We start from the raw sequence: 57,671 nt of genomic DNA on the forward strand, positions 1-57,671 counted from the left end.
CAAATATGGCCCAGTGGCTCAGTTGGTTAGAGTGCCGGCCTGTCACGCCGGAGGTCGAGGGTTCGAGTCCCTTCTGGGTCGCCATAAAATTTGCTGGCATAGCTCAGCAGGTAGAGCAACTGACTTGTAATCAGTAGGTCGCGAGTTCGATTCTTGCTGCCAGCACCAAAACTGCACAATATTAATTGTGCAGTTTTTGCTTTATAAAAATATGTATTTACTATATAGTTAAGCTAAAATAGTAAAAGCACTATCAACATTAGATGAGATAGTGCTTTTACTACTTTAGCTTAAAACAGATTTTACTATATACAGTTCCTAGATTAACTTTTAATATTTCTTGTTTTTTATATTTTGATAAATTCTTATATCTTCTCCTAAAAATTTACACAAAGTAAATTCGCCCAATAGTCTTGATGAAATTCTTTCAGAATATAATTTTAAGATTTCTTCCAAATTACAATTTGTAGAAACAAGCATCTTATTTCCTTTTAGTAATCTTCGATTTAATAGATTAAATAATTCTGTTTTGGAGAAATCAGTAATTTGCTCAGAACCTAAATCATCAATAATCAATAAGTCGCAGTTTATAAGTAGATCTTCTAGCCCTGTATCATTATCAAATCTTACACGTCTTAAGTCTTGAATTAAAGAATCTGCGGTCCTATAAACAACTAAGAATCCCCTATCTAAAATTTCCTTAGCAATGCAGTTTGATAAGAAGGATTTACCTGTTCCTGGGTTTCCGTAGAATAGAAGGTTTTCATTAGAAGAAGAAAAGTTCTCTATAAACCTCCAGGACACATTATAAACTATTTCTTCAATATTTTTTCTAGGACTTATGTGTTCATTCTCATTTCTTCTAGAGGAATAAAGTTCAAAGTTAAAGTTGTCAAAGTTACTTTTCCTTAGTATAGTTTTTAATTCAGAGTTATCATAATACAACTCTACAAGCTTTTGTTTATAACAGGTACATTTTTTAGTTTCAATAAAGCCTGTATCCTTACATTTAGTACATCTATAATTCATTTCTAAATAATCTATTGGATAATGGTTACTTACTAGAAGTTCAGACTTTTTTACTCTAAGGTCTACAATTTTTTCCTTTATGCCTTTCAGGTACTCATCCTTATTTTTTAAGTTACTATTTAGTATGCTGATAGACAGATGGACAGAGAGTTTGCCTATTTCTCTTTCTAATTCTAAAACCTGCGGAAGTTTTTTGTTTATTTCCTCCCGTCTGGATTTTAATGAGTTTTCCTCTGCAGTTCTTATAGATTCATATATCTTCATAATATTAGAGTGGTAGCCTTTAATCATTTTTATCCCATCCTAACAATTTTTTCTCTAAATCGTCGAAGTCATAGTCTCTATGCTTAAAGTTATTAAATGTGCTATTTGCAGCTTTATTGTAATTATTGTTTTTAAATGAGCTGCTATTGTTATTAGTGCGATTAGCCTTTTTTACATCCTTTTTATCAACATCTTCAACTGTTGTGATCTTATCTTTATACCAACTTCCCAAAATTCCGTCAATATACTTAAAGTCCGCTTTATTTATTCTTTGAAAGCATATATCACAGGCTTTAAATATCAATTCTAAAGGGAAACCATAAGAGTTAATCCATTTATCTAACATTTCTTCTTGAGGTTTCATTATTTCAGCGTCTTTTATACCTAGATAATTTAGTATTTTTCTGATTTTAACCCATTTATCCTCATGTTTTTTTATAAAACTTTGAGCATCATCTACTGTTTTGATTTTAGAATCAAACCAGGCAATAGCTATTTTTTCAATGTACCTACAATCAGTTTTTCCTTTTGAAGCACAGTATTGAATTAAAAGAAGTATAATCTCAGGCGAGAAATCAAAGTCTTTTAGCCATCCTATGTACATAGTCATTTCTTTTGAGGAAAGGGGTCTACCAAGAAGTTTTTCTATATCTTGAAGCATATCTTTAGTTGAATTTTTATTTAGTTCTTCTAGTAAATTTATATTTTCACCCTTATCTTCGGGGACATCAGTTAAGTCTAAGAATTCTATATTGTAATTCCCCATATTATCAATGGCGACCATTCTAATGATGTTTTGCTCATTCCAATAATTCCATGCATTTACTACGTCAGTTTCTAGAAGATGAAGCACTCCTGCCATAATCTGAGAACTTACCCCTAACTCACCAGAAACACAATATTTTAGCCCCAGAAGGTACACTTTAACGAACTCTCCTCGGGCTTTTGGCATAAATTTATCTATAAAAATATTACTTACTGGAGTATAATTTGAACTCCTACTTTTAAAAACAAAAGTACTCATATTTTTAAAACCTACCTTCAATTAAGTTTAGCTATTTAAAATAGTTACTATTAAGTAATTATATCAAAATAAAAAAAGTATAACAATGAAAAAACCCCTTTTAATTATGTATATTTTTTACAGTAAGGGAAAAAATAAAAAAGTGACTGTAAAGTGTAACTATATGGAAGGGATTGATTAATTTGTTATGGAAACACAAAGCTAAAATTGTATCAGTAATTTTAGCTATTATTATGACTACTGTTGTAACTCTACAATATATATATTATAACAGGCCATACGCCTATGAGGTCTATATAAATAATAAACATTTGGCTTACATAAAAAATAAACAAGATTTTTATGATGTGAAAAATGGAATTGAAAAGGAAATAGAAAAAAGATACGGAAAGTTTCATTTTAATGATCAGATAAACTTTAAAAATGTGTTATGGATAAGTGATTATAAATTAAAGGATAAAAATGAACTTAGAAAAGATATTGTAAAGGTTAGTAATACTACTATATCAGCATTTTTAATGAAGTCTGACGGGAAACCAGTAGGCATTCTTGCTAGTGAGGAAGAGATGAAAAAGGTTTTAGACACTATTAAAGATACATATTCACAAGGAAGTAGTGGTGAAAAGTTCAGGCTAAAAAGTAAAGTTACCTATATTAAGCAAAATGTTACTATATCTCAGTTACAAACTGTACAGGAAATTGTTAATAATCTAAAAGAAAGTAAAAATTCATCTATAATAGCATTTTCAAAGGAAAGTGATAAGGATAAATCACAAAATGTAAGACCTTCTAGATCCTCATCATTAACTAATATAATGCAGACTCCATCCAGAGGAGTTATAACTTCGAGCTTTGGTGCAAGATGGGGAAAGATGCATAATGGAATAGATATAGGGTCTCCTATGGGCGATCCTATACATGCAGCAATGGATGGTAAAGTATATTATGCTGGATGGGAAAATGGATATGGCAATATTATAAAAATAGAGCATGAATCCGGGATACAAACATTTTACGGTCACTGCAGTAAAATAAGTGTAAAAGAAGGGCAGTATGTAAAAAGTGGTGAAAAGATAGGGGAAGTTGGAAGTACAGGAAGAAGTACAGGACCACATGTACATTTTGAGGTAAGAGTTGAAGGCGTACCGAAGAATCCTCTAGCATACATAAAATAATTGATGTATTTTAATATTAATAAAAGTATCCTAGGTAGTTTAAGTTGACTATCGAAGATACTTTTATTAATGTAATATTTTTGAAATAATTCCTTTTTATGAAATTATGTTGACATAAAAAACATTTTCCTATATACTTTGATTATCAAAATATTTGATTATCAAAAATAATTTTAAAGGGGACGATTAAATGAAACTACCTCCATTAATTATTGGGGAGTTAAAGGCAGAAGTACCTATCATTCAAGGTGGAATGGGCGTAGGAGTATCTGGATGGAAACTCTCATCAGCAGTAGCAAATGAAGGTGGTATTGGTGTTATATCTGGAGTCCAAATAGGATACAGGGAGCCAGATTTTGAAACTAATACTAAAGAAGCGAATATTAGAGCGTTAAAAAAAGAAATTAGAAAGGCAAGAGAGATAAGTCCTAAAGGTATATTAGGAGTAAATCTTATGGTTGCCATTACAAATTATGATGATATGGTAAAAGCTTGTGTAGAAGAGCAAGTTGATATAATAATTTCAGGTGCAGGACTTCCTTTATCATTACCTAAGCTTGTTGAAGGAAGTAACACAAAGATAGCTCCTATAGTCTCCTCAGGTAAGGCAGCTATGGTTATCACTAAGCAATGGACTAAAAAGTACTCTAGAATTCCGGATGTCGTTATAGTAGAGGGACCAGAGGCAGGTGGCCACTTAGGATTTGATTTAGAACAATTAGGCAGTGGCAAAAGTTCCTTAAAAGACATAGTTCCAGAGGTAATAGAGGCTTTAAAGCCTTTTGAGGAGGAGTATGGAAAGAAAATTCCTGTTGTGGCAGCAGGGGGAATTTATACTGGTGAAGACATTGCTGAATTTTTAAAACTTGGAGCAGCAGGTGTACAAATGGCTACACGTTTTGTTGCAACTGAGGAATGTGACGCCGATATAAATTATAAAAAAGCTTATGTTAACTCAGATGAGAGCAATATTAAAATAATAAGAAGCCCTGTAGGTTTACCAGGAAGAGCTGTAAAAAATAATTTCATTGATCATGTAGAAAAAGAGAGAATCAAACCTGACAAGTGCTATAATTGCTTAAAAAAGTGCAACCCGAAGGATACTCCTTATTGTATTTCTAAAGCATTGATTGAAGCTGTAAAAGGTAATGTTGAACAAGGGCTTATATTTGTAGGAAGCAGTGCTTATAAAATAGACAAAATTACTACCGTAAAAGATTTAATCAGTGAGTTAGTTGGAGATGCTGAAAAGTATTTACAGAAAGGACTTTAAAGATTAAAGTGGTGATTCCGTTGAGTAAATGTATAACTATTTTAAATGAACTTTTAGTAGATACCTTCAATGACATACTAGAAATAGAGCAAAAAGCGCTTCAAGCCGGTGCGTTCAATGATTTATCAGTTACAGAAATGCATACTATTGAAGCAATAGGAATGTATAAACCGAGGACAATGACTGAAGTTTCCAGCGCTCTTAATATAACATTGGGAACTCTTACAACAGCAATAGGTAACTTAGTTAAGAAGGGTTATGTGGGAAGAAAAAGAAGTGAAGAAGACCGAAGAATAGTTCACATACAGTTAACTAAGAAAGGAAAACTTGCCTATAGAATTCATAAAAAGTTTCATTCAGATATGATTAAAGCGACTATAGAGGGACTTACAGAATATGAAGAGGATATCTTAGTTAAAGCTTTAGAAAAATTGAATGATTTTTTTAAGGAAAAATATAATTTAAAGCATAGCTTAAAGGAGATAGAGGATGAATAAGGTTCGCATTATAGGTACAGGAAGTTATGTGCCAGAAAAAATAGTAACTAATGAAGAACTATCCTGTATTGTAGATACTAGTGATGAATGGATAAGCAGTAGAACGGGCATAAGGGAAAGAAGAATATCAGAAGGGGAAGATACATCTCATATGGCTTCAAAGGCAGCGCTAAAAGCTATAGAGAATGCAGGAGTAAAGGCTGAAGATATAGATTTGATTATTTTAGCCACAGCAACACCTGATAGTTTTATTCCTTCTACAGCATGTATAGTTCAGGACAATATTAAGGCTATAAACGCTACCTGTTTTGATATATCAGCAGCTTGTTCTGGCTTTGTTTATGGCATAGATATAGCTACTCAATTTATAAGAACAGGGAGTGTAAAAACTGCATTGGTCATAGGTGCAGAAACTCTTTCAAAGGTTCTTAATTGGAAGGATAGGAATACTTGTGTGTTATTTGGTGATGGTGCATCAGCAGCTGTTTTAAAAGAATCTGATGTAGAAGGTATTCTTTCTATTTATAGAGGCTCAGATGGCAGTAAAGGAAAGTTTCTAACTTGTAACGCAGTACCTGTAAAGAATCCATATATAGATAGTAAAGAGACTATGGGTGACATAGATAACGCAATAACTATGGATGGTAAAGAGATATTTAAGTTTGGAGTTAAAATTATAGTACAGGGTGTAGAAGAGCTTTTAAAGGACACAACATACTCTTTAAAAGACATAAAGTATATAGTGCCTCATCAAGCCAACTTTAGAATAATAGAGTCGGCTGCTAAAAGACTAGGTGTAAGTGAGGAGAAATTTTACTTGAACTTAGATAAGTTTGGAAATACATCAGCGGCTAGCGTTGGCATAGCGTTGGATGATATGGTACAAAAAAATTTACTACAATCAGGGGATAAAATTCTACTAATCGGTTTTGGTGGTGGATTGACCTATGGTGGTTTAATAGTTGAATGGTAAATATATTGTATGGAGGAAAGAAAAATGGTATTTGAAAAAATAAAAAAAATTATGGCAGAACAATTAGGATTAGATGAAAATGACATAACTATGGATACTTCTTTCGAGGAACTTGGGGTAGATTCATTAGATCTTTTTCAGATAATAATAGAGATAGAAGAAGAATTTGGGCTTCAGATAGAAGATGCAGAAGCAATTAAAACTGTAAGTGAAGCAGTGAAGTTTGTTGAGGATAATATTGAACAATAGAAAGTAGTGTTGAGTGATAGAAGATTAGTTTATTATTGAGAGGCAGGAGGATGAATTATGATTAATTCCACGTTTTCTGATATGGTTGGAATAAAATATCCTATTATCCAAGGAGGAATGGCTTGGATTGCAGATAGTTCTTTAGCAGCTGGAGTATCAAATGCAGGAGGACTTGGTATTATTACAGGAAATGCTCCTGTAGATTGGGTAAGAGATGAAATAAGAAAGGCTAAAAGTTTGACAGATAAACCTTTTGGAGTAAACATAATGCTTCTAGGTGAAACTGCAGAGGCAATAGCAAAGCTTGTATGTGAAGAAGGAGTAAAAGTTGTAACTACTGGAGCCGGTAATCCAGGTAAGTATATAGAAATGTGGAAACAACATGATATCAAAGTTATACCAGTTGTTCCTTCAGTAGCATTAGCTAAGAGAATGGAGAGAGCAGGCGTAGATGCTGTTATAGCAGAGGGATGTGAATCTGGTGGACACGTGGGAGAGCTTACTACAATGGCTTTAGTTCCTCAGGTTGTTGATGCTGTAAATATTCCTGTAATAGCAGCTGGTGGTATAGGCGATGGAAGAGGAGCAGCAGCAGCATTTATGTTAGGAGCTTCAGGAATACAAGTTGGAACAAGATTTTTAGTTGCTCATGAGTGTACAGTTCATGATAACTATAAGAAAAGAGTAATAAGCGCAAAGGATATAGATACACAGGTTACAGGTAGACCTACAGGCCACCCTGTACGTGTTATAAGAAATAAACTAACTAGACAATTTCAATTACTAGAAAAAGAGGGAGCAGCATTAGAAAGATATGAGGAACTTGGAAGAGGTGCACTTTCAAAGGCTGCTCGTGAAGGTGATATAGATAATGGTTCTGTAATGGCTGGTCAGATTGCAGGATTAATTGGCAAAGAGCAGAGCTGTAGTGATATAATAGAAGAGATATTTAATGAAGCAGAAATAAACTTAAGAAGAGTAGAAAAGATATTCCAAATAGGATAATCTTGGAGGAAGATATGGGTAAGATAGCATTTTTATTCTCAGGTCAAGGGGCACAATATGTAGGCATGGGAAAAGAATTATATGAAAATATAGATGAATGTAGAAAGGTTTTTCAGGAAGCAGATACAGCTTTAGGATTTCCTATAAGTAAAATATGCTTTGAAGGCCCTGAAGAGGACTTAAATAGCACAGAAAATACACAGCCAGCTATATTAACTGTAAGTATAGCTGTACTTAAGGCTTTGGAGAGTAAAGGGATAAAGGCTGATGTTACTGCAGGATTAAGCCTAGGTGAATATTCTGCATTAGTTTATAGTGGTGTACTGGAATTTCAAGAGGCAGTTAAGTTAGTAAAAAAGAGAGGAAGATACATGCAGGAAGCAGTGCCACAGGGAATTGGTGCTATGGCAGCAGTACTTGGTGTAGATGAGGAAAAGATAAGAGAAGTCTGTAATGAATGTTCCAATCTGGGTGTAGTTGAACCTGCTAACCTAAACTGTCCAGGACAAATAGTAATTGCTGGTGAAGTGAAGGCTGTAGAGGCTGCCTGTGAAAAGGCTAAGGAAAAGGGAGCTTTAAAAACTGTAATGCTTTCTGTAAGTGGCCCATTTCACACATCAATGCTAAAGCCTGCAGCGGATAAGCTAGAGAAAGAATTAGACCATATTGTAATTAAAAATTTAGATATTCCTGTAATAACTAATGTTACAGGAGAAATTATAGATAGCAAAGAAGATATAAAACCATATTTAAAGCGACAAGTAATGAGCTCTGTATTATTTGAAAAGAGCATAAGAACCATGATGGACATGGGAGTAGATACTTTTATAGAGATAGGACCTGGTAAAGCTTTAAGTGGATTTGTTAAAAAGATAAATAGAAAAGCGGTTATTTTAAATGTTCAGGATCTAAAGTCTTTAGAGAACACTTTAGAGAAACTGGGAAAATAGAATGGAGAAGGAAGTATGGAAAGTTTGAAGGGAAAAACAGCTGTAGTAACAGGGGCAAGTCGTGGTATTGGTAAAGCTATAGCTTTAAGATTAGCAGAGTTAGGAGCAAATATAGTTATTAATTATAGAAGTAATTCAAGTTCTATTGAAGAATTGGTAAAAGAAATAAGTGAAAAAGGAAGTAAAGCTATAGCAATCCAAGGGGATGTAAGCATTTTTTCAGAGGCGGAAGGTATTATGAAAAAGGCTTTAGAGACTTTTGGTACTATAGACATACTTGTTAATAATGCAGGTATAACAAAAGATGGATTAATAATGAGAATGAAGGAAGAGGATTTTGACAAGGTTATAGAAGTAAACCTAAAGGGTGCATTTAACTGTTTAAGACACGTAACACCTATAATGGTTAAACAAAAGGGTGGAAGGATCATAAACATATCTTCTGTTGTTGGTGTATCAGGTAATGCTGGTCAAGTTAACTATTCAGCAGCAAAAGCAGGATTGATAGGTATGACTAAGACCGCTGCTAGAGAACTTGCTTCAAGAGGAATTAATGTAAATGCTGTAGCACCTGGTTTCATTCAAACGGATATGACAGAAGTTTTATCAGATAAGGTAAAAGAGAGCACTTTAAATAATATACCTTTAAAGAAATTTGGTAGAGCTGAGGATGTAGCAAATGCAGTAGCGTTTTTAGCTTCCTCAAATTCAGACTATATCACAGGTCAAGTAATACACGTAGATGGCGGGATGGTAATATAAATTTAATTAAGGGTTGGTGAATTGTTTATGAAAAGAAGAGTAGTTGTTACAGGATTAGGAGCAGTAACCCCGGTAGGAAACGACGTAGAAACATTCTGGAATAATATAAAAAGTGGAGTTCATGGTATAGATTTTATAAAATCTTTTGATACAGAAAACTTTAAGGCAAAACTTGCTGCTGAAGTTAAAGATTTTGACCCTATAAAATATATTGATAAAAAAGAAGCTAAGAGAATGGATACATTTTGTCAATTTGCATTAGCTTCAGCTGTTCAAGCGGTAGAAAATTCTAAATTAGATTTAGAAAATATAAATCAAGATAGATTTGGAGTTATTGTTGGTTCAGGAATTGGTGGTATAGGAACTATAGAAAAAGAGCAAACAAAACTTCTAGAAAAGGGACCTGGAAGAGTTCAGCCACTATTTATACCTATGATTATAGGTAATATGGCTGCAGGTAATATAGCAATTAGATTTGGAGCTAAAGCAATATGCTCAACAGTAGTTACTGCTTGTGCTACAGGAACAAACTCTATAGGAGAGGCATATCGTACTATTCAAAATGATTTAGCAGATATAATGATAGCTGGTGGAACAGAAGCATCAATTACTCCATTATCTATAGCAGGTTTCACTTCGTTAACAGCTTTATCTAGAAGCACAGATCCTAATAGAGCATCAATTCCTTTTGATAAGGAGAGAAATGGATTTATTATGGGAGAGGGAGCAGGAATATTGGTATTAGAATCTCTTGAACATGCACAAAAAAGAGGAGCAACTATATATGCCGAAGTAGTTGGATATGGCTCAACTTGTGATGCATATCATATAACTGCATCAGATCCACAAGGTGCTGCAAAGGCTATGGAGCTTGCTATAAAGGAAGCTGGAATAAGCAAAGAAGAAGTATCTTATATAAATGCACATGGAACTAGTACTGAAGTTAATGATAAATCAGAAACTGGTGCAATAAAAATGGTGTTTGGAGAATTTGCAAGAAATATACCGATAAGTTCTACAAAATCAATGACAGGTCACTTATTAGGAGCTGCAGGAGCTATAGAAGCTATAGTATGTATCAAGTCTCTAGAGGAAGACTTTGTTCCTCCAACAGTTGGATATGAAGTACCAGACGAAGAGTGTGATCTTGACTATGTACCTAATAAGGGAAGAGCAGCGAAGGTTAACTATGCTATGTCTAATTCCCTTGGGTTCGGAGGCCATAATGCAGTAATTTTATTAAAAAAGTGGAGTGAGTAATATGGATTTTAAAGCGATTCAAGATATGATAAAAACTATGGACGACTCTAAATTAGGTTATCTAGAAGTTAACTGGCATGGAATCTCTATAGTTATGAGAAAAGAAGGAGAAGAAGACTTCTCAAGACAGCCAATAATACAGTCAAAGCTTGAAACAGAGGAACAAAATAGTCCTGAAAAAGAGATTATAGAGGATAAAATAAACTCTAGAAGGGAACTACAAAAAGAAGAAGTAACAGAAATTAAAAAAGAATATGTAGAAGATACTAATGCAAAGAATGTAGATGAAAATTTAGTAGAAGTAGCATCACCTATAGTTGGAACTTTTTATGCTTCTTCTGGTCCTGATAAGCCTCCTTACGCAAAGGTTGGTACAAAGGTTAAAAAAGGAGATACCCTCTGCATTATAGAAGCTATGAAGCTTATGAATGAAATTCAAAGTGAAATAGATGGAGAAGTGGTAGAGGTATTGGTAGAAAATGAGCAAATGGTTGAGTATGGTCAATTAATGTTCAAAATAAAAGCCCAATAGTAAATTATTATAGCATTTAGGAGAAATTAAAATGGAGAATACAGATTTTACTGTTAATTATAGCATAAAAGAAATACAAAAAATCATTCCTCATAGATATCCTTTCTTACTAATAGATAAGGTGACTTATATGGAGCCAGGTAAAAAAGTTACTGCCTATAAAAATGTAACAATGAACGAGTATTTCTTTCAAGGTCATTTTCCTGAAGAACCAGTTATGCCTGGAGTACTTATTATAGAAGCTTTAGCTCAAGCAGGAGCAGTAGCTATTCTAAGTGAGGAAAGATTTAAGGGTAAAATTGCCTTCTTTGGTGGTATAAATAAAGCAAAATTTAGAAAGAAAGTAGTACCTGGTGATACTTTAAGATTAGAAGTAGAGATTATAAAGATTAAAGGACCAGCAGGCATTGGAAATGCAGTAGCTTATGTAGATGACAAGAAGGCTGCTGAGGCAGAAATAATGTTTATGATAGGCGATAAAAACTAAAGTGCTGGGAGTGGAGATTTAAAAGTGTTTAATAAAATATTAATTGCAAATAGAGGGGAAATAGCAGTTAGAATAATAAGAGCCTGCAGAGAAATGGGAATAGAGACTGTAGCAGTTTATTCAGAAGCAGATAAAGATGCCATACATACTCAGATGGCAGATGAAGCTGTCTGTATTGGGCCACCTGCTGCAAAGGATAGCTATTTAAATATACAAAATATAATAAGTGCTACCGTTTTAACAGGGGCACAAGCTATTCATCCTGGATTTGGATTTTTATCTGAGAATAGTAAATTTGCAAAGATGTGTAAGGAATGCAATATAACATTTATAGGACCAGATCCAGAATGTATTGAGAACATGGGAAACAAATCTAATGCAAGAGAAATAATGATTAAAGCAGAAGTGCCTGTTGTTCCTGGATCAAAGGGTGTAATAGAGGATGAAAAGGAACTAATAGCAATTGCTAGACAAATAGGTTACCCTGTAATGATTAAAGCTTCTGCTGGAGGCGGCGGAAGAGGAATAAGAATAGTTAACGAGGAAAGTGAACTTATAAAGTCTTACGAAAATGCTAGAGCTGAAGCAAAGGCTGCCTTTGGTGATGAAACCATATATATGGAGAAATTCATAGAAAATCCAAAGCACGTGGAAATTCAGATATTAGGGGATAGTTTTGGTAATATCGTGTATTTAGGAGAAAGAGACTGTTCAATGCAAAGAAGAAATCAGAAGGTTTTAGAAGAGGCTCCATGTCCTATTATGACAGAAGAACTTAGAAAAACTATGGGAGAAACTGCAGTAAGAGCAGCTAAGGCTGTAAATTATAATAATGCAGGGACTATAGAGTTTTTATTAGACAAAAACAATAAGTTCTATTTTATGGAGATGAATACTCGAATCCAGGTAGAGCACCCTATAACTGAAATGATTACAGGAATAGACTTAATAAAAGAGCAAATTAAGATAGCAGCTGGAGAAAAGTTAGATTTTACACAAGAAGATGTAGTATTAAATGGTCATTCTATAGAGTGCAGGATAAATGCAGAAGATGTAAACAGAGGTTTTATGCCTTCACCTGGAAAGATAGAAGATTTATACTTACCTGGTGGATTTAATGTAAGAATTGACAGTTCAGTGTATTCTGGATATGTGATACCTCCTTATTATGATTCAATGATAGCAAAGCTTATAGTACATGGAAAAAACAGAGAAGAAGCTATATGTAAAATGAGAAGAGCATTAGGAGAATTTTTAATAGAAGGAGTTCATACTAATATAGATTTTCAATTTGAGCTTATAAATAGTGAAGCGTTTATAAAAGGGAATTATGATACTAAATTTATAGAGAAAAGTTTCAAGATTTCATAGCAAGCTTTCTATGGATTCCTGACTGGAGGTGAGCTAAGTTGTTAAATAAGTTTTTTAAAAAGACAAAATATATTACAGTAAGCCAAGAATCACTTCGAAGAAATGAGGAAGTAGATAAAAAGCCTAGTATTCCAGATGGAATGTGGGTAAAATGTGATGGGTGTGGAGAAGTACTATATAAAAGTGACCTTGAGGACAATAACAGAATATGTAGTAAGTGCAACCACCATTTTAGACTAACTGCTAAAGAGAGAATTAACCTTATAATAGATAAAGATACCTTTGTAGAATTTGATAAAGGCATGAAGACAGCTAATCCTATAGCATTTGAAGGATACGAAGAAAAAATTCAAAAAATGAATAGGAATACAAACATTAATGAAGCTGTGATAACAGGGACAGGAGATATTTTTGGAGAACAGATTGTAATCTGTGTTATGGACAGTTTCTTTATGATGGGAAGTATGGGATCTGTAGTAGGTGAAAAAATTACAAGAGCTGTTGAAAAGTCAATAGAACTAAAGCTTCCTTTAATTATATTTACGACTTCAGGTGGAGCTAGAATGCAAGAAGGAATGTTTTCACTTATGCAGATGGCTAAGGTAAGTGCAGCACTTAGTAAATTAGATAAAGAAGGACTATTATATATTACTGTATTAACAGATCCTACTACTGGTGGTGTTACAGCGAGCTTTGCCATGCTTGGAGATATTATTTTATCAGAACCAAAAGCTTTGATTGGTTTTGCTGGAAAGAGAGTTATAGAGCAGACCATAAGACAAAAGCTGCCAGAGGGCTTCCAAAAGGCAGAATTTTTACTAGAGCATGGATTTATAGATAAGATAGTTTCTAGAAATGATTTAAAGAATACATTAAAGAAAATTCTACTAATTCATAATAGAAGTAGGTATTGATTTATATTGTAAAGAAGGGGAGCTGTTGGTATGGAGAAATTAGAAAAAGTACAGCAAATGATAAGTAAGAAGCTTGACAATAAAACTGCATGGGAAAGATTATCCTTAGCAAGAATGATTGAAAGACCTACAGCACTTGATTATATTGAGAAAATATTTGACTCTTTTGTAGAGTTTCATGGAGATAGATATTTTGGAGATGATCCTTCTGTAGTAGGGGGAATTGCTTTATTGAATGGAGATCCTATAACTATAGTAGCACATCAAAAAGGAAGAAATACCACAGAAAACATAAAAAGAAACTTTGGCTCTCCCCATCCAGAAGGTTACAGAAAAGGCTTAAGACTTATGAAACAGGCAGAAAAGTTCAATAGACCTATTTTATGCTTTGTGGATACACCGGGAGCTTTTTGTGGCACAGGTGCAGAAGAAAGAGGACAGGGAGAAGCTATAGCAAAAAACCTTATGGAAATGTCAAGTTTAAAGGTTCCTATTATAACCATAGTAATAGGAGAAGGTGGAAGTGGTGGTGCTTTGGCCTTTGCGGTGGCAGATAAGGTTTGGATGCTTGAGAACTCCATATACTCAATACTATCTCCTGAAGGATTTGCAAGTATACTATGGAAGGATGCCAGCCGTGCCAAGGAAGCTGCAGAAATAATGAAAATAACTGCTGGTGATCTAAAGGAATATGGTATTATAGATAAAGTTCTTAAAGAACCTTCCGGAGGAGCTCATAAGGATTTAGATAAAATGTCTGCAGTTATTAAAGGCGATTTAATAGAGTGCTTTGGAATATTAAAAAAACAGTCACCAGAAGAATTGGTAGAAAAAAGATATAACAAATTTAGAAATATGGGAAAATATATTGAAATATAATAACTGCAAATGAATTTTAACGTTTTTGCTTAAGATATCATTTAAGTTAGATATATCTAGTTTGTTGTAATATATATATTTAAGTGTTAAAATATAACATATAATTAGAGTTTTAAAGTAGCTTTTAATCAAAAGCTGCTTTATATTTTTATCTAAAAATGGGGTGATATATGTGAAAATTAAAGCATTGTTTACGTATGATTACGGAAAAGAAAACATAAAGAAGATTGAACAATTAGGATATGACATAAAAATTATAAATGAAAAAGAAGTTGTATATAGTGATGAACTAAAAGACATAGAAGTTTTAGTATGCTACAATCCCTTTCAAACTCTTGACATAGACAAAATGAAAAGGTTGAAGTGGATTCAGTTATCTAGTGCAGGAATAGATCAGCTTCCCTCAGGTTATGCAAGAAAAAGTGATATCATTGTAACTAATAATAGAGGCGGATATAGTATTCCAATGGGAGAATGGATAGTATTAAAAATACTAGAACTATTAAAACATAGCGGTAAGCTTTATGATAATCAAAAAAATAAAGTTTGGAAAATGGATACTAATATTTTAGAACTTTACGGAAAGACTGTAGGGTTTATTGGTACAGGAAGTATTGCAGAAGAAGCTGCTAAAAGGCTAAGCGGATTTGATGTAAATATTATGGGTCTAAATACTAATGGACGGGACAGTAAGTATTTTCATAGATGCTTTCCAGCAAGTAGCATAGATGAAATGTTAGCTTTAAGTGATATTGTAGTAATTACCATTCCCTATACAAAGGAAACCCACCATATGATTAATGAGGATAGACTTAAGAGTATGAGAGAAGGGGTGTATATTGTAAATGTTGCTAGAGGTTCTATAATAGATGAAAAATCCTTAATAAAAAATATACAGAAGGGTAAAGTAGCTGGGGCAGCTCTAGATGTGGCAGAAGAGGAACCGTTAAGTTCCGATAGTCCTCTTTGGGAATTACCTAATGTAATAATTACTCCTCATAATTCATGGATATCTGAATTAAGAAATGATAGAAGGTTTAATTTAATATATAACAATATGGAGAGATATGCTAAGGGACAGGGTTTAGTTAATCTAGTTAATCTAAATAAGGGATACTAACAAAATAGTGGAGATACAGTTACTGTGAAATCTTATAGTAAAGTATAAGTTTTTCACAGTAACTTTTTTATAACTAAAGGATAACTGCTGTTAAATTAGGCTGTTGTAGGGGGAGTAAATACTCTAGATGCAAGCTCTGCATCTAAAGCATAAAGGGCAGCGGCGTCTTCGGAAACTCTCTCAAGTCTTTTAACTATGTTATTGAAGGTAGTTTCTTCTTCTACCTGCTCATCTATGAACCACTTTAATAAGCTTATAGTAGCGTGCTCTCTTTCATCTGTAGCAATATCCATTAGATTATAAACTCTTTTAGTAACGTTCTTTTCATGTTTTAGTCCTTCCTTAAAAGCGTGAAGAATAGATTCAAAGTTATTTTCCGGTGATGGAAGTGCTTCTATTAAAACTCTACCGCCTACCTGATTTAAATAGTTAAAAAATTTCATAGCATGAAAATTTTCTTCCTGAGCTTGAACGTTAAAAAAATTGGCAAAGCCATCTAAATCTTTCGAAGCACAATATGCTTGCATAGCAAGGTAGGCATTTGCAGAGTAAAGCTCATAGTTTATTTGATCATTAATAGCCTTCATTAGGTTTTCACTTAACATCATATTTCCTCCAATTCATTATATAATGATTATTACGTAATATTTCGCATAATGATTATAATTATGCGCATTATGTAGTCCAAATATATTATTTATAATTCATTAAATTAGTATAACTAATTGGCCTTTAAAATATAATTAATTTTTTATTGGATAAACAGTAAAAGCAGCTAATGAATGGTTTCATCAGCTGCCTTTATAAAATCCCTTTATGGCAAGAGCTTGTTTAAATCTAAGATACCTGCACCTTGAATCCACTTAGACATATCTGCTAGGTTACAAGATACTTTCAATAAGGATAATAAGTCTTTAGGAGTTAAATCAGGGTTATTTTCATATAAAAGGGCGCAAACTCCAGCTACATATGCTGCAGAACAAGAAGTACCGCTTATATTTATATAGGGGGTGTCTAGAGAGCTAGGATATATCTTTAATCCATTTTTTTCAGAAATATAATCTGTGTTACTATTTGTAGATAATATGTTAACTGCCGCTGCTGATAAATCTGGTTTGTCTAATTTAGCAAAAGGGCCTGTTGATGAGTATTTGTAAGGTTTTGGTTGTATGTGACTAGTATCTATTCCAGCAACGGTAATACAATTCTCTAGTGTTGCAATCCCTATTATGCTTCCCTCATCATTCCCGTTATGACCTGCAGGAACTACAATAGTCACATTATAGCTTGCTGCTACATCAAATATTTTAGAAAATAAGGAAACAATAAAATAATCACTAGATAACAACTCAAAAGGAAGACATATTACCTTTATATTAAATTCTTCTCTATCATTTATAAGAGTTTCTATTGAATATAAAATATCAGATACATAACCTCTACCTAAACTATTAAAGGCCTTTATAACATATAGGTAACTATTTTCAGCAACGCCCCTATTTACTCCCTTTGAAAGATAACCACTGCCACCTAGGATACCAGCAATAGCAGTTCCATGACCGTTATCATCATAGGGATATCTACACTCACTTAACACATCAGTAAACTTTTTTATTCTGTTTCTAGGATTTAAAAAGTCTGCATGAGGATATACTCCGCTATCTATTAGACCTATGCAAATATTTTTTCCCGTTAGCTTGTATCGCTCTTGAAACATTATGCCATTAGAAGGTAAGACAGGTTTTCCACCACATAATACTGCATAAGTATCTAAACTTATATAGTTTACTTGCGGAAACTCTAATACTCTTTCTATAGCAGTAGCAGATAAAACAGCACATATACAGTTTATTATAGGAATAAAGTGTACTACTCTACCTTTATAGCTCTTAATCTTTTTTTCAATGCTTTCCGGTAGGTTTTTACAGTGAATTATGACCCTATAATTTTTATAGTATTTTTTATCTATGGCTACTTTTAAATTAGGATCTAATTTGCTTTTAAAGGAAAACATCTGCCGCTCCTTAAAAATTAATTCCAATATATATTATAATATTAACGTAGAATATATGTGCTATTGGAAAATTAAATTTTATATATTTACAATTACTTCAGGTCAAAATGATCTTTACAGAGATTGAAGAATGCTTTAGCTGTTGGAGTAAGAGTTCTTTTAGAACTAGTAATTAAATAAATATATCTTTTAAGAAAAAGATTTTCTATCTTACTCTCTTTTATAAGACCAAGTGATATGTAATCTCTTAAAACATGTTTCGAAACTACAGATATACCTAGTCCACTTTTTACAAACTGAAAGAGGGTATCTAAATTATTTACCTCAAAATGAACATCTATTTCAGAAGGATCAAAGCCTTCTTTTCTAAGTGCATATTCGAAGGTTTTACGAGTGGCTGAGCCCTCTTCTCTTAAAATAAATTTATAATTTAAAATATCTTCAATATAAACTGAATCTGCAATATTAAGAGCAGGGGAGGAAATTATTACAAGGTCATCCTCTATAAGTTTATAACTTTTTATTTTCTCGTCATTTACCAATTCACCTACAAGTCCTATTTCACAATCAAATTTAATAATGTCTTCAATTATTTCGCCAGAACTTTGCTCAATAACATCAAATGAAACTTCAGGATATGACTTATAGAACTTCTTTATAAGTGAAGGTACTATAGTATTACAAGGTGTAGTGCTGGCAGCTAGCTTAAGCTTACCATTTATAGTTTCATTAAAATTCACAATGTTATAAATGGCTTTATCTCTAGTATTTAGTATATCCAAGGCATATTTTAGAAATGATTCGCCAGCTGGTGTTAAAAGAACTTCTTTAGAAGTTCTATCAAAAAGTTGAACATTCAAATCCTTTTCTAAGCTAGCAATATGAGAGCTTATAGCGGGTTGAGATAGAAAGCAGGAAGTTGCAGCTTTTGAAAAACTTTTAAATTTAGCTACATTAATAAAAGCTTCTATTTGTTTAAAATCCATAAGGTTATCCCCCCAAGTAAATCTATTTAAAATGTTATTTATTAAGTTACAATAAAATTGATCAAATAATAAACATTTACATAACTATTATATATATAGTTTGTTAACTTTAAAAGCAAATATTAAAAGTAATTATATAAAATAAATTAAGGCTAATAAGAGAATCAGCCTTAATTTATTAACACTTATATTTAAATATTAATATACCTATAACCATTATAATAACACCAATAATTTTTGTAGTGCCAAATTTAACTTGAGGACTATCAAAAAGACCAAAAGCATCGATTAGTGCTGCAGCTGTTAGCTGAGCTACTAGTATAATAGCGATAGAACAAGTTGGACCTAAGGATTTAATTCCCTGCATTACAGTGTATATTATTACAGCCCCAAGTACTCCACCTAGCAAGTATAGTTTGTTAGCGTTTTTTATATTCTTAAAATTACCATTACCTAATATAAGCATAATTACTACTGTTACTACTAACCCAATTCCCTGAACAAGTACATTAGTTTCCCAGGTACCTATTTTATCTCCTAATCTAGTGTTAAAAACTCCCTGAAAGCTCATGGCAATTCCAGCAATTATTGAGGATATTATACCAAACATTTTTTTATCACCTTCCCTAATCTAGTTTAACCACAGGGATAGGTTATTATTAAAAAATCCAAATAAAAAACCTATGCTAATCAATGCATAGGGATTTTTTCTTAGGTTAATATCCTTCAACTTGTCGTTTGTGGTTCACATCATTTTTTTTATAATATGCTTCTTCTATTTCACTAGGCATAAAGCTTAACATTTTGCCAAGTGTTATAAAGTCTTCAAAAAGTGTTATATATTGATCCCTAGAAGAACAGGTTACAAAGTCATTTATGTCTATATAGAGATTTAAAAATTGAGATGTTACATCATATTGGATAGGTTCTTTATTATCAAGCTGAACATCCGTGAATCCTTTTTCTAAACCTAACGTCAGGATGAAATGAAGACAATCAACATATTCTTCTAAGATAACTTCCTTATTAGATGGTTTTTTGTCGCTCCAAAATTTAAAACATCTTGTTTCATTAGCGAGTTCAGCAAGTTCTACTTGTAGAGCTAAGATTTTTTTTGAAAGTAATGATTGACCATAGAGATTATGTTTTTCTTTTATGTGTTCATCCAAGTTTTCCTGTAGTTCAAATAGTTTTGATAGATTCATATAGTAAGGCCGCCTTTCTATATCCTTATGGTAGATAAAACTTTATTATAGACGTACTTTTAATAATCAATACATCCTATATATATTTTATCTAAACTTAAGAAATATTGAAATATCGTACAATCGATTACATAAAATTTTTTTAAATTATTAAAAAGTTTTAACTTCTAACAAATATATCCATTAAAATTAAATAAAAAGTCGAAATCCTTCACAATAATTTGTAAAGGATTTCGACCTCTTATTTAATGGGAAATATTAAATGCTTCAATAACTCTAGGGAGCATCCCATTTAAATGAGCTATGGCTATCCCGTAATTAGTTATAGGTATGTTTTGTTCAGAAGCTCTTATAAGTCTTGTCATAAATTGCTTTCTATTAAACATACAAGAACCACAGTGAATTATAAGTTTATAGTCAGATAGGTCCTCAGGAAAATCGACACCAGCGTTAACGACTATATCTAAATCTCCTCCAACTTTATTCTTAAGCCAGTTTGGGATCTTCTCCCTACCTATATCATTTTTTAATGCATGGTGAGTGCATGCTTCTGATATTAATACTTTATCTCCTGGCTTTAGATTATCTATAGCCTTTGCACCTTTTGCTAGTATTTCAAGGTCGCCTTTATACCTTGCCATAAGAATGGAGAAAGAAGTTAAAGGAACATCTTTAGGGATTAAATCATTAACTTTTTTAAAAACCTGGGAGTCTGTTACAACTAAATCTGGGTTTCTATTCAATGATTTTAATATATCAACAAGCTCTGTATCCTTAACAGTAAGAGCTAAGGCATCATTATCAAGTACATCTCTAATTACTTGAACCTGTGGTAGTATTAATCTTCCTTTAGGAGCCTGTATATCTTGAGGAGCTACAAGTACTATAAGATCTTTAGGTTTTATTATATCTCCTAGTATAGTTGGCAGCTCAAAATCCATAGGTGCATTAATTTGAATTGATTCTTTTAGTTTTCCTATATTTTTTTTATCTTTAGCACTAACCTTTATAAAAGGAATATCAAAGTATTGATTTAGATAGTCTAAATTTACATCTTCTAAATCTATTTTATTTATAACACCTATGACCGGTATTTCTCTTTCACGAAGTTCTTTAAACCATTCCTGCTCAAGAGATAAGTCATAACAATCAGGGGTGAAAATCAGTAGTGCTAGGTCTGTTTTATCCATAACTTCCTTAGTTTTCTTTACTCTAAGATCTCCAATTTCTCCGGTATCATCTAAGCCAGCGGTATCTATAATAACTACAGGGCCAATAGGTAGAAGCTCCATTGCTTTATACACAGGATCTGTAGTAGTACCAGCAAAGTTTGATACAACAGCTATGTCTTGTCCAGTTAATGCATTTATTAGACTAGACTTGCCAGCATTTCTTCTGCCGAAGATAGAAATATGAAGTCTATTAGCTTTAGGGGTATCTTGCATTTGTTTCCTCTCCTTTAATTACTTTTTTGTTATTGCAGATTTAACATTTACTCCTTCAATCTTTCCAAGTTTACCTGTCATAGCACTTATTTCATCAGAAGTACCATCTACTATCAATGATATAACTGATATACTTTTTTCTTTATAAGGGATGCCCATTCTTCCTACAATGATATGTGCAAAAGAATGCAATATGTCATTAACATTTGGGGCACTTTTAATATCCTCTATTACTATTCCTACTACACCAATTCTTTTATCCATAAATTACCCTCCAAAACAAAAAAACTTTGGCAAAAGGCCAAAGGTGTATTAATATTTCCTTCATCCTTTTTGCTTAGACTACTCCTTGCAATTAGGTTAGGTTACTTATTAAAATTGTATATCCAACATAATAGAAAAATCCATTATATTCGATTTATTATACTAATTATAGTTTATATTATTAATTGCTGTCAAACAAATAATAGGTTATTATAGTAAAATTAGTGAATTTTTTAATTATTTGATTAATTATGAAAAAAGGTGATATAATGACTTTATATACAAGTGGAACAGATTAAATAAGATACAGTTGAAGAATTAAATTTTACTTTATTGGAGGGATATTTACGATGACTGAACTACTTTATCAGAAGGATAGCTACTTAAAGGAATTTGAGGGAGAAATTATTGAAGTAAATCGTGAGGATAAAACTGTGATTCTTGACAAAACAGCCTTTTATCCCACTGGTGGAGGACAGAAAAGTGATACTGGAGTATTGGTTTCTGGAGATAAAAATTTTAAGGTTATTAATGTAAAGAAAAAGGGAGATAAGGTATTACATTACATAGAAGAAGAACTACCAACAGTAGGAATGAAGGTAATTGGCAAAATAAATTGGGATAACCGTTATAAGTTTATGAGAACCCATACAGCCATGCATGCACTTTGTGGAGTAATATGGAATGAATATAAAGGTGTAGTTACTGGTGGAGATATGGAACCACTAAAAGGAAGGATGGATTTTGAATTAGATAATTATAGCTTCGACAAAGCCTTTGTAGAAGATGTAGAAAAAAAGGTTAATGAAGAAATACAAAGAGACAGAGCAGTTAAAGTTAATATACTTCCAAGAGAAGAAGCCTTTAAGATTCCAGATCTAATAAGAACTAAGGTGAATCTGTTACCTGAGGGGATAACTGAAATAAGAACTGTGGAAATAGAAGGACTTGATTTACAGGCAGATGGAGGAACCCATGTAGCATCTACTAAAGACATAGGTAGAATTAAGTTAGTAGACTATAAGAGTAAAGGCAAAAATAATAAAAGAATTTATCTGGAGATAGAGTAGTTTTATTACATTACTCTTATGGTGCAAATATTCAAATTATAATACCCCTAATATAATTTATATTAGGGGTTAACTATTAATAGTTTTAGAATTCAGCAGAACCAGTAGTTCTTGGGAATGGGATTACGTCTCTTATATTAGACATTCCAGTTAAATACATAAGTATTCTTTCAAATCCAAGACCAAAGCCTGAGTGCTTAGTTTCTCCATATTTTCTTAACTCCAAATACCACCAGTAGTCTTTTTTGTTTAAGCCCATTTCTTCTATTCTCTTCTCAAGTACGTCTAATCTTTCTTCTCTTTGGCTTCCACCTACTATTTCACCAACTCCAGGAACTAGTAAGTCAGCAGCTGCAACAGTTTTTCCATCTTCATTTACTCTCATATAGAAAGCTTTTATGTCTTTAGGATAGTCTGTAACGAATATAGGCTTGTTAAATACCTTTTCAGTCAAGTATCTTTCATGCTCTGTCTGAAGGTCGATTCCCCATTCAACAGGATATTGGAATTCATGACCGGACTTTTGTAATATATCAACTGCTTCTGTATAAGTTATTCTTCCAAAGTCTGAATTTGCCACATTATCTAGTCTTGTAAATAATCCCTTATCTACAAAGGAATTAAAGAATTCCATCTCTTCGGGAGCATTTTCTCTTACGTATTTTATAATATATTTAACTAAGGCTTCAGCCACATCCATGTAATCCTTTAATTCTGCAAAAGCCATTTCAGGCTCAATCATCCAGAATTCAGCAGCGTGTCTTGCTGTATTAGAATTTTCAGCTCTAAATGTTGGACCAAAGGTATAAACATTTCTAAAAGCAAGAGCAAGAGTTTCAGCAGAAAGCTGACCACTTACAGTAAGGTTAGTTTCTCTTCCAAAGAAGTCCTGTGAAAAATCTATATTTCCTTCTTCTGTCTTTGGAACATTGTGCATGTCTAGTGTAGTTATTCTAAACATTTCACCAGCACCTTCGCAGTCGCTGCCAGTTATTATTGGAGTGTTAACATACACAAATCCATTTTCATTAAAGAATTTATGAACCGCATATGCTGCTAAAGAACGAACTCTAAATACTGCAGAAAAAGTATTACTTCTTGGTCTTAAGTGAGCTATAGTTCTCAAATATTCAAGTGTATGTCTTTTTTTCTGTAGAGGATAATCTGATGATGAAGTTCCTTCAACTGTTAACTTAGTTGCCTTTATTTCAAAAGGTTGTTTTGATTCAGGAGTAAGTACTACTGTACCTTCTACAGCTAATGTAGTGCTTATAGGAAGTCTAGTCATTTCTTTGAAGTTCTCTAAGCTATCCTCAAAAACTATTTGAACATTTTTAAAGAAACTTCCGTCATTTACTTCTATAAAACCAAAAGTCTTAGAGTCTCTTACTGTTCTTACCCAACCTGAAATCTTTACATTCTTATCTGCAAATTTCTCAGTTTCTCTGTAAAGTTGTTTTATTAATGTTAATTCCATTTGTTTTCTACCTCCGACATAAGATTATTTTATGTATAAAATAAAAAAAGCCTTTAATCCTCAAAGGGACGAAAGACTTAAATTTCGCGGTACCACCCAATTTGCCAAAATATGACCAACTTTAATAAACAAGTTTAATAACCTATTTTCCAATTGTAAGGTATTGGACACCTCTAGGCCTACTCTTAAATAATAATTTCGGTTAGAAACTCGGAGATGTTCTTCAATATAGCCTTAGTTATTGGTCTTGCACTATCACCAACTCGCTTTAAACAAGTTCTATACCTACTCTTCTCGTCATTGTTTTTAGGCATTATACTTTTATTTTAAAATTATAATATTTTTAGAATTATATGTCAATAACCTTGTTGATTTATTTACTTTTTAAAATTCTTCTCATGATTAAGGAGCCACTCTTTTCTCCAAAGGCCGCCACCATAGCCAATTAAGTTGCCATCAGATCCAATAACTCTGTGACAAGGTATAATTATGCTAATTTTATTGTTATGATTAGCGCCACCTATGGCCCTTACTGATTTTGGATTTCCAATAGCTTTTGCAATGTCTAAGTAAGAACGAGTCTCACCATAAGGTATGTCTAGGAGTTTTTGCCACACCTTTTCCCTAAAAGCTGTTCCTTTAATATCTAGCCTTATTGTAAATTCTTCCCTAATACCACTGAAATATTCATCCAGTTGGCTAAAACATTCCCTTAAACAATCATGTACTTCAGTATTTTCAAGTTTTTCTTCTATAAACTCTAATGAGGAAATACCTTGATTAGAACCTTTAAGTTCTATAGTACCAATTGGTGAAAGATAATAGGCTGTATATGTTTCATTCATAATTTATCACCTGACTAACTTTAGATTTTAACAATAGTTTATAATAAAGAAAATAAAGTTGTCTATATGATTTTGCAAAAAAATAATGTTAATCATTAGTAAGAATGTGATTCTTGGCTTTTTGACGGATATATTATAACTTAAATGTAAAAGCTGAGGCAAAGCCCCAGCTCTTATGTTTGATTATTAATTTTCTTCTTTTGCTATAGCAGCTTCTTCAATTACCGCAGCTTTATCAAAAACATTTATATACATTTGTTTAAGTTCACTTATTAATGGGTATCTTGGGTTAGCTCCTGTACATTGATCATCGAAAGCCTGCTCTGACATATCATCTAAACTAGCGTAGAATTTTTCTTCTGTAACTCCAGCAGCTTTGATAGTCATTGGAATATTAATTTTAGCCTTTAATTCATCTATAGCCGCGATTAATAATTCAACTTTTTCATCTTCACTATTTCCACCTAATCCAAGGAAATCAGCAATTCTAGCATATCTACTCTTAGCATTTGGATATTTGTATTGAGGGAATGCAGCTTGCTTTCTTGGGTTGTCTACAGCATTGAATCTGATAACTTCATTTATTAATAATCCGTTAGCAACTCCGTGTGGTATGTGGTGAGCAGCTCCTAATTTGTGTGCCATTGAGTGACATACACCTAAGAATGCATTGGCAAATGCCATACCAGCTATAGTTGAAGCGTGAGCCATTTTCTCCCTTGCTTCTATATTAGTTGTTCCTTCGCTATAAGCTATTGGCAAGTAGTCGAATATTAATTTTATTGCTTCTAGTGCTAAACCATTAGAGAACTCTGAAGCCATTACTGATACATAAGCTTCAAGTGCGTGAGTTAAAGCATCTATACCAGATGCAGCAGTTAAGCCTCTTGGCATACCCATCATTAATTCAGCATCAACGATAGCCATGTCTGGAGTTAACTCGTAGTCAGCTAGTGGATATTTAGCACCTGTTTTTTCGTCAGTTATAACTGCGAAAGGAGTAACCTCTGAACCAGTACCAGCGGATGTTGCTACTGATATCATCATAGCCTTTTCGCCCATCTTAGGGAATGTGTAGACTCTCTTTCTTATATCCATAAATCTCATTGCTAAGTCTTCAAATCTTACTTCTGGATGTTCGTACATTACCCACATGATCTTAGCAGCATCCATAGCAGAACCGCCGCCAACTGCTATAATAGTATCTGGGTTGTAGTTTAATAATTCAGCAGCACCTTTTTTAGCTGTTGCTAAAGTTGGATCTGGTTCTACATCTGTAAATATTTTGTAGTCTACTCCGATTTCATCAAGAATTTTTGTAACTTTGTCAACATATCCTAACTCATAAAGAACTTTGTCTGTTACTATAAATGCTTTCTTCTTATTTAAGTCTTTTAATTCTTTTAATGCAACTCCTAAGCTGCCATATTTGAAGTAAACTTTTTCTGGAACTCTAAACCAAAGCATATTTTCTCTCCTCTCAGCTACACTCTTGATGTTCAATAGGTGTTTTGGACCAACGTTTTCTGATACAGAGTTTCCGCCCCATGATCCACAACCAAGTGTTAATGAAGGAGCTAGTTTAAAGTTGTAAAGATCACCGATAGCACCTTGTGCTGAAGGCATGTTTATTATTGTTCTTCCTGTTTTCATTGCAGCACCAAACTTTTCAACCTTATCTTTAGCTGTCATCGTATTAGCATATAATACTGAAGTGTGTCCAAATCCACCTAATTCAACAAGTCTTTCAGCTTTTTTAAGAGCTTCATCAAAATTCTTTGCTCTATACATAGCTAGTACTGGGGATAACTTCTCGTGTGAGAACTCTTCTTCTAGCTCAACAGATTCTACTTCTCCGATAAGAACTTTGGCATCTTCAGGAACTTCAACAGCAGCTAGTTGAGCTATTTTGTAAGCTGATTGACCAACAATGTTAGCGTTTAGTGAACCATTTATTAATATTACTTTTCTAACCTTTTCTATTTCATCTTTCTTAAGAAGGTAAGCTCCTCTTTCTTCAAATTCTTTTCTTACTTGGTTGTATACTGAATCTAAAGCTATAACTGATTGCTCAGATGCACATATAACACCGTTATCGAAAGTTTTTGAAAGAAGTATTGAGTTTACAGCCATTTGAATATCCGCAGTTTCATCGATTATAGCTGGAGTATTACCTGCACCAACACCGATTGCTGGTTTGCCAGATGAATAAGCAGCTTTAACCATTCCAGGGCCTCCTGTAGCAAGTGTTATGTCTGCTTCTCTCATTACGATTTGTGAAAGTTCAACGGATGGCTCGTCTATCCATGCAACTATGCCTTCTGGAGCACCAGCTTGTACCGCTGCATCAAGAACTAATTTAGCTGCAGCAATAGTTGATTTTTTTGCTCTAGGGTGAGGTGAGAAGATTATTCCATTTCTAGTTTTTAAGGCTATTAGGGCTTTAAAGATTGCAGTGGAAGTTGGATTAGTTGTTGGAACAACAGCGGCGATAACCCCTATAGGTTCTGCGATTTTTTTCATACCGAAAGCTTGATCTTCATCTATAACTCCGCAAGTTTTCTCATCTTTGTATTTATTGTATATATATTCTGAAGCAAAGTGATTTTTTATAACCTTATCTTCAACTATTCCCATTCCAGTTTCTTCTACGGCCATTTTAGCAAGTCTTATTCTAGCACTGTTAGCTGCCATCGCTGCTTGTCTAAAAATTTCATCTACCTGTTCTTGAGTGTAAGTAGCAAATTGCTTCTGAGCAGCTCTTACCTCTTCTAATCTTTTCATTAATTGATCAACATTAGTTACCTTCATGAACAGCACCTCTTTCATATATTTATAATTAATATTTACGTTATTTTCGTTATGGTAATAAGGTAGGTATTCTGATTATAAAAATTGTCTAAAATATTTTTATCTTTTATGTTTTCTGTACTCAACCTTATGACATTATTATGCATCATAGTTTGTTAAATGTCAATCAATTTTCTAAAATATTTAACTAAATTATGTAAAAAACGTTTTCAAATTGTTTATCTAAGGGCTATAACATAGTTGTATATTTATTTATAACTTTATGCTAGGATGGCTAAAGAGAGACTTTAATAATGATGTTGAAAGTTAAAAGGAACCTATAGGTCTGTTGAGTTATGCTAAATAACGAAAAGGACTGTCTAGTAACTTTCGTATAGTTTTCTAAAAAATATATGGAGCAATCCTGAGCAGGAAACTAATCAATGAAATATTATTGTTAAAAAAATAACTACATATCTACTTTTGGTAGGTTAATAATTTAACAATGATACGCTGATTGGAATAACAAACTAGCTTTAATATACAGATCAATGTTTATTTTATTGCAATGATAAGTGATAAACTTAGTTATTTAAAGCTGTATTAATTTTAATAAAAAAGAATTATAGTTTTATCTTTATGATAAGTAATGCTAAAGCTTATTTAACTTTAAAACTACCGAATGTTATATAAAGTTATTTGCTTTAGAATAGTAATTTTTTGATAATATTAAAAATATCATATAAAGGTAGATTACATGGGGGTGTTATTTTGAATGAAAAAGCTGTTTTGACCGGAAATGAAGCTGTAAGTAGAGGCTTTTGGGAAGCCGGAGGAACCATAGCATCAAGTTATCCCGGATCACCAACGGTTCAAATTTTAGAGTCCTTAGGTAATTATAAGGAGATTTTCAGTGAATGGGCTGTAAATGAAAAAGTTGCTTTTGAAATTGCTATGGGTGGAAGTTTTGCAGGAGCAAGAAGTATGGTCTCTATGAAACATGTAGGCATAAACATAGCATCTGATCCTTTTATGACATTTACAGAGGTAAAAACAAAGGGTGGATTTTTATTAGTGGTAGGAGATGACCCAGGGCTTACAAGTTCACAAAATGAACAGGATAGTAGATTCTGGGGTAAGTATGCCAATATACCTGTGATAGAACCTTCAAATCCTCAAGAAGTTAAGGAATATGTTAAAGAGGGTTTAAAAATAAGTGAGGACTTTAATACTCCTGTTTTAATAAAGCTTACTAGCAGGCTTTGTCATTGTAGAGGTATTGTAGAGTTAAATGAAAGACAGGAAAGAGAAATAGAAGGTTTTGTTGAAGATCAGTCAAGATATTGCATGCTGCCTCCTTTTGCTAATAAGCAGCAATACTTTATGAAAGAGAGAATGGAAAAACTTCAAGCATTTAACGATTCTACAACTTTAAATAAGCTGGAAGAAGTAGAAAATTCTCAAGTGCTTATTATTACTAGTGGTATGCCATATGAATGCTTAAAGGAAATAGAGCCAAAGGTTTCTGTACTAAAGCTTGCCATGGTATGGCCAATGCCTATAGATAAGATTAAGGAATTAAGTAAGAAATACAAGAGAGTTATCGTTATAGAAGAACTTATGCCGTTTATGGAAGAAACCTTAAAAAGTAATGGAGTAAAAGCAGAAGGAAAAGAGTATTTCTCCTTTACAGGAGAATTGACAGTAGATAGCATAAGAGAAGGTCTTGAAAAGGCTGGTGTATTATCTAATAGTGGAAAAGATATTCTACCACAAGAGGAGGGAAATATCCCACCACGGACACCTATGTTATGTTCCGGATGTCCTCATAGACCTATATTTCATATATTAAAGATGGCAAAAGCTACCGTAATGGGAGATATAGGCTGTTACTCTTTAGGAATACTAGAACCTTTTGAAGTTCATAAAACCAATATAAGCATGGGTGCTTCTTTGGGAAATGCACTAGGTGTTGCTGCGGCTCAGAGCAAGGCCGGAAAAATAAAGCCTATTGTTGCTACGATTGGAGACGGAACCTTCTTCCACTCTGGAATGACGGGAATTCTTCAATTAGCAAAGACAAAGGAAAATATAACAGTAATAGTTATGGATAACAGGACTACTGCTATGACTGGTGGTCAGGAAACACTTACAACTGGAGACTATTTTAAAGAAAGAGATATTTATAGTGTTAGTATTCCTGAGGTCTTAAAGACCTTTGGTATAAAAGACATAACAGTAGTAGATCAGTTCAAATATAAAGAAACTAAGGAAGCAATACATGCTGCAATGAAAAGAGAAGGCTTATCAATAATAGTCACCACAAGGCCTTGTGCTTTGAATTTTAAGATAAAGCAGCCGCATTTTTATGTAGATGAAAACATCTGTATTAGTTGTAGAAGTTGTATTAGAACAAACTGCCCTCCTATATCTATGAAGCTTTACCCAGGAAAGGATAAAAAGAACTCCTATATTAATCCAGATATGTGTGTAGGTTGTTCTGTTTGTTCTCAGGTCTGTCCTGTAGGAGCAATTAAAAGAAGTTCAGATGAGAATAATTAAGGAGGTAGTAGTATGGATATAACTAATATTCTAATTACCGGTGTTGGCGGACAGGGATTAGTAGTTGCTACAAAGATATTGGCTGAAACCGCATTTAGAGAAGGATATGATGTTAAGACTAGTGATGTTATAGGTCTTTCTCAAAGAGGTGGAATGGTATGGGGAAGTGTTAGATTCGGAAAGAAGGTTTATTCTGCATCAATGCCTAAAGGTCAAGGTGACATAATGGTTGCAATGGAGAGGCTAGAAGGTCTTAGGTGGGTTAAAGAAATGAAAGAAAATGCAAAAATTATAATGAACAATGAAACTACCTATCCTAACAGAGTGTTAATTGAGAAAGAAGAGTATCCAGAAGACATAGAAGAGGTATTAAAGAATAAAAGCTTTGAAGTCATACCTGTAGATGCAAAGGAGTTAGCCAGAAAGTCTGGAAATATAAAAACAGCTAATATAGCACTCTTAGGAGTTCTATCAAAATATCTGCCTTTCAAAGAAGAAAGTTGGGTTCAGGTAATTAAGGAGAATGTACCTAAGAGTACTATAGAAGTAAATATAACTGCATTTGATGCAGCAAGAAAGTAAAGTTTAAAAAGGCATCTTAAAGTAAATAATTACTTTGAGATGCTTTCTTATATAGAAAAGTATAAATTTTAATACTTTCTATTAGCACTGAAAAATTGGTTTTTTGTAATTAAACTAAAGCGATTACTTCTATTTCAACTAAAGCATCCTTTGGAAGTTTAACTTCTACGCAGGATCTTGATGGTAATTGTTTTTGAAAGTACTTAGCATAAACTTCGTTAACAGCAGCAAAGTCAGCCATGTTTTTTACAAATACAGTTGTTTTTATAACTTTTTCAAAGCTTGTACCAGCTTCCTCTAGTATTGCTTTAACATTTTCTAAAGATCTTTCTGTAGCTTTTGTTATGTTTTCTGAAACTAATTCACCAGTTGTAGGATCAAGTGGAATTTGACCGGATGTAAATAAAAGATTTCCCACCTTAATAGCTTGAGAATAAGGTCCTACTGCAGCAGGTGCTTTCGTTGTGCTTATTATTTGTTTTTCCATAATGTAAAAACCTCCTGTAATTTTGATAATTTGTTTTATATATTTAATTTACAAGAATGTTTTAGTAATCTTGTAAATATATTAAGCTAAGTATAAGTGTTAGTATAACTATACACCTTTACCGAAGGTGCAATTTGGAAATGTGCATTCTTCACATCCCATACATAATCCTCCGTGACCATAAGCAGCTAAGTCGCTGTGATTTAGCTTTTCACCTGCCAGTATTCTTGGGAATACTAAGTCAAAAGCAGTTCTTTTAGAGTGAATAGCTCCACCAGGCAAGCCTAACACAGGAATATCTCCGTTGTAAGCTAACAGAAACATAGAACCAGGTAGAATCGGAGTTCCATAACTTATGATTTCTGCTCCTGAGTTTCTTATAGCTGTAGGAGTAACATCATCTGGGTCTACAGACATGCCACCTGTACAGATAACTATTTCAGCACCTTTATCTATCCAATTATTGATGGCAGCTGTAATTTTATCTAGGTTATCAGGTAATATAGTTTGGCCTAATATTTCACAGTTATATTCTTCTGCCTTTTTCGATATAGTTGGTCCAAAGGCATCCTTTATTCTTCCATGGTAAATTTCATTTCCAGTTGTAACTATTCCTATTTTTTTAGGAGTGAAAGGAATAACCTTAACTATCTTTTCTTTAATAGTTTTTTCTGCAATTTTTATCTTTTCTTCCTCTATTAATAAAGGGACTACTCTTGTAACTGCAACCTTTTGCCCCTTCTTAACAGGTAGGTTATTATGAAGTGTAGATAATATAGTTTCACCTAAGGAATTTAATTGGAATAATTGCTGAACATTTACTTTTAGCAATCCATTTTCTGAAGCTATAAATTCTATTTTTCCCTCTTTAACATCACTAAAGCTCAAGCCCTTACCGGCAGTTAAGTTTTTTAATCGCTCAGCAGCATCATTTTCATGCAGCATTCCTTCCTCAGCTTCCCATACATAAATATGATCTTTACCAAGGGATAGTAAGAGTTGAATATCATCCTCTTTTATAACATGACCTTTTTTAAAAGCTACACCTTTTTTTCCACCAGGCACAATTTGTGTAATATCGTGGCATAGCACGAAACCTACAGCGTCCCAAGTGCTTATCTTTTTCATATTTTCATCTCCTGTATCAATTAGCAATTTTATACACTATCTATAGTTTAAGGTTTTTTAAATCTTTTCTGTGATTTAAAGAACCTTTATTTTTAATTAGCATTATTTCTGCTAATATACCGAAAGCTATTTCTTCTGGTGATTCTCCAGAAATATTTAATCCAATAGGGGTATATATCTTTCTTAATTCCTCTTTAGCTATACCTTCAGCAGATAGTTTTTCTGCAACTAGTATAGTTTTTCTAGCACTGCCCATCATTCCTATATATGCAGCACCTCTTCCAATTACTGCTCTAAGAGAATCAATATCAGTTTTATGACCTTTGGAAACAAGAACAATATAGGTATCTTCTGTTATATTGTAATTAGATAAGTTAGAGGCTAAGTCTCCGGCAATAATTTCATCTGCATCTTCAAATCTCTCTTTATTTGCAAATTCCTCTCTGTCATCAAAGATTGCAATATAAAACCCCATTGTTTTAGCTAGCTTAAACAAGTGTTTGCCAGTATGTCCACCACCAACTATTATTAGTCTTGGTTTGGGTTTGAAAACTTTTATAAAACCTTTGGCATCACCGCCGCACTGCATACCTAATTCTCCCTGTTCATTTAATTTGTAGTCAAAGTAAGTATCCTCATTTTTTTTCATACATTCCAGAGCTCTGGCTATAACTACGCTTTCAATTTTTCCACCACCTACAGAACCAAGAATTCTGCAATCTTCCCAGATAGCCATAATAGAGCCTGTTTTTCCAGGAGTGGAACCTACTGCTTGAGTTATAGTAGCTAAAGCTACTTTTTTCCCTTTACGAAGGCTTTCGTAGATTTGTATTAATATTTCCTCTTCCATAATCTATGCACCTCTCATAATTTTTCTCTGCTTGTAAATATAATATTGCTTCTAAAACTCCACCGGCAATAGCTCGGGCTTTATCCGAGATTGTGTAACAATTTTGCAGTTCAGATATTCTTGGATCTATATCAGCTATTTTAAGACCTATAGATACTTTGCTGTGGTCTCTTATAATGCCTCTAAGTAATCCATTCATGGTTGCACGTACCTCGATACCATTCACATAAGCAATAGGTTCACCAGCTTCAACTATATCACCAATTTCTTTAGCATTTTTTATAAGTCCGCTACTAGGGCTATATATAACTCTTTCCTTAGAAAACCCCTTTATTTCTCCAGGTACTCCTGTATTGGCAATGGCTTGTCTTTCAAAGATAAGTCTTCCAAGATTATGTCCACGCATAGTCTCTATAACTATATGGGCATCTTTACCTGCTTCAAAACCAGGTCCAAGAGCTATGGTAATATGGGACATGTCTATTTTGGTGCCTAAGTTTTTTTTAGCTAGTATTGCATCTACTACAACACTAGGCTTTATAGTATCTATATAAGTACCTTGTGGATCAATTACCACTGGTATCTTATTTTCATTCCAAGCATTTTCTATATCTTTTATATCTTTAGCAAAGACAGATGAAGTGTTTTCAACAGTAAATTCACCTTCGTATATACATTCGCTGTAACATACAGATCTTCTTATGGAGGTAGGTGATGGAACTTCAAGAACTAATACCTTAAAACCACTTCTATGGAGCTTTTGTATAGTACCTGAGGCGATGTCACCTCCACCTCTTATGATTACAATATCATTAAGCATATAATATCACCTCTAGATTATAGTAAGGAGAGTTTCGTAATCTTCAGGAGTATCTACATCAAAGAAAAAGTATTTGTCCGTAATATCAACAAAAGCTATTTCGTTTTTATGATTGTTGATGACAGCTCGCCCGCCAATATCACCTTCTAATTTTAATAACTCTTCTTTATATTTATTTGGAAAAATAACAGGGCTGCCTCTTCTATAATTGTATTTTGGTATTATAATTAAATCTTTGTTTTCTTCAAACTTTACTAAGAGCAATTTTATAAGTTCTGCTTGAATTAGAGGTTGGTCACCAGTAAAAAACATGTATCCACTGGAAGTAATGCTGTCTTTTATTCCTAACTTTACTGCTTCACTTTGTCCTTTTTCCGAACTTTTATTGATAATAGTTTTTATGCCTTTTCTTTTGCCTAAATTTAAAACATAGCTATCTTTACATATTAAAACGATATCATTAAAATTACAGCTTAGTACTACATCAATCACATGTTCAATTATAGGTTTATCTCTATAGGGAAGAAGAAGTTTATTTTCTCCCATTCTATTTGAGAAACCAGAAGCTAATATAATTGCGCTAATCACTGCATATCCTCCTAGGATACTTTTTGTAATTTTTATTCAATAAACTTCCTGAAATAATTCTGCTTAAACTAAAATTAGTTTGGGTACGTATCATTTCTAGTAGGTTGTTCGCTAATAATATTTCCTCAGAATTTTCAACCTTATTAATAAAAAGTATTTTCTCACCAAAGGAATTTTTAAATAAACCTTCTGGATGACATATTAGATTGAATAAGTGATTTATGGTTATAGGTTTATTTACATCAGCATTAGTTAGCATTATGAATTTATCTAATCTATGAACGTTAACTTCTTTTGCTAATTTTCCTACTACAGTTATATCTAAAACTCCAATAGTTTTATTTGTTTTAGCGTAAACTACAGGCTCATCTTTTCTCCAAGCTTTTATAGGTTTTTTCTTAGAGCCATCAGCTTCTATTAGTATGTAGTCAAAATACTGATAAATATTATCTAAATATGAAAAGTTAACTCCAATTATCTTATTTTCCTCATTTACACTACTTCCCAATAAGTAAGTTCCTTTAGATTTACTGTTTATATACAACTTATTTTCGTTTTTAGACATATGAGTAAAATCATAAAGTTTTTTATTAGGTATATAAATCTTTGTAGTTGTAGTAACCAAGACTTTATGAGAGTATCTTAACTCTTCGGCTAAAGAAAACATAAGAGTAGTCTTTCCACCAGCACCTACTATAGAAACTATATCACCTTTATTTAAATCTAATAATTTATTTAATTTCATAAATTACCTGCCTTTAGTGATAAGAATGTTTTATCTTACTATATAAAGGTATAAGCAAAAAGCATTCCAAATAACCTTAATTTATAATAAATGCTACTCATAAAGCTTGAAGAATAAGAAAAAGTCTGTGTTTTAGAAAAAAATATATATCAAGGTTTAAGCTAAAGGCATGTTAATAATTTTAATTTAAGAATAAAATCATTAATATTCTTATCATATTGATAATTTCGTATCATTTTGATAATATACTAAATAAGAAACAATTGAATAGAGAAATAATCTGTTTAAAATTATTATTTTGATAAATCATAGAATAATCAGATTAAGGTTTATAGACTGAATTAACTAAAGAGAATAAGGAGAAGAGGAAAACTATATGAAAGTATCATTATTAAAACAAATACAAGATTCTGTTATTAAATACGCTAATGTAATTGCTAGTGTAATAAAAGTAGATGTTGAAATTGTAGATAATAGTCTTATTAGAATTGCAGGTACAGGAATATATAAGGATAAGCTTAATGAAAATATATCTAGGAATGGTTTTGTTTATAGACATGTATTAAGTACTGGACAACCTCAAGTAATAGAGGAACCTGGTAAAAACTCATTGTGTACAAGCTGTGATGAAAGGGGATGTTGTAGGGAAAAAATGGAGACCTGTACTCCTATAAAGCTAAGTGGAGAAATAATAGGGGTTATAGGGTTAATTTGTTCAAGTGATGAACAAAAAGTTAGGTTAATAGAAAACCTAGAGTTTTACCTCCAATTTCTAGCTCAAATATCAGAGTTTATAAGTGCAAAGGCTTATGAGTTTTTAGAGAATGGGAGAAATCAATCTATGGTAAAACTATTAAATCAAGTTATTAACAGCGTAGATAAAGGGGTTTTAGTTATTAACAATAATAGTGAAATAGTGCACATGAATGATAGTGCTATAAAACAATTAAAATTAACTGAAGCTTATAGAACAAGGAAAATAGAGATAACTCCTACTAGTGAATATATAATGCAGGAAGAGACTTATATTATTAACATAGAAGGAAGGAAAATAAACTTGATTGGTCAGCTGATTCCTGTATTCCCTACGCTGCCCTCCTACGATAAAATCTTGATATTTAGTGAGTTAAAAAAGGTAAAATCAGAACTATATTCTAAAACCCATATTTGGCAGCCTATTAAGACTGAAAATATTATTGGAGAATCTAGGGCTATGTTTCAGTTAAAAGAAAAAATAAAAAAAGTAGCAGGTTCAAAGTCTACAGTTCTTATTACCGGAGAAAGTGGTACTGGTAAGGAACTTATTGCAAGAGCTATTCATTCAGAAAGTGATAGAAAGGGAAAACCATTTATCGCCATAAATTGTGGGGCTATACCAGATAACCTTTTAGAAAGTGAGTTGTTTGGTTATGTAAGAGGAGCCTTTAGCGGAGCGGATACAAATGGAAGAATAGGAAAGTTTGAATTAGCTAATAAGGGTGTTATATTCCTTGATGAAATAGGAGATATGCCTCTACATTTACAGGTAAAAATTCTAAGGGTTCTTCAGGAAAGGAAAATAGCTAGAATAGGATCAAATCAACTTATTGATTTAGATATAAGATTTGTAGCAGCTACTAATAAGGATCTTAAAAAGTTAATTTTAGAAAATAAGTTTAGGGAGGACTTATACTATAGGCTTAATGTCATACCTATTGAACTACCCTCTTTAAGGGAAAGGCGAGAAGATATAGAGATTATAGCTGCAAATTTAGTGGAAAAGTATAATAAGCTTTTTAATAAAGAGGCCTATTGTATAGACAAGGAAGCTATAGAGCTTTTAAAGAATTATGGGTGGCCAGGTAACGTTAGGGAACTTGAGAACACTATAGAATTTGCGATAAATTTAGTTGGTAATGATGGGGTAATTACTAAAGATATGCTTCCGAGAAGTATACTAGAGTATAGAAGTTCATCTGAGTTTGAAGGAGATAGAAGAACTGTAAAGCCTTTAGAGGAAATAGAGAAGAAATATATTTTAAAGGCTTTGGATATTTATGGTAATGACACAAAAGGAAAACAACTTGCTGCAAAGGCTCTAGGAATAGGGATAGCTACTCTTTATAGAAAGCTAGATAAGATAAGATGATTTTATCATAATGATAATGGAGTTCCTTTGCTGAGAATAGTTTTTCAAGTAAGTACAACTTATCTATCAAATTGGTAATTAATTATCGTATTGATAAAAAGTAATAGAAGAAATCTGTTTGTTATTAAATATTATAGTGTAAAAGTAAGTGCGAAAAAGGAGGAGTTTTTCGCACTATTTTTTTATTTTAAAAATTTTTTATTAGTGTAAATAATGTACTTTACATGATTGCTCTCAATTTACTCCCAAATTATTATATATATTTATTTTGCTTGGCATGATTGTTGCTATTATTGATTATTGTGAAAAATCAGTAAGAAGAGGGGTAATAAAATGGATCAAAAAATTAAATGGCAAGAAAATACTATGCTATCAAATAACAAAGTATCTGTTGACTTTTTAGGAGACAAGGAAATAGAGAAAGCTAAAAAGTTTCATCAAAGCTTTCCACAATATACAAAAACACCTTTAACAAATTTAGATAACCTAGCAAAGCAATTAGGTCTAGGTGGAATATATATAAAGGACGAATCCTATAGATTTGGGTTAAACGCTTTCAAAGTACTTGGTGGTTCTTTTGCTATGGGTAAGTATTTATCACAAAGACTAGATAAGGATATATCAGAGCTAAGTTTTGAAAAACTAACTTCAGATGAAATCCGTGGAGAACTTGGAGAGATAACTTTTGTAACAGCTACTGATGGAAATCATGGAAGAGGAGTTGCTTGGACTGCTAATAAGCTTAAGCAAAAATCAGTAGTTTATATGCCAAAGGGTTCATCCCTTACCCGTTTGGAAAATATTCGCGCAGAAGGTGCAGAGGCATCTATAACTGATATGAACTACGATGATGCTGTTAGACTAGCAGCAAAATATGCTGATGAACATAATGGAGTAGTAGTTCAAGATACAGCCTGGGAAGGATATGAGGAAATTCCTACTTGGATAATGCAGGGATATGGAACAATGGCTTCTGAAGCTCTAGAACAGTTAAGAGAAATGAAGATTGAAAGACCTACTCATATATTTGTACAAGCTGGAGTTGGTTCTTTAGCAGGAGCAGTTCAAGGCTATTTTGCATCAGTGTTTGGTAAAGAGTGTCCAACTACTGTAATCGTTGAAGCAGATGAAGCGGCTTGTTTATATAAATCAGCAGTGGCTGGAGATGGAAAAGCTAGAGCTGTAGGTGGAGATATGCCAACAATAATGGCAGGACTTGCTTGCGGAGAAGCTAACACTATAGGTTGGGAAGTTTTAAGAGACTATAGTACAGCTTTTGTTGCTTGTCCAGATTGGGTAGCTGCTAATGGTATGAGAATACTTGGCAACCCAATGAAAGGTGATGGAAAAGTAGTATCAGGAGAATCAGGAGCAGTAACTGCAGGACTTATATACTCAATAATGACTAGAGAGGATATGAAGGACTTAAGAGAAAAACTAAACCTAAATGAAAATTCAAGAGTACTTTTATTTAGTACAGAAGGGGACACAGATCCTGATAAGTATAGAAGTATAGTATGGAATGGAGAATATCCAAGTTTTTAATATAAGAGTAGGAGGAATGTAGAGATGATGATGACAAATGAAAGAAGAGAAGAGTTAACTAAGCTATGCCAGGAGCTTTTAAGACAGCCAAGCGTTTCTGGTGAAGAAGGTAAGGTAGTAGAGGCTATAAAAAATGCTTTTACAGAAATGGGATTTGATGATTGTTTTGTGGATGCTTACGGAAACGTAATTGGTCATGTAAAAGGAAACAAACCAGGAAAAGCTATATTATTTGATGGACATATAGATACAGTTCCAGTTCCAGATGATTCAAAATGGGCACATGCACCGTTTGGTGGAGAATTAGTTGATGGAAAGATTTATGGACGTGGAGCTTCAGACATGAAAGGTGCAGTAAGTGCTATGATAGCTGCTGTTTCATATTTTGCTAAAGATACAAATAAAGATTTCGCTGGAGACCTTTATGTTGCAGGAGTAGTTCATGAGGAAATATTTGAAGGAATTGCTGCTCGTAAAATAAGTGAAAAAGTTAACCCAGACTATGTAGTAATAGGAGAAGCTTCTGAACTTAACTTAAAAATAGGACAACGTGGACGTGGAGAAATCGTTATTGAAACTTTTGGAAAACCTGCACACTCAGCAAATCCAGAAAAGGGAGTAAATGCTGTTTATAAAATGGCAAAAGTTATTGACAGAGTTCAAAAGCTTGAAGCCCCAGAACAGGATGGACTTGGAAAAGGAATATTAGTTCTTACAGATATTAAGTCATCTCCATATCCAGGAGCATCAGTAGTTCCAGATTACTGTAGAGCTACTTTTGATAGAAGACTTCTTGTTGGAGAAACAAAGGAAGGTGTACTTGCACCAGTTGAAGCTTTACTAAAAGAAATGATGGCAGAGGACTCAGAATTAAATGCAAAGGTTTCTTATGCTATTGGAAGAGAAACTTGCTATACTGGGGAAACAATAGAGGGAGAAAGATTCTTCCCAGGTTGGTTATATGATGAGCAGGATGAATATGTTCAAGCTGCGTATAAGGGACTGAAGGAAGCAGGATTAAATCCAGAAATTACTCAATACTCTTTCTGCACAAATGGAAGTCACTATGCAGGAGAGAGAGGAATAAAAACTATAGGATTTGGACCTTCTAAAGAAAACTTAGCTCATACAATAGATGAATATATAGAGCAAGACCAGCTTTTCAAAGGTGCAGAAGGATACTATGGAATATTAAAGGCGGTTTATAATAAGTAAGGTCGGTGATTAATAATGAAGACTTTAATCAAAAATGGATTAATTATAGATGGTACAGGAGATAAGGCTGTAAAAGCCAATCTCCTTATAGAAAATGATTGTGTTGTAAAAATAGGTGAGGTTGAAGAAAAGCAATTTGATAGAGTGATAGATGCTGAAGGAATGATAGTTGCTCCAGGATTTATCGATACTCATAGCCATTCGGATTTAAAAATACTTGTAAACCCTTTTAATGAAACAAAAATACGTCAGGGAATAACCACAGAACTTTTAGGTCAAGACGGTATATCTATGGCACCGCTTCCACAAAAATATATAAGTCCTTGGAGAAAAAATCTAGCAGGGCTAGATGGGGATAGTGATGAAATAGATTGGACTTATGAAACTACAGATAACTATCTTAAGATGATGGAACAGAAAGGCATAGGCTTAAATGAGAGTTATTTAGTACCTCATGGAAATATCCGTATGGAAGTTTTAGGTCTTGATAACAGACAGCCAACAGAAGAAGAAATTGAAAAGATGTGTGAAGTCACCAGAAGAGAAATGGAAGCTGGAGCATATGGTCTTTCAACAGGTCTTATATATATGCCTTGTGCCTATTCACAAACTAAAGAGATTATAGAGATGTGTAAGGTAGTAGCTCAGTACGATGGAGTATTTGTAGTTCATCAAAGAAGTGAAGCAGATACTATCCTAGAATCTATGGAAGAAGTTATTCAAATAGGAAGAGAGTCAGGAGTAAAAGTTCACTTCTCACATTTTAAGGTATGTGGAAAGAAGAACTGGAAGTATATAGATGAAGTAATTAAATTACTAGAGAAGGCTAAGGAAGAAGGCATTAGAGTTTCCTTTGACCAATATCCATACGTAGCTGGCAGCACAATGCTTGGTGTAATTCTTCCACCTTGGGCTCATGATGGTGGCACAGATAAGCTTTTAGAAAGGCTTAAAAATCCTGAGTTAAGAGCAAAGATGGTAGAGGATATGGAAAACGGAATACCAGGCTGGGATAACTTTGTAGATTTTGCAGGGCTAGATCAGATTTTTGTAACCAGTGTAAAAACTGAGAAAAATGAGGATTTAGTAGGTAAAAACTTAGTGGAAATAGGACAAATAAGAGGTAAGAATCCATATGACGCTACCTTTAATCTTCTTTATGAAGAAGAAAATGCTGTAGGTATGGTAGATTTTTATGGTCTTGAAGAACATGTTATAAAGTTTTTAAATAGACCAGAACAAAATGTATGCACCGATGGCCTTTTAGCAGGAAAGCCGCATCCGAGAGTATTTGGAGCCTTTCCAAGAGTTCTTGGTAAGTATGTGAGAGAAGAAAAGGCTTTAACTTTTGAAGAAGCTATATACAAAATGACTAAAAAACCTGCAGAGGTCTTTGGAATTAAAGAGAGAGGAGTTCTAAAGGCAGGTAACTATGCAGATATAGTTATTTTTAATCCTAATACTGTTGAGGACAAAGGAACTTATGTTGACCCTATACAGTATCCAGTAGGTATAGATTACGTTCTTATAAACGGAAATATAGTTATAGATAATGGTTTATACAATAAAATATTAGCTGGTAAGGTATTAAGAAAAGGATAGGCTTAGCTGTCTAGACAAGGAGGAAAGAAATGCTGCTTGTAGGAAATGGAAGACTGGTTACTCAAGACCATAAGATGCCTTATGTTAAGGATGGCTGTGTAGCTATAGAAGGAAACATAATAAAAGAAGTTGGTAATACATCAGACATTAGAAAAAAGTATCCAGATGCAGAATTTATTGATGCAGAAGGAAAGGTAATTATGCCAGGAATGGTTAACACCCATATGCACTTTTATAGTGCTTTTGCTAGAGGAATGGCCTCAGCACCATCAACAAACTTTGTAGAAATACTAGAAAATCTTTGGTGGAAACTGGACAAAGCACTTACTCTTGAAGATGTAAAATATAGTGCTTTAGTAACAATAATTGATTGTATTAAAAATGGAACAACTACTATATTCGATCATCATGCCAGTCCAATGGCTATTACAGATAGCTTATTTACCATGGCAGAGGCTTCTAAGCAAATGGGCGTAAGAAGCTGCTTGTGTTATGAGGTCTCAGATAGAGATGGTCAAGATATAATGGAAGAAGGCATAAGAGAAAACGTTAACTTTATAAAGCATGCTAATGTTGATGGTGAAGATATGATAAAGGGAATGTTTGGACTACATGCTTCAATGACACTTTCCAATGAAACAATGGAAAAGTGTGCAGCGGCAATGGAAGGGCTAAACAGTGGATATCATATACATACAGCAGAAGGAATAGCAGATGTTTATGATTCATTAAACAAATATGGAAAAAGGGTTGTCCAAAGACTAATGGACTTCAATATGTTAGGAGAGAAAACCATTACTCCTCACTGTGTTCATATCAATAATCTTGAAATGGAGATTTTAAAAGAAACTAACACAAATGTAGTTCATAACCCAGAATCAAACATGGGAAATGCAGTAGGATGTGCTCCTGTAATAGAAATGATGAGAAAAGGTTTAACTGTAGGTCTCGGCACAGACGGATATACTAGTGATATGTTTGAATCTATGAAAGTTGCAAACATAATACATAAACATAATCTTTCGAATCCAAGTGTAGCTTGGGCAGAAGTTCCTACAATGCTCTTTGACAATAATAAAAAAATAGCCTCAAACTACTTCAGCAGGCCAGTAGGAAGCATTGAAGCAGGAGCTTATGCAGATTTAATTATAGTTGATTATAATCCTCACACTTTAATGAACAGTTCAAATTATAATAGCCATATTTTATTTGGTATGACAGGTAGAAGCGTAGATACAACAATAGCAAACGGAAGAATTTTAATGAAGAATAGAAAACTCATAGGTGTAGATGAAGCAGAGATACTCTCTAAGTCAAGAGAAGCTGCAAATAAGCTGTGGAATAGAATTTAGGGTATAGAGGTGTAGGTTATGGAAAATCCAAAGATTTCAGTTGTAGAAAATGAAGAACAGAATAAAATTGCACCTGTTGATGAAAAACTTCCAATTAGTCAATTAATTATTTTTGGACTTCAACATGTTCTGGTAATGTGTGCTGGGGGAGTTGCGGTTTCACTAATTCTAGGAAACACTTTGGGGCTTAGTAAAGAGCAGATAGTATTTTTAATCAACGCAGACCTTTTAATGGCAGGTGTTGCTACATTAATACAAGGAGTAGGGCTTAAGGGTTTTGCAGGGGCAAAAGCTCCACTTATTGAAGGAGCTAGTATGGCAGCAGTAAACTCTATGGTAGCTATTGGATTAAGTTATAAAGGAGATCCATCATTAGCATTAGGAACAATATTTTGTGCTACTTTTATTTCAGGGTTAATTGGATTGCTAATAGCACCTTTTTTCGGAAAGCTGCTAAGGTTTTTCCCAAAGGTAGTAACAGGATCTGTTATAACAATAATGGGTATTTGTCTTATACCAGTAGCAATAAAATGGGCTGCTGGAAATAATCCAGCCTCCCCTGACTATGCAAGTCCTAAAAATATCTTTTTAGCACTATTTGTATTAGTAACAATACTAATACTAAGTAAGGTTTTAAAAGGAGTTTGGAACAATATATCCATACTATTAGGTTTAATTATTGGAACTATAGTAGCTAGTATATTTAAGATGGTTGACTACAGTGGTGTTAGTCAAGCTGGTTTAATAGGGTTAGATATGCCATTCCGTTTCGGAAGTTTTCATTTTGATATAACAGCAGTTATTTCAATGACTTTGGTAATATTCGTTATCATGACCCAAGCAACTGGAAATATAATAGCCCTTCATGAAATAGTTGGGAAACCATTAGATGAGAAAAACCTTGTAAGAGGTTTAAGAGCAGAAAACCTTAGTACAATGATTGGGGGAGTTTTTAACACCTTCCCAAGAACCGCACTAGGTCAAAATATTGGTCTTGTAAATATGACAGGTATAAAAAGTAGATATACTGCAGTTTCTGCAGGAATTATACTTATAGCACTAGGATTTTTGCCAAAGGTAGCAGCATTAGTTGCAGCAATACCTTATCCAGTTTTAGGGGGAGCTGGATTCATGATGTTTGGAATGATTATGGTAGGCGGAATAAAATCCCTAGGTGAAGTTAAATTTGATGGCACAAAGAATGGAATAATAGTTGCTATAAGTATTGGTATAGCGATGATAACTTTAATAATTCCTGATTTTTATAAAGCATTTCCATCTTGGGTTAATACTATTTTCCAAAGTGGAATGACTACGGGAACTATAACTGCTATATTTCTTAATATAGTATTCAATGAATTAGGTAATTCGAAGAAATAAACATGTGTAATAAGATGTCCTAAACACGCGCTAAGTATTTTTATATATAACTTAAAATAACTTTTACGTCAGATGCTTTATAAACATCTGACGTTTAAGTATATATTGAATTAAGCTGAAAATCTGAAAGGAGAGTGCTGCATGGGTATAGTACTAAAAGGCGGTAAAATTGTAACAGCAGTGGATACCTATGAGTCAGATATAAGAATAGAAGGAGAGAAGGTTATTTCTATTGGAAAGGACCTAGAGAAAGAGGGAGATGAGATAATATCAGTAGAAGGCTGTTATCTTTTACCTGGTGCTATTGATCCTCATACTCACTTTGATTTAGACACTGGTTCAACAGTTACAGCAGATGATTTTTGTAGTGGAACTAAGGCGGCTATAATAGGGGGCACTACTACTATTTTAGATTTTGCTACTCAAAATAAGGGGGAGAGCTTAAAGGAAGGCTTAAACAATTGGCACAAGAAAGCAGATAATAAGTCTTATTGTGACTATGGTTTCCACATGGCAATAACAGATTGGAATGAAAAGGTATGCGCTGAAATGGAGGACATGATAAAGGAAGGAGTACCTTCTTTTAAAATGTATATGGCATACAAGAATACTCTTCAAGTAGATGATGGGTCAATATTTAGTGCATTAAGAAAAGGCAAAGAGATAGGTGCATTAATTGGATTTCACTGTGAAAATGGAGATGTAATAGATACTTTAGTTAAAGAAGCAAAAAATAATGGAAATATTCATCCTAGGTATCATGCTATAACTAGACCGGCAGCGGCTGAAAGGGAAGCAATATCTAGAGTTATACAGTTAGCAGAAATGGCTGATTCGCCAGTTTATATAGTTCATTTAAGTACAAAAGATGGCTTGGAAAGTATTATAGATGGAAAGAAAAGAGGAATAAAAGTTTACTCAGAAACATGTCCTCAATACCTTTTACTAGATGATTCTTGTTATGAAAGTGAAGAAGGTAGTTTTAATGGAGCAAAGTATGTTATGTCTCCACCTCTTAGAAAGGATATAGATAAAGATGCTTTGTGGAGAGGAATACAAAACAGTGAGATAGACACTATAGCTACAGATCATTGTTCCTTTAATTATAAAGGACAAAAGGATATGGGAATTGATGATTTTAGTAAAATACCAAATGGAGCACCAGGGGTAGAGCATAGGTTATCATTACTTTATACAAATGGAGTTGTTAATGGAAAGATAACTATAAATGATTTGGTGGCTTTAACCTCTACCAATGCAGCAAAGTTATTTGGACTCTTTCCGCAAAAAGGAACTATTGCCGTAGGATGTGACGCAGATATTGTAGTGTTAAACCCAAAGGAGAGATGGATGGTATCCGCAGAGAATCAAACTCAAAGAGTTGACTATACACCTTATGAGGGTTTTGAACAAGAAGGAAGAATTAAAGATGTATTTTTAAGAGGAAAACAAGTAGTTAGAGATTCAAAAATAGTTACAGAAGAGCCAGTTGGAAAATACATTCCTAGAAAATCACTTTTAGAAAAAGGAGAATAAGCTATGTTTAATTTTAATTTAAATGGAAATGTTGTGACAGCAGGAGAGGATATAAATTTACTAGAGTACTTAAGAGAAAATACTAGACTTACATCTGTTAAAAATGGCTGCGGCGAAGGTGCTTGTGGAGCTTGCATGGTGCTAGTAGATGGAAAGGCTATGAGAGCTTGTATTTTAACTACAGCTAAAGTTGAGGGAAAATCAGTTTTAACTGTAGAAGGTATATCAGAAAGAGAAAAAGATGTATATTCTTGGGCTTTTGCAGATGCAGGAGCAGTACAGTGTGGTTTCTGTATACCGGGTATGGTTATAAGTGCAAAAGGCTTATTAGATAAAAACTTAAACCCAACTTCCCAGGAAATAAAGAATGCTTTAAAGGGAAACATATGCAGATGTACAGGCTATGTAAAGATTGAGAAAGCAATAGCTATGGTAGCTAAGGCTTTAAGAGAAGGTTATATACCGCCAAAGGTTGAGTGCAAAGGACTTATGGGAGAAAATCTACACAGAGTAGATGCTAAGGAAAAGGTATTAGGTACTGCTGAATATGTAGATGATATGCAGGTAGAAGGAATGCTTTATGGTTCAGCTTTAAGGACTAAGTATCCTAGAGCTTTAGTAAAGAGTATTGACATATCAGAGGCAGAAAAACATCCAGGCGTTGTTGCTGTAGTAATTGCTAAGGATGTACCAGGAAAGAGATTTATAGGACACCTTGTTAAGGACTGGCCAGCTATGATTGCAGTAGGAGAAGAAACAAGATATGTAGGTGATTCAGTTGCATTAGTAGCTGCTACAAGCAAGAAGGCTTTAAAAGAGGCGTTAAACTTAATTAAGGTGGATTATGAAGAAAGAACACCTCTTACTTCTCCAACAATGGCTATAGAAGAAGGAGCAGCTAAAATACATGAAGGCGGAAACGTATTAAGAAAAGAGTTGTTAAAGAGAGGAAATGTAGATGAAGCTATAGCAAAAGCTAAATATGTGGTAACAGAAAAGTACTCTACTCCTTTTACAGAGCATGCCTTCTTAGAGCCAGAGTGTGCTTTAGCTATGCCAGATGGCGATGGGGTACTTCTATATACTGGTGGACAAAATATATATGATGAGCAGCATGAAATTTCAGATCTTTTAGGTCTTCCAGCAGATAAGATAAGAGTAATAAGCAAATATGTAGGTGGTGGCTTTGGTGGAAAAGAGGATATGAGTGTTCAACACCATGCAGCACTTCTTGCTTATGTCTCTAAAAAACCTGTTAAAGTTCTTTTAAGTAGAAAAGAGAGTTTAATGGTACATCCTAAGAGACATGCTGCTGAAATGGAAGTTACAACAGCTTGTGATGAAAATGGAATAATAACTGCATTTAAAGCAACAATCGTAACTGACTGTGGAGCCTATGCTTCACTAGCAGGTCCAGTACTTCAGAGAGCATGTACTCACGCAGCAGGACCTTATAATTTCCAAAATGTTCAGGTAGAAGGAATGACTGTCTACACTAATAATCCACCAGGAGGAGCATTTAGAGGTTTTGGAGTTACTCAATCTGCCTTTGCTTCTGAGTGTAATTTAAACCTTTTAGCTGAAAAACTTGGAATATCTCCATGGGAAATTAGATTTAGAAATGCAATAGAGCCAGGACAAGTTCTTCCAAATGGACAAATTGCAGGGCCAGATACTGCTCTTAAAGAAACTCTTTTAGCTGTAAAAGAAGAGTTTGAAAAACATACTTATGCAGGAATTGCTTGTGCTATGAAGAACAGTGGACTAGGAGTTGGAGTTCCTGATGTAGGTAGATGTAGACTAACTGTAATAGATGGAAAGGTTCATGTAAGAACCGGTGCAGCTTGTATAGGTCAAGGTCTAGGAACTGTTACCACTCAAATGGTATGTGAAACTTTAAGAATATCACCTGAACTAGTTGTTGTAGATGCTCCAGATACTTCAATAACTCCAAACTCAGGAACTACTACTGCTTCAAGACAGACAGTATTTGCAGGAGAAGCTACAAAACAGGCTGCTTTAAAACTTAAGGAAGCATTAAAGGAAAAATCCCTTGGAGAACTTAATGGAGAAGACTTCTATGGTGAATACGTAGGGGTTACTGATCCAATGGGATCTGACAAAGCAAATCCAGTAAGCCACGTTGCTTATGGTTTTGCAACTCAGGTTGTAATTTTAGATGAAAATGGAATGCTTAAGAAGGTAGTAGCAGCTCACGATGTAGGAAAGGCTGTTAACCCAATAAATGTTGAGGGACAAATTGAAGGCGGAGTAACAATGTCTCTTGGATATGCCCTTACAGAAGATTATCCTTTAAAGAATGCAGTTCCTACAGCTAAGTTTGGTACTTTAGGATTATTTAGAGCTACAAATGTTCCTGAAATTCAACCAATAATTGTAGAGAAAAATAAAGACTCTCTTGCATATGGAGCTAAGGGTATTGGAGAGATTGTTTCAATTCCAACAGCACCAGCGGTGCAAGGAGCATACTTCAGACTTGATGGTAATTTTAGAACAAAGTTACCTTTAGAGGATACTGCTTATAGAAAGAAAAAATAGATAACACAGTTTAGGTTACTAGAGGACACCTAAATGCTTTAGGAGTCCTCTAATAACACCTAAATTTTAATTAGTAAAAATTTATACAATACTAATCAATGCAAGGTTTATTTGAGGAAAGGTGGAACAACCATGAGTGAAGTAATGAAAACAATGTCTTTTGAAACAATTCTTAAGAGAGCTCTTGAAGATTATTATACAAAAGGAAAAATATTTGAAATAGAGGAAAAGGACTTCTCTAAGGATATTGACAATAGTATAGAAATGGAGTTTTGTGGAGAATACTTAAGATACCCAGTAGGTCCTGCAGCTGGTCCTCACACACAGTTAACACAAAATTTCTTAGCAGCTTATCTAACAGGCTGTAGATATTTTGAACCTAAGACTGTTCAAATAGTAGACGGAAAACAAATGCAAGAAATGATAGCAAGACCATGTATCGATGTTAAAAATGTAGGATACAACGTAGAATGGTCTACAGAGTTAACAGTTGAAGAAGCAAAAGCAGAATATATAAAAGCTTCAGTATTAATGCAGGTTTTTGGTATTGAACTTGGACTATCAGATGTAAAGGACTTTATACTTAATATAAGTGTAGGATATGACCTTGAAGGAATTCAATCAAAAAAGATTTCTGACTTTATTGATGACCTTAAAGATGCAAAGAATACTGAAACATTTAAAGAGTGTATAGAAGTATTAAAGAAAAATATAGATAAATTCAAAAGATTTAAATTAGAAGATATAGATAAGATTACTTCAAAGATTACCAATATAATTACACTTTCTACAATGCACGGATGCAAAGCAAGTGAAATTTTAAATATAGCATCTCATTTAATATCAAATAAAAAGATAAATACATTATTAAAATGTAATTCAACATTACTAGGATATGATGCTGTAAGAGAAATCTTAGATAACCTAGGATATAATGATATAGCATTAAAAAGAGAAGACTTCGAGCATGATTTACAATTCGATATGGCTAAAGAAATAATAGCTAAGCTATTAGAAACAGCTAAAGAAAATAATGTAACTTTCGGAGTTAAATTAACAAACACACTACCTGTAGTTAACACTAGAGGGGTTATGCCAGGGGAAGCTATGTACATGTCTGGAAAGCCGTTATATCCAATTGCAATAAATGTAGCTAAAAAGATTGCTAATGAGTTTAAGGATATAACTATGTCTATGTCAGGCGGAATAGATAAAAATAATGTATTAGATGTATTTAAAGCTGGAATCGCTCCTATTACTATATCAACGTTATTCTTACAACCAAAGGGATATACAAACAATAATGTTGTATTAAATGAAATGAAAAAAGCAGGACAAGCAACTGAGAAATTAGATCTTGAAGCTTTAAGTATCTTAGCTGACAAAGCAAAGAAGGATGCTAATTATAAAAACAAAGGAAATGGAAAAGTTTTAGAGGATAAGCTAGAAACTTTTGATTGTCTAAAGAGTTGTGGAATCTGTGTTGATGTATGCCCAAATAGAGCAAATATGAGAGTTATTGTTGAAGGGCTAACAGCTAATTACCAAATAGCTCATATTGAAAATATGTGCAACGAATGCGGTAACTGTCATATGTTCTGTCCAAGAGGTGGCTACCCATATTATAAGAAAATAACTATCTATAAGAACTTAGAAGAGTATAAGGATTCAAAGAATACTGGTTTATTAAGAATTGGAGAAGATAAATTCTTATTAAGAGAAGATGGAAGAGAATATATCTATACAGCTAATTCAAAAGAAGATAAGAGTAAATTAGAAATCACTGTTGAAACAATTTTAAGGGATTATCCTTACTATGTTGACAAAATAAATATTTTAAGTGAAGAAGAATTAAAAAATGAGTAAAAGTTACTGGTTAAAAAATGTATTACTTGAAGACGGATTTATATATGATGAAAATGATGTAGTAGGTACTAAAACAGCTATTTATAATATTCTTATTGAGGATGGTAGAATAAAGGATATTATAAAAGGAGAAGTAAATTGTGAAGAGTTAGATAGTATCGATGGAAAAGGACTGCTTATTCTTCCAGGTTTTAAGGAAAATCATATACATATAGATAAAACTTACTACGGTGATTCATGGAAGGCTTGTAGACCTTTTAAAAGTGTAGCTGGACGTATAGAAGAAGAAAAGATACTTTTAGTTGAACAGCTTCCAACATTAGTAGATAGGGCTGAAAAGGTGTTAAAGCTTTTATCAGATAATGGTACAGTTCATGTTCGAACTCACTGTAATGTAGATGAGGTTTGTGGTTTAAGAAATGTAGAGGGTACCTTAAAGGCACTTCAGTCTTTTAAGGATAAGATGACTTATGAGATAGTGGCATTTCCTCAGCATGGTCTTTTAAAGGGAAATACAGTTTCACTTATAAAAGAGGCAATGAGCATGGGAGTAAATATAATGGGAGGATTAGATCCTGCCAATGTTGATGGAGATATAGAAAAGTCTCTAAATACTATAATGGATATAGCTACTAATTTTAATTCAGATATAGATATTCACCTGCATGACGGTGGTGAGTTAGGAATCTTTACTATAAAGAGGCTCATAAAGCTTGTAGAAGAAGCAAAGTGGCAGGGAAGAGTGAACATAAGCCACTGCTACTGTTTAGCTCACATTTCTAAGGAAGAGGCTTCTGCTGTGGCTAAAGCTATGGCAGCTAGTGGGATAAGTATATCCTCCTCAATTCCAATAGATGTTCCTGTTATACCTATACCTATGCTTAGCGAAAAAGGTGTAAAGATTGCGGCAGTAAATGATAGTATTACAGATCACTGGTTTCCTTTTGTAACGGGAGATATGCTTGAAAGAGCAACAAGATTATGTGAACGATTTGGCTGGATAGATGAATATTCCTTATCAAGGGGAATTAGTTTTATTACAGGTGGGAAAATCTCTTTAGATTCTAAAGGGAACAGAATATGGCCACAAATAGGAGATGAAGCCAGCTTTGTTTTAACTAAAGCTTCCTGCTCAGCAGAAGCAGTAGCTAGAAGAACTGAAAGAAAGGCTGTAATTTTTAAGGGAAAGATTGTTAAGAATAATTTTGACTTGGGTTAAAACCATATAAATAACACTGATTTTATATCTTACATATAAAATCAGTGTTTCTTCATTTTAATCATTATTTCCTCAAAATCTTATCCATCGCTTTTCCCTTTGCTAACTCATCGATTAGCTTATCTAAATAGCGAATTTCCCGCATAGTTGCTTCTTCAATGTCTTCCACTCGGACACCACAGACAACCCCTTTAATCAAAGTCCGTAAAGGATTTAGTTGAGGAGCTTCCGCAAAGAAAGTCTCAAAATCTGTATGGTTCTCCAATTGAACTTCTAACTCTTCCTGGCTATATCCTGTCAACCAGCAGATGATTTCATCGACTTCTGTTTTCGTGCGTCCTTTTTTCTCCGCCTTCATAACATAAAGGGGATAGACACTTGCTACGCTCATTGTATAGATATTATGTTTGGCCATGATATACCCTTTCTTATGCAATTTTCTTTATTATATCATAAAAAATAGTCGGTTCAAATGAAGGGTTGGCTTATCTTTTAAATGTTACGCATTTCTGTAATGATTGTTTTTTGCAGTAATGGTTATAATCAATTATAATAGCTTTAAGCCAATATTTTTTAACAAAGGGAGTAAATCTATGGTAAAAATTATTATTATAGAAGATACCGATACTATAAGAGAAGAACTTAGTACTTTTCTAACAAGATATGGTTACTATGTTGTTGCTCCAACAAGCTTTGAAAATATTATTAATTATACTCTTGGGGAAGCACCGGATTTGGTACTCTTAGACATAAACCTACCTATATTCGATGGATATCACATATGTAGAGAAATAAGAAAAAGTTCTGATGTCCCAATAATAGTGGTTACAAGCAGGGATAGTGATATGGATGAACTTATGAGTATGAATTTAGGAGCTGATGACTTTATCACAAAACCCTATAATACCCAAATTCTTTTGGCAAGAATCGCATCTATACTAAGAAGAATTCAAGGTTCCAATACCCAAGATGTAATTTCTTACAATGACTTAAAGCTTAATTTATCAAATGGTACTATTACATACAAAGGCAGTGCTGCAGAGCTAACAAAAAATGAGATTAAAATACTATCCTGTTTGATTAAGAACAAAGGAAAGATTGTATCTAGAGATGATTTAATGGACTTTATGTGGAGTTCGGAAATTTTTGTGGATGATAATAATTTATCTGTAAATGTTACAAGACTAAGAAAAAAGCTTGAAGAAGTTGGAATGAAAGATAATATAGAAACTAGACGCGGGCTAGGATATATAATGCCATGAGTATAAAAGATTATTTAAAAGATAGATTTGTATTCTTGCTTATTAATCTTATATTGTTCCTTATTATTTGCGGCATTATGCTGCTTATAGATATTAGTGCAAATATAATTCTCTTAACCTTTTGCATATGGTTTCTTCCTCCGCTTTCCTTTATAACTTTGGAATATACTAAACTAAGCAGATTTTATATTGAGTTAGCAGATGTAATGGATAGCTTGGATAAAAAATATTTGCTCTCTGAAGTCATAAAAGAACCTGGATTTACAGAAGGCAAATTTATATATAATTTATTAAAGGTAGCTAATAAGGATATGCATGAACATGTAAAACAATATAGAGACATGCAGAGTGAATATAGAGAATATATAGAAACCTGGGTTCATGAGATAAAGACGCCAATTGCATCTACAAGATTAATTATTGAAAACAATCAAAATGAGATTACAAGAAATATTGATTATGAGATTAAGACAATTGAAGGTTACATTGAGCAGGTACTATACTACTCTAGAAGTAATAATGTAAGCAAAGATTACATTATTAAAGAAATTTCTTTAGCTTCCCTTGTTAAATCCGTGATTAAAAGGAATTCAAGGGATTTTATAAGCAAGAGAATATCTATTGATATTGAAGGTGTGGAAGGCTCAGTATATAGTGACACCAAGTGGCTTGAGTTCATATTAAACCAAATAATTGTAAACTCCATTAAATACTGCAAGGAAAAGGCAGGTAAAGTAAAAATACATTCTATTAGAAATGAAAACAACATAGTACTTAACATTGAAGATAATGGTATAGGTATTATAGATAAAGATATAAACAGAGTTTTTGAAAAAGGCTTTACTGGAGAAAATGGCAGAAAGCTTAGAAAGTCTACTGGTATTGGACTTTATTTATGTAAGAAGCTTTGTGATCAACTTGGTTTAGGTCTAACTTTAACTTCGCAAGCTGACGAAGGTACAAAGGTCAGTATTATATTTCCCCTAGGCAGAAATAACTTGTTGAATTGATATTAAAGGATTTATAGCTATTGCTTGCTGCGATGCTGTGAATCCTTTTTTTACATTACAAAAATGTAACTTTAGTGAAATATAAACGAATATGTATCTGTGAAAAATTCTAGTAAGATAATAACTGTAGACAGAACATTAATATATGAGATTTACAATTCATTATATACAAGGGGGAATTTACTATGAAAAAACTACTAATACCTATACTAGCAGGTATGTTTATAGTTGTTGGGGGTGGCGCTTCTTATAAATACTTTAATGGTCCTAAAATCAAAGAGAGCGCACTAACTAGAAGTATAGATTACAAGGGAAAAGCTACTGCACCTTCTACTACATTTAAACCAAAAGATACAGTTTATTTTTCTGCAAAAGGCAAAAAGCTAGCTATTAAAAAGGCGACAGTTGTATGGTATAAAGGTGAAGTAGCAACGAAGAACAGATTTAAAGTAGAGGAGAATATAGAGATAAACAAATCGGGATACTTTTCTGCTAAACTATCAGCTCCCGAAGGGCTTGAAGAAGGGCAATATGGTGTAACCATCTATTCCGCGGGTAAAGAGATAATGGAAGGTATGTGGAAATTTGAAGTTAAAAATTAAATAGTTATAAAGCTGGTGTGAAAAATACCAGCTAGACCTATAAATTGATGGAGGGATTATATATGGAAAGTATATTGAGTGTTGAAAAGATTGAAAAATACTATGGAAACAAAGGGAATATTACTAAGGCTATTGATAATATCTCTTTCAAAGTTGATAAGGGAGAGTTTGTTGGCATAATGGGGCCCTCAGGCAGCGGCAAGACTACTCTTTTAAATTGTATTTCAACTATTGATACTGTTACAACAGGAAACATTATTATAAATAAAAAAGATATTACAACTCTTAAATCAAAGGGATTAGAAGAATTTAGAAGAGATGAATTAGGGTTTATTTTTCAAGATTTTAATCTTTTAGATACCCTTACTGCTTACGAGAATATAGCCTTGGCGCTAACTATACAAAATAGAAAAGCTGCTAAAATAGATTCAGCTATAAAAGAAGTTTCAGAAAAACTTGAAATTACTGATGTACTAAACAAGTACCCTTTTCAAATGTCAGGAGGACAAAAGCAAAGAGTGGCTTCTGCCAGAGCCTTGGTAACCAAACCTTCGCTTATATTGGCTGATGAGCCTACTGGCGCTTTAGATTCAAAATCCTCGCGACTTCTTCTAGACTCCTTTGAAAAGTTAAACAAAGAATTTCAGGCTACAATACTTATGGTTACTCATGATGCCTTTACAGCAAGCTATGCTCACAGAATTTTGTTTATTAAGGATGGCAGGATCTTTAATGAACTAGTACGTGGAAATGATACAAGAAAGGAATTCTTTAATAAAATAATTGAAGTTGTAACTTTACTTGGAGGAGATGCAGGCGATGTTTTTTAAAATAGCAATGAATAATGTAAAAAGAAGTTTTAAAGATTATTCTATATATTTTCTAACCTTAACTTTTGCTGTATGCATATTCTATAGTTTTAATTCTATTGAGGCTCAAACATCATTGCTTGAGATTGGAAAGAGCACTAAAACTTATGTAGCAACCTTAAATAAGCTTATAGCAGGAACATCTGTATTTGTATCCTTTATTTTAGGTGGGCTTATAATTTATGCTAATAATTTTTTAATAAAAAAGCGCAAAAAGGAATTAGGAATATATATGACATTAGGTATGTCAAAGGGTAAAATTTCAAGGATTTTAATACTGGAAACTTTTTTAATCGGTCTATTGTCTCTGGCCGCCGGAGTTTTACTTGGTATTATAGTTTCCCAAGGCTTATCAGTTATTACAGCGAAGCTTTTAGTAGTTGATATGAATAAATACAGATTTATTGTATCAATAAGCGCAATAATTAAATCTTCTATTTACTTTGGAATAATATTTCTTCTAGTGATGATATTCAACCAGATTATTATTTCTAAGTATAAGCTTATTGACATGTTAAATGCCACAAAGAAAAATGAAGACATAAAGCTGAAAAATCCTGTTGTTTCAATAGTTATATTTCTTCTGTCCGCAGCAGCACTTATAGCAGCTTACAGCATGGTGTTAAAGATTGGAGTAGCTCCTGATAACACTACTTTTATGGCTTCCATACTACTGGGAGTTATAGGAACCCTAATGTGCTTTTACAGTCTTTCTAGCTTTTTAATCAATGTGTTGCAAAAGAGCAAAAAAATATATCTTAAAAACTTAAATATATTTATACTCAGACAAATAAACAATAAGATAACTACTAACTTTTTATCAATGACCACAATATGCCTTATGCTTTTTTTAACTATTACGCTTTTATTCACCATGTTTGGCTATAAAGGCACTTTAGATACAATGCTTAAGGGAAATACTTCTTTTGATGCTTCAGCTAAATTAGATATTAATATAAAAGATCAAAAGATAAAGGATATTAAAGAATCTCTTGAGAAAGCAAATTTTAAATTTGAGCCTAACGAAAAACATGTGTTTTTTACTGAATATAAGCTTGAGCTTTCTCTAAACGATTTATTAAGCAAGTATTTAAGCAAAAAAGAGCAAAGAGAACTTCAGTTAAATTATACAGATGGTCCTATATCAGCTGTAAAAGTTTCAGAATATAATTCAATAAGACAGCTTTTGGGGCAGCAACCCGTAAGTTTAAAGGATAATGAGATTTTAGTTGTATCCAACTATGAGAAGACTATCAATGCCTTCGATATATTTATGAAAAATGAAAACTCTGCAGTTATAGCGAATAAAACTTATAGCATTAAGAATAAAGCATCAATAAAAGAAAATATAATTAGTTCAAAAGCTAGTTTGGAATTCCTTTATTTTATAATCCCTGACAACTTTCAAGGAACCTTGAAGCCGCAGGCATCGTCCTTTAATGCAATTTTCCAAGGGAATGATTATGAAAAGTCTAAGGAGAGGTTCTCCGATTTATTTGCTGAGCTTGAAAAGTATAGATATGAAAAGGATGACTTTATGCTTGTCTATGGAAATACAGTAGAACAGCTTTATGCAAGCGTATATGGTCCATCAGCTCTTATTGTATTTCTGGGCATATACTTAGGTATAGTATTTTTGATATCTAGTGCTGCAGTACTAGCCTTACAGCAGTTATCAGAAGCAAGCGACAGTCTGCATAGATATAATTCTCTTAAGAAAATCGGTGCTACTGAAAAGATGATAAATAAATCAATACTAGTACAGACCCTTATATACTTTATGGTGCCTTTAAGCTTGGCAATCATACATTCAGCCGTTGGAATAACTGTGACGAATAAAATGCTTAGGACTGAAAATAAAAGCATTTTTCAAGGCTCTTCCCTCATGATAGCCTTAGCGCTTA

Annotated in this window: 52 protein-coding genes, 2 tRNA genes and 1 other annotated feature (1 of these 55 running past the window's edge); of the genes, 35 read left to right on the forward strand and 19 right to left on the reverse strand. The window is 33.2% G+C overall.

Annotated elements, in window-relative coordinates:
• The first annotated feature begins 7 nt into the window (after positions 1-7).
• Positions 8-84 (forward strand) — tRNA-Asp (locus tag P8V03_RS10500).
• 8 nt (positions 85-92) lie between these two features.
• Positions 93-168: transfer RNA gene (locus P8V03_RS10505), tRNA-Thr, on the forward strand.
• 162 nt (positions 169-330) lie between these two features.
• Here the strand turns inward: P8V03_RS10505 and P8V03_RS10510 are convergent.
• Together P8V03_RS10510 and P8V03_RS10515 are read right to left on the reverse strand one after the other, a co-directional pair.
• Positions 331-1,320 (reverse strand): ATP-binding protein, encoded by a 990-nt coding sequence (locus P8V03_RS10510; protein WP_261672297.1) that lies wholly within the window; start codon positions 1,318-1,320, stop codon positions 331-333.
• A complete protein-coding gene (locus tag P8V03_RS10515) occupies positions 1,313-2,317 on the reverse strand; it encodes a DnaD domain protein (protein ID WP_261672296.1) in 1,005 nt (334 codons plus the stop codon). Before P8V03_RS10515 ends, P8V03_RS10510 begins: the two co-directional genes overlap by 8 nt.
• 182 nt (positions 2,318-2,499) lie before the next feature.
• On the opposite strand from P8V03_RS10515, the gene P8V03_RS10520 reads away from it, so the two are divergent.
• The 15 genes from P8V03_RS10520 (at position 2,500) to P8V03_RS10590 (ending at position 15,764) form a co-directional block, all read left to right on the forward strand.
• On the forward strand, positions 2,500-3,492 hold the full coding sequence (locus P8V03_RS10520) for a M23 family metallopeptidase (RefSeq protein ID WP_318798116.1): 993 nt from the start codon (positions 2,500-2,502) through the stop codon (positions 3,490-3,492).
• A 190-nt stretch (positions 3,493-3,682) separates the two neighbouring features.
• Positions 3,683-4,765, forward strand: a complete 1,083-nt coding sequence (locus tag P8V03_RS10525) for an NAD(P)H-dependent flavin oxidoreductase (protein ID WP_318798117.1) — start codon at positions 3,683-3,685, stop codon at positions 4,763-4,765.
• A 20-nt stretch (positions 4,766-4,785) separates the two neighbouring features.
• Positions 4,786-5,262, forward strand: a complete 477-nt coding sequence (locus P8V03_RS10530) for a MarR family winged helix-turn-helix transcriptional regulator (RefSeq protein WP_318798118.1) — start codon at positions 4,786-4,788, stop codon at positions 5,260-5,262.
• On the forward strand, positions 5,255-6,235 hold the full coding sequence (locus tag P8V03_RS10535; RefSeq protein ID WP_318798119.1) for a beta-ketoacyl-ACP synthase III: 981 nt from the start codon (positions 5,255-5,257) through the stop codon (positions 6,233-6,235). Before P8V03_RS10530 ends, P8V03_RS10535 begins: the two co-directional genes overlap by 8 nt.
• Before the next feature lie 24 nt (positions 6,236-6,259).
• Positions 6,260-6,484 carry an acyl carrier protein gene (acpP, locus tag P8V03_RS10540; RefSeq protein ID WP_261672291.1) on the forward strand — a complete coding sequence of 75 codons (225 nt, stop codon included), beginning with the start codon at positions 6,260-6,262 and terminating at the stop codon, positions 6,482-6,484.
• A 57-nt stretch (positions 6,485-6,541) separates the two neighbouring features.
• On the forward strand, positions 6,542-7,489 hold the full coding sequence (gene fabK, locus P8V03_RS10545) for an enoyl-[acyl-carrier-protein] reductase FabK (protein WP_261672290.1): 948 nt from the start codon (positions 6,542-6,544) through the stop codon (positions 7,487-7,489).
• Positions 7,490-7,503: 14 nt separating this feature from the next.
• Positions 7,504-8,439, forward strand: coding sequence for an ACP S-malonyltransferase (gene fabD, locus P8V03_RS10550; protein ID WP_261672289.1), 936 nt, complete (start codon positions 7,504-7,506; stop codon positions 8,437-8,439).
• Between the two features lie 15 nt (positions 8,440-8,454).
• Positions 8,455-9,201, forward strand: coding sequence for a 3-oxoacyl-[acyl-carrier-protein] reductase (gene fabG, locus P8V03_RS10555; RefSeq protein ID WP_318798120.1), 747 nt, complete (start codon positions 8,455-8,457; stop codon positions 9,199-9,201).
• Positions 9,202-9,228: 27 nt separating this feature from the next.
• On the forward strand, positions 9,229-10,461 hold the full coding sequence (gene fabF / locus P8V03_RS10560) for a beta-ketoacyl-ACP synthase II (protein WP_261672287.1): 1,233 nt from the start codon (positions 9,229-9,231) through the stop codon (positions 10,459-10,461).
• Between the two features lies 1 nt (position 10,462).
• A complete protein-coding gene (gene accB, locus P8V03_RS10565; protein ID WP_261672286.1) occupies positions 10,463-10,993 on the forward strand; it encodes an acetyl-CoA carboxylase biotin carboxyl carrier protein in 531 nt (176 codons plus the stop codon).
• A 31-nt stretch (positions 10,994-11,024) separates the two neighbouring features.
• Entirely contained in the window at positions 11,025-11,480 is a 456-nt protein-coding gene (gene fabZ / locus P8V03_RS10570) for a 3-hydroxyacyl-ACP dehydratase FabZ (RefSeq protein ID WP_261672285.1), read from the forward strand.
• 24 nt (positions 11,481-11,504) lie between these two features.
• On the forward strand, positions 11,505-12,851 hold the full coding sequence (locus P8V03_RS10575) for an acetyl-CoA carboxylase biotin carboxylase subunit (RefSeq protein ID WP_318798121.1): 1,347 nt from the start codon (positions 11,505-11,507) through the stop codon (positions 12,849-12,851).
• A gap of 38 nt (positions 12,852-12,889) precedes the next feature.
• On the forward strand, positions 12,890-13,765 hold the full coding sequence (accD, locus tag P8V03_RS10580; RefSeq protein WP_261672283.1) for an acetyl-CoA carboxylase, carboxyltransferase subunit beta: 876 nt from the start codon (positions 12,890-12,892) through the stop codon (positions 13,763-13,765).
• A gap of 30 nt (positions 13,766-13,795) precedes the next feature.
• Positions 13,796-14,644, forward strand: a complete 849-nt coding sequence (locus P8V03_RS10585) for an acetyl-CoA carboxylase carboxyltransferase subunit alpha (protein WP_318798122.1) — start codon at positions 13,796-13,798, stop codon at positions 14,642-14,644.
• A gap of 172 nt (positions 14,645-14,816) precedes the next feature.
• On the forward strand, positions 14,817-15,764 hold the full coding sequence (locus tag P8V03_RS10590; RefSeq protein ID WP_318798123.1) for a phosphoglycerate dehydrogenase: 948 nt from the start codon (positions 14,817-14,819) through the stop codon (positions 15,762-15,764).
• A 95-nt stretch (positions 15,765-15,859) separates the two neighbouring features.
• Here P8V03_RS10590 and P8V03_RS10595 read toward each other — a convergent pair whose 3' ends face one another.
• From P8V03_RS10595 to P8V03_RS10625, 7 genes are all read right to left on the reverse strand, one after another.
• Entirely contained in the window at positions 15,860-16,369 is a 510-nt protein-coding gene (locus tag P8V03_RS10595; RefSeq protein ID WP_318798124.1) for a ferritin, read from the reverse strand.
• Positions 16,370-16,578: 209 nt separating this feature from the next.
• Entirely contained in the window at positions 16,579-17,778 is a 1,200-nt protein-coding gene (locus tag P8V03_RS10600) for a S8 family peptidase (protein WP_318798125.1), read from the reverse strand.
• Positions 17,779-17,870: 92 nt separating this feature from the next.
• Positions 17,871-18,764, reverse strand: coding sequence for a selenium metabolism-associated LysR family transcriptional regulator (locus P8V03_RS10605; RefSeq protein ID WP_261672278.1), 894 nt, complete (start codon positions 18,762-18,764; stop codon positions 17,871-17,873).
• Between the two features lie 178 nt (positions 18,765-18,942).
• On the reverse strand, positions 18,943-19,374 hold the full coding sequence (locus tag P8V03_RS10610; RefSeq protein ID WP_261672277.1) for a DMT family transporter: 432 nt from the start codon (positions 19,372-19,374) through the stop codon (positions 18,943-18,945).
• A 106-nt stretch (positions 19,375-19,480) separates the two neighbouring features.
• Positions 19,481-19,969: a dUTP diphosphatase gene (locus P8V03_RS10615; protein ID WP_261672275.1), complete on the reverse strand. Its 489-nt coding sequence runs from the start codon at positions 19,967-19,969 to the stop codon at positions 19,481-19,483.
• A gap of 245 nt (positions 19,970-20,214) precedes the next feature.
• On the reverse strand, positions 20,215-21,414 hold the full coding sequence (hydF, locus tag P8V03_RS10620; RefSeq protein ID WP_318798126.1) for a [FeFe] hydrogenase H-cluster maturation GTPase HydF: 1,200 nt from the start codon (positions 21,412-21,414) through the stop codon (positions 20,215-20,217).
• Between the two features lie 18 nt (positions 21,415-21,432).
• Positions 21,433-21,678 (reverse strand): TM1266 family iron-only hydrogenase system putative regulator, encoded by a 246-nt coding sequence (locus P8V03_RS10625; RefSeq protein WP_261672273.1) that lies wholly within the window; start codon positions 21,676-21,678, stop codon positions 21,433-21,435.
• 350 nt (positions 21,679-22,028) lie between these two features.
• Here P8V03_RS10625 and P8V03_RS10630 point away from each other — a divergent pair, with 350 nt between their 5' ends.
• The gene (locus tag P8V03_RS10630) at positions 22,029-22,748 is read left to right on the forward strand and encodes an alanyl-tRNA editing protein (protein ID WP_261672272.1); all 720 of its coding nucleotides are present in this window, start codon (positions 22,029-22,031) and stop codon (positions 22,746-22,748) included.
• Between the two features lie 85 nt (positions 22,749-22,833).
• Here P8V03_RS10630 and asnS read toward each other — a convergent pair whose 3' ends face one another.
• The 3 genes from asnS to adhE all read right to left on the reverse strand — a co-directional run bounded on the left by asnS (position 22,834) and on the right by adhE (position 27,881).
• Positions 22,834-24,225, reverse strand: coding sequence for an asparagine--tRNA ligase (gene asnS, locus P8V03_RS10635; protein WP_261672271.1), 1,392 nt, complete (start codon positions 24,223-24,225; stop codon positions 22,834-22,836).
• A 61-nt stretch (positions 24,226-24,286) separates the two neighbouring features.
• Positions 24,287-24,535 (reverse strand) — a binding site (T-box leader).
• A gap of 67 nt (positions 24,536-24,602) precedes the next feature.
• Entirely contained in the window at positions 24,603-25,070 is a 468-nt protein-coding gene (locus P8V03_RS10640) for a methylated-DNA--[protein]-cysteine S-methyltransferase (RefSeq protein WP_318798127.1), read from the reverse strand.
• A gap of 186 nt (positions 25,071-25,256) precedes the next feature.
• Complete coding sequence (adhE, locus tag P8V03_RS10645) at positions 25,257-27,881, reverse strand: bifunctional acetaldehyde-CoA/alcohol dehydrogenase (protein WP_318798128.1); 2,625 nt, start codon at positions 27,879-27,881, stop codon at positions 25,257-25,259.
• Between the two features lie 750 nt (positions 27,882-28,631).
• On the opposite strand from adhE, the gene P8V03_RS10650 reads away from it, so the two are divergent.
• Entirely contained in the window at positions 28,632-30,422 is a 1,791-nt protein-coding gene (locus P8V03_RS10650; RefSeq protein WP_318798129.1) for a thiamine pyrophosphate-dependent enzyme, read from the forward strand.
• A gap of 12 nt (positions 30,423-30,434) precedes the next feature.
• Positions 30,435-31,004, forward strand: coding sequence for an indolepyruvate oxidoreductase subunit beta (locus P8V03_RS10655; RefSeq protein WP_261672267.1), 570 nt, complete (start codon positions 30,435-30,437; stop codon positions 31,002-31,004).
• Between the two features lie 109 nt (positions 31,005-31,113).
• Here P8V03_RS10655 and P8V03_RS10660 read toward each other — a convergent pair whose 3' ends face one another.
• The 6 genes from P8V03_RS10660 to yqeC form a co-directional block, all read right to left on the reverse strand.
• Positions 31,114-31,491, reverse strand: a complete 378-nt coding sequence (locus P8V03_RS10660; RefSeq protein ID WP_261672266.1) for a RidA family protein — start codon at positions 31,489-31,491, stop codon at positions 31,114-31,116.
• A 108-nt stretch (positions 31,492-31,599) separates the two neighbouring features.
• Entirely contained in the window at positions 31,600-32,619 is a 1,020-nt protein-coding gene (locus tag P8V03_RS10665; protein WP_261672265.1) for a molybdopterin-binding protein, read from the reverse strand.
• Between the two features lie 40 nt (positions 32,620-32,659).
• Entirely contained in the window at positions 32,660-33,469 is an 810-nt protein-coding gene (locus tag P8V03_RS10670; RefSeq protein ID WP_261672264.1) for an XdhC family protein, read from the reverse strand.
• Positions 33,426-34,289, reverse strand: coding sequence for a selenium-dependent molybdenum cofactor biosynthesis protein YqeB (yqeB, locus tag P8V03_RS10675; protein ID WP_261672263.1), 864 nt, complete (start codon positions 34,287-34,289; stop codon positions 33,426-33,428). Before yqeB ends, P8V03_RS10670 begins: the two co-directional genes overlap by 44 nt.
• 12 nt (positions 34,290-34,301) lie before the next feature.
• Positions 34,302-34,877 carry a molybdenum cofactor cytidylyltransferase gene (mocA, locus tag P8V03_RS10680; protein ID WP_261672262.1) on the reverse strand — a complete coding sequence of 192 codons (576 nt, stop codon included), beginning with the start codon at positions 34,875-34,877 and terminating at the stop codon, positions 34,302-34,304.
• On the reverse strand, positions 34,870-35,622 hold the full coding sequence (yqeC, locus tag P8V03_RS10685) for a selenium cofactor biosynthesis protein YqeC (protein WP_261672261.1): 753 nt from the start codon (positions 35,620-35,622) through the stop codon (positions 34,870-34,872). Before yqeC ends, mocA begins: the two co-directional genes overlap by 8 nt.
• Positions 35,623-35,998: 376 nt before the next feature.
• Here yqeC and P8V03_RS10690 point away from each other — a divergent pair, with 376 nt between their 5' ends.
• The 10 genes from P8V03_RS10690 (at position 35,999) to P8V03_RS10735 (ending at position 52,024) form a co-directional block, all read left to right on the forward strand.
• Positions 35,999-37,750: a sigma 54-interacting transcriptional regulator gene (locus P8V03_RS10690; protein ID WP_318798130.1), complete on the forward strand. Its 1,752-nt coding sequence runs from the start codon at positions 35,999-36,001 to the stop codon at positions 37,748-37,750.
• A gap of 333 nt (positions 37,751-38,083) precedes the next feature.
• The gene (gene dpaL / locus P8V03_RS10695; protein ID WP_261672259.1) at positions 38,084-39,295 is read left to right on the forward strand and encodes a diaminopropionate ammonia-lyase; all 1,212 of its coding nucleotides are present in this window, start codon (positions 38,084-38,086) and stop codon (positions 39,293-39,295) included.
• 27 nt (positions 39,296-39,322) lie between these two features.
• The gene (locus P8V03_RS10700; protein ID WP_261672344.1) at positions 39,323-40,510 is read left to right on the forward strand and encodes a YgeY family selenium metabolism-linked hydrolase; all 1,188 of its coding nucleotides are present in this window, start codon (positions 39,323-39,325) and stop codon (positions 40,508-40,510) included.
• Positions 40,511-40,525: 15 nt separating this feature from the next.
• The gene (locus tag P8V03_RS10705) at positions 40,526-42,112 is read left to right on the forward strand and encodes an N-acyl-D-amino-acid deacylase family protein (protein ID WP_318798131.1); all 1,587 of its coding nucleotides are present in this window, start codon (positions 40,526-40,528) and stop codon (positions 42,110-42,112) included.
• A 29-nt stretch (positions 42,113-42,141) separates the two neighbouring features.
• Positions 42,142-43,464, forward strand: coding sequence for a putative aminohydrolase SsnA (gene ssnA / locus P8V03_RS10710; RefSeq protein WP_261672257.1), 1,323 nt, complete (start codon positions 42,142-42,144; stop codon positions 43,462-43,464).
• Positions 43,465-43,482: 18 nt separating this feature from the next.
• Positions 43,483-44,844 carry a nucleobase:cation symporter-2 family protein gene (locus P8V03_RS10715; protein WP_318798132.1) on the forward strand — a complete coding sequence of 454 codons (1,362 nt, stop codon included), beginning with the start codon at positions 43,483-43,485 and terminating at the stop codon, positions 44,842-44,844.
• Positions 44,845-44,985: 141 nt separating this feature from the next.
• Positions 44,986-46,380 carry a dihydropyrimidinase gene (hydA, locus tag P8V03_RS10720; protein ID WP_318798133.1) on the forward strand — a complete coding sequence of 465 codons (1,395 nt, stop codon included), beginning with the start codon at positions 44,986-44,988 and terminating at the stop codon, positions 46,378-46,380.
• A 3-nt stretch (positions 46,381-46,383) separates the two neighbouring features.
• The gene (gene xdh / locus P8V03_RS10725; protein ID WP_318798134.1) at positions 46,384-48,939 is read left to right on the forward strand and encodes a selenium-dependent xanthine dehydrogenase; all 2,556 of its coding nucleotides are present in this window, start codon (positions 46,384-46,386) and stop codon (positions 48,937-48,939) included.
• A 132-nt stretch (positions 48,940-49,071) separates the two neighbouring features.
• A complete protein-coding gene (locus P8V03_RS10730) occupies positions 49,072-50,805 on the forward strand; it encodes a 4Fe-4S dicluster domain-containing protein (protein WP_318798135.1) in 1,734 nt (577 codons plus the stop codon).
• Complete coding sequence (locus tag P8V03_RS10735; RefSeq protein ID WP_318798136.1) at positions 50,798-52,024, forward strand: amidohydrolase; 1,227 nt, start codon at positions 50,798-50,800, stop codon at positions 52,022-52,024. Before P8V03_RS10730 ends, P8V03_RS10735 begins: the two co-directional genes overlap by 8 nt.
• Positions 52,025-52,088: 64 nt before the next feature.
• Here P8V03_RS10735 and P8V03_RS10740 read toward each other — a convergent pair whose 3' ends face one another.
• Complete coding sequence (locus P8V03_RS10740) at positions 52,089-52,439, reverse strand: DUF2200 domain-containing protein (RefSeq protein ID WP_261672250.1); 351 nt, start codon at positions 52,437-52,439, stop codon at positions 52,089-52,091.
• Positions 52,440-52,617: 178 nt separating this feature from the next.
• On the opposite strand from P8V03_RS10740, the gene P8V03_RS10745 reads away from it, so the two are divergent.
• The 5 genes from P8V03_RS10745 to P8V03_RS10765 all read left to right on the forward strand — a co-directional run.
• Positions 52,618-53,286: a response regulator transcription factor gene (locus P8V03_RS10745; RefSeq protein ID WP_318798137.1), complete on the forward strand. Its 669-nt coding sequence runs from the start codon at positions 52,618-52,620 to the stop codon at positions 53,284-53,286.
• Positions 53,283-54,296: a sensor histidine kinase gene (locus P8V03_RS10750; RefSeq protein WP_318798138.1), complete on the forward strand. Its 1,014-nt coding sequence runs from the start codon at positions 53,283-53,285 to the stop codon at positions 54,294-54,296. The genes P8V03_RS10745 and P8V03_RS10750 overlap by 4 nt, the downstream gene beginning before the upstream one ends.
• A gap of 185 nt (positions 54,297-54,481) precedes the next feature.
• Positions 54,482-54,898 carry a hypothetical protein gene (locus P8V03_RS10755; RefSeq protein ID WP_318798139.1) on the forward strand — a complete coding sequence of 139 codons (417 nt, stop codon included), beginning with the start codon at positions 54,482-54,484 and terminating at the stop codon, positions 54,896-54,898.
• 62 nt (positions 54,899-54,960) lie between these two features.
• Positions 54,961-55,728: an ABC transporter ATP-binding protein gene (locus P8V03_RS10760; RefSeq protein WP_318798140.1), complete on the forward strand. Its 768-nt coding sequence runs from the start codon at positions 54,961-54,963 to the stop codon at positions 55,726-55,728.
• Positions 55,718-57,671, forward strand: the 5' portion of a protein-coding gene (locus P8V03_RS10765) for an FtsX-like permease family protein (RefSeq protein WP_318798141.1). The gene runs 71 nt beyond the window's last position; only the first 1,954 of its 2,025 coding nucleotides appear in the window; it begins with the start codon at positions 55,718-55,720; its stop codon lies beyond the right edge, outside the window. Before P8V03_RS10760 ends, P8V03_RS10765 begins: the two co-directional genes overlap by 11 nt.

It is taken from the genome of Clostridium tanneri (assembly GCF_033659955.1).
GTDB lineage: Bacteria > Bacillota > Clostridia > Clostridiales > Clostridiaceae > Clostridium_AM > Clostridium_AM tanneri.

Bases quoted from the DNA above. Each gene is read 5' to 3' on its own strand.
- P8V03_RS10595 (WP_318798124.1), bottom strand. From the start codon at position 16,369: ATGTTAAGTGAAAACCTAATGAAGGCTATTAATGATCAAATAAACTAT.
- yqeB (WP_261672263.1), bottom strand. From the start codon at position 34,289: ATGCTTAATGATATTGTAATCATAAGAGGTGGAGGTGACATCGCCTCA.
- P8V03_RS10535 (WP_318798119.1), top strand. From the start codon at position 5,255: ATGAATAAGGTTCGCATTATAGGTACAGGAAGTTATGTGCCAGAAAAA.
- P8V03_RS10665 (WP_261672265.1), bottom strand. From the start codon at position 32,619: ATGAAAAAGATAAGCACTTGGGACGCTGTAGGTTTCGTGCTATGCCAC.
- fabF (WP_261672287.1), top strand. From the start codon at position 9,229: ATGAAAAGAAGAGTAGTTGTTACAGGATTAGGAGCAGTAACCCCGGTA.
- P8V03_RS10515 (WP_261672296.1), bottom strand. From the start codon at position 2,317: ATGAGTACTTTTGTTTTTAAAAGTAGGAGTTCAAATTATACTCCAGTA.
- adhE (WP_318798128.1), bottom strand. From the start codon at position 27,881: ATGAAGGTAACTAATGTTGATCAATTAATGAAAAGATTAGAAGAGGTA.
- P8V03_RS10630 (WP_261672272.1), top strand. From the start codon at position 22,029: ATGACTGAACTACTTTATCAGAAGGATAGCTACTTAAAGGAATTTGAG.
- acpP (WP_261672291.1), top strand. From the start codon at position 6,260: ATGGTATTTGAAAAAATAAAAAAAATTATGGCAGAACAATTAGGATTA.
- P8V03_RS10525 (WP_318798117.1), top strand. From the start codon at position 3,683: ATGAAACTACCTCCATTAATTATTGGGGAGTTAAAGGCAGAAGTACCT.
- P8V03_RS10750 (WP_318798138.1), top strand. From the start codon at position 53,283: ATGAGTATAAAAGATTATTTAAAAGATAGATTTGTATTCTTGCTTATT.
- P8V03_RS10640 (WP_318798127.1), bottom strand. From the start codon at position 25,070: ATGAATGAAACATATACAGCCTATTATCTTTCACCAATTGGTACTATA.
- P8V03_RS10690 (WP_318798130.1), top strand. From the start codon at position 35,999: ATGAAAGTATCATTATTAAAACAAATACAAGATTCTGTTATTAAATAC.
- P8V03_RS10585 (WP_318798122.1), top strand. From the start codon at position 13,796: ATGGAGAAATTAGAAAAAGTACAGCAAATGATAAGTAAGAAGCTTGAC.
- P8V03_RS10655 (WP_261672267.1), top strand. From the start codon at position 30,435: ATGGATATAACTAATATTCTAATTACCGGTGTTGGCGGACAGGGATTA.
- asnS (WP_261672271.1), bottom strand. From the start codon at position 24,225: ATGGAATTAACATTAATAAAACAACTTTACAGAGAAACTGAGAAATTT.
- P8V03_RS10735 (WP_318798136.1), top strand. From the start codon at position 50,798: ATGAGTAAAAGTTACTGGTTAAAAAATGTATTACTTGAAGACGGATTT.
- P8V03_RS10615 (WP_261672275.1), bottom strand. From the start codon at position 19,969: ATGAATCTATCAAAACTATTTGAACTACAGGAAAACTTGGATGAACAC.
- fabG (WP_318798120.1), top strand. From the start codon at position 8,455: ATGGAAAGTTTGAAGGGAAAAACAGCTGTAGTAACAGGGGCAAGTCGT.
- P8V03_RS10625 (WP_261672273.1), bottom strand. From the start codon at position 21,678: ATGGATAAAAGAATTGGTGTAGTAGGAATAGTAATAGAGGATATTAAA.
- P8V03_RS10715 (WP_318798132.1), top strand. From the start codon at position 43,483: ATGGAAAATCCAAAGATTTCAGTTGTAGAAAATGAAGAACAGAATAAA.
- P8V03_RS10600 (WP_318798125.1), bottom strand. From the start codon at position 17,778: ATGTTTTCCTTTAAAAGCAAATTAGATCCTAATTTAAAAGTAGCCATA.
- P8V03_RS10730 (WP_318798135.1), top strand. From the start codon at position 49,072: ATGAGTGAAGTAATGAAAACAATGTCTTTTGAAACAATTCTTAAGAGA.
- fabD (WP_261672289.1), top strand. From the start codon at position 7,504: ATGGGTAAGATAGCATTTTTATTCTCAGGTCAAGGGGCACAATATGTA.
- ssnA (WP_261672257.1), top strand. From the start codon at position 42,142: ATGCTGCTTGTAGGAAATGGAAGACTGGTTACTCAAGACCATAAGATG.
- xdh (WP_318798134.1), top strand. From the start codon at position 46,384: ATGTTTAATTTTAATTTAAATGGAAATGTTGTGACAGCAGGAGAGGAT.
- P8V03_RS10760 (WP_318798140.1), top strand. From the start codon at position 54,961: ATGGAAAGTATATTGAGTGTTGAAAAGATTGAAAAATACTATGGAAAC.
- yqeC (WP_261672261.1), bottom strand. From the start codon at position 35,622: ATGAAATTAAATAAATTATTAGATTTAAATAAAGGTGATATAGTTTCT.
- P8V03_RS10705 (WP_318798131.1), top strand. From the start codon at position 40,526: ATGAAGACTTTAATCAAAAATGGATTAATTATAGATGGTACAGGAGAT.
- P8V03_RS10700 (WP_261672344.1), top strand. From the start codon at position 39,323: ATGATGACAAATGAAAGAAGAGAAGAGTTAACTAAGCTATGCCAGGAG.
- fabK (WP_261672290.1), top strand. From the start codon at position 6,542: ATGATTAATTCCACGTTTTCTGATATGGTTGGAATAAAATATCCTATT.
- P8V03_RS10755 (WP_318798139.1), top strand. From the start codon at position 54,482: ATGAAAAAACTACTAATACCTATACTAGCAGGTATGTTTATAGTTGTT.
- accB (WP_261672286.1), top strand. From the start codon at position 10,463: ATGGATTTTAAAGCGATTCAAGATATGATAAAAACTATGGACGACTCT.
- P8V03_RS10510 (WP_261672297.1), bottom strand. From the start codon at position 1,320: ATGATTAAAGGCTACCACTCTAATATTATGAAGATATATGAATCTATA.
- P8V03_RS10745 (WP_318798137.1), top strand. From the start codon at position 52,618: ATGGTAAAAATTATTATTATAGAAGATACCGATACTATAAGAGAAGAA.
- hydF (WP_318798126.1), bottom strand. From the start codon at position 21,414: ATGCAAGATACCCCTAAAGCTAATAGACTTCATATTTCTATCTTCGGC.
- P8V03_RS10670 (WP_261672264.1), bottom strand. From the start codon at position 33,469: ATGGAAGAGGAAATATTAATACAAATCTACGAAAGCCTTCGTAAAGGG.
- fabZ (WP_261672285.1), top strand. From the start codon at position 11,025: ATGGAGAATACAGATTTTACTGTTAATTATAGCATAAAAGAAATACAA.
- dpaL (WP_261672259.1), top strand. From the start codon at position 38,084: ATGGATCAAAAAATTAAATGGCAAGAAAATACTATGCTATCAAATAAC.
- hydA (WP_318798133.1), top strand. From the start codon at position 44,986: ATGGGTATAGTACTAAAAGGCGGTAAAATTGTAACAGCAGTGGATACC.
- P8V03_RS10660 (WP_261672266.1), bottom strand. From the start codon at position 31,491: ATGGAAAAACAAATAATAAGCACAACGAAAGCACCTGCTGCAGTAGGA.
- P8V03_RS10610 (WP_261672277.1), bottom strand. From the start codon at position 19,374: ATGTTTGGTATAATATCCTCAATAATTGCTGGAATTGCCATGAGCTTT.
- P8V03_RS10605 (WP_261672278.1), bottom strand. From the start codon at position 18,764: ATGGATTTTAAACAAATAGAAGCTTTTATTAATGTAGCTAAATTTAAA.
- P8V03_RS10740 (WP_261672250.1), bottom strand. From the start codon at position 52,439: ATGGCCAAACATAATATCTATACAATGAGCGTAGCAAGTGTCTATCCC.